Annotated in this window: 44 protein-coding genes (1 of these 44 running past the window's edge); 21 read left to right on the forward strand and 23 right to left on the reverse strand. The window is 72.7% G+C overall.

Going from position 1 to position 57,671, the window contains the following annotated elements; genetic code table 11:
- The first annotated feature begins 461 nt into the window (after positions 1-461).
- Positions 462-911, forward strand: a complete 450-nt coding sequence (locus ACFRIC_RS36655; protein WP_382795445.1) for a PTS glucose transporter subunit IIA — start codon at positions 462-464, stop codon at positions 909-911.
- 77 nt (positions 912-988) lie between these two features.
- Positions 989-2,659, forward strand: coding sequence for a phosphoenolpyruvate--protein phosphotransferase (gene ptsP, locus ACFRIC_RS36660; RefSeq protein ID WP_382795447.1), 1,671 nt, complete (start codon positions 989-991; stop codon positions 2,657-2,659).
- A 78-nt stretch (positions 2,660-2,737) separates the two neighbouring features.
- Here the strand turns inward: ptsP and ACFRIC_RS36665 are convergent, their stop codons facing one another.
- The gene (locus ACFRIC_RS36665) at positions 2,738-3,631 is read right to left on the reverse strand and encodes a hypothetical protein (protein WP_382795450.1); all 894 of its coding nucleotides are present in this window, start codon (positions 3,629-3,631) and stop codon (positions 2,738-2,740) included.
- A 22-nt stretch (positions 3,632-3,653) separates the two neighbouring features.
- Positions 3,654-4,868: an MFS transporter gene (locus tag ACFRIC_RS36670; protein WP_382795453.1), complete on the reverse strand. Its 1,215-nt coding sequence runs from the start codon at positions 4,866-4,868 to the stop codon at positions 3,654-3,656.
- A 111-nt stretch (positions 4,869-4,979) separates the two neighbouring features.
- On the opposite strand from ACFRIC_RS36670, the gene ACFRIC_RS36675 reads away from it, so the two are divergent.
- The gene (locus ACFRIC_RS36675; RefSeq protein WP_382795456.1) at positions 4,980-6,299 is read left to right on the forward strand and encodes an aminotransferase class I/II-fold pyridoxal phosphate-dependent enzyme; all 1,320 of its coding nucleotides are present in this window, start codon (positions 4,980-4,982) and stop codon (positions 6,297-6,299) included.
- 16 nt (positions 6,300-6,315) lie between these two features.
- Here the strand turns inward: ACFRIC_RS36675 and ACFRIC_RS36680 are convergent, their stop codons facing one another.
- Positions 6,316-8,283 carry an acetoacetate--CoA ligase gene (locus tag ACFRIC_RS36680; RefSeq protein ID WP_382795459.1) on the reverse strand — a complete coding sequence of 656 codons (1,968 nt, stop codon included), beginning with the start codon at positions 8,281-8,283 and terminating at the stop codon, positions 6,316-6,318.
- A 213-nt stretch (positions 8,284-8,496) separates the two neighbouring features.
- Between ACFRIC_RS36680 and ACFRIC_RS36685 the strand changes: the two genes are divergently transcribed.
- Complete coding sequence (locus ACFRIC_RS36685; protein ID WP_382795462.1) at positions 8,497-10,872, forward strand: TIM-barrel domain-containing protein; 2,376 nt, start codon at positions 8,497-8,499, stop codon at positions 10,870-10,872.
- 3 nt (positions 10,873-10,875) lie between these two features.
- Here ACFRIC_RS36685 and ACFRIC_RS36690 read toward each other — a convergent pair whose 3' ends face one another.
- Positions 10,876-11,412, reverse strand: a complete 537-nt coding sequence (locus ACFRIC_RS36690) for an NUDIX domain-containing protein (RefSeq protein WP_382795465.1) — start codon at positions 11,410-11,412, stop codon at positions 10,876-10,878.
- 240 nt (positions 11,413-11,652) lie between these two features.
- On the opposite strand from ACFRIC_RS36690, the gene ACFRIC_RS36695 reads away from it, so the two are divergent.
- The 5 genes from ACFRIC_RS36695 (at position 11,653) to glpK (ending at position 17,748) form a co-directional block, all read left to right on the forward strand.
- Positions 11,653-12,099 (forward strand): Zn-ribbon domain-containing OB-fold protein, encoded by a 447-nt coding sequence (locus tag ACFRIC_RS36695; RefSeq protein WP_382795469.1) that lies wholly within the window; start codon positions 11,653-11,655, stop codon positions 12,097-12,099.
- A gap of 28 nt (positions 12,100-12,127) precedes the next feature.
- Entirely contained in the window at positions 12,128-13,318 is a 1,191-nt protein-coding gene (locus ACFRIC_RS36700) for a lipid-transfer protein (RefSeq protein WP_382795472.1), read from the forward strand.
- Positions 13,319-13,435: 117 nt separating this feature from the next.
- On the forward strand, positions 13,436-15,079 hold the full coding sequence (locus ACFRIC_RS36705) for an EAL domain-containing protein (RefSeq protein ID WP_382795474.1): 1,644 nt from the start codon (positions 13,436-13,438) through the stop codon (positions 15,077-15,079).
- A 331-nt stretch (positions 15,080-15,410) separates the two neighbouring features.
- Entirely contained in the window at positions 15,411-16,151 is a 741-nt protein-coding gene (locus ACFRIC_RS36710; RefSeq protein ID WP_382795477.1) for an MIP/aquaporin family protein, read from the forward strand.
- A 76-nt stretch (positions 16,152-16,227) separates the two neighbouring features.
- Entirely contained in the window at positions 16,228-17,748 is a 1,521-nt protein-coding gene (gene glpK, locus ACFRIC_RS36715; protein WP_382795480.1) for a glycerol kinase GlpK, read from the forward strand.
- Positions 17,749-17,864: 116 nt separating this feature from the next.
- On the opposite strand, the gene ACFRIC_RS36720 is transcribed toward glpK, so the two are convergent.
- From ACFRIC_RS36720 to ACFRIC_RS36740, 5 genes are read right to left on the reverse strand one after another with little or no spacing between them, the layout of a single operon-like run.
- The gene (locus tag ACFRIC_RS36720; protein ID WP_382795482.1) at positions 17,865-18,470 is read right to left on the reverse strand and encodes an ATP/GTP-binding protein; all 606 of its coding nucleotides are present in this window, start codon (positions 18,468-18,470) and stop codon (positions 17,865-17,867) included.
- The gene (locus tag ACFRIC_RS36725; RefSeq protein WP_382795485.1) at positions 18,451-22,086 is read right to left on the reverse strand and encodes a hydantoinase B/oxoprolinase family protein; all 3,636 of its coding nucleotides are present in this window, start codon (positions 22,084-22,086) and stop codon (positions 18,451-18,453) included. The genes ACFRIC_RS36720 and ACFRIC_RS36725 overlap by 20 nt, the downstream gene beginning before the upstream one ends.
- A gap of 24 nt (positions 22,087-22,110) precedes the next feature.
- Positions 22,111-22,506 carry a DUF742 domain-containing protein gene (locus tag ACFRIC_RS36730; RefSeq protein ID WP_382795487.1) on the reverse strand — a complete coding sequence of 132 codons (396 nt, stop codon included), beginning with the start codon at positions 22,504-22,506 and terminating at the stop codon, positions 22,111-22,113.
- Between the two features lie 9 nt (positions 22,507-22,515).
- Positions 22,516-22,953 (reverse strand): roadblock/LC7 domain-containing protein, encoded by a 438-nt coding sequence (locus ACFRIC_RS36735; RefSeq protein ID WP_382795489.1) that lies wholly within the window; start codon positions 22,951-22,953, stop codon positions 22,516-22,518.
- Complete coding sequence (locus ACFRIC_RS36740; protein ID WP_382795492.1) at positions 22,950-25,925, reverse strand: nitrate- and nitrite sensing domain-containing protein; 2,976 nt, start codon at positions 25,923-25,925, stop codon at positions 22,950-22,952. The genes ACFRIC_RS36735 and ACFRIC_RS36740 overlap by 4 nt, the downstream gene beginning before the upstream one ends.
- Before the next feature lie 423 nt (positions 25,926-26,348).
- On the opposite strand from ACFRIC_RS36740, the gene ACFRIC_RS36745 reads away from it, so the two are divergent.
- Positions 26,349-26,984 (forward strand): hypothetical protein, encoded by a 636-nt coding sequence (locus ACFRIC_RS36745; protein ID WP_382795495.1) that lies wholly within the window; start codon positions 26,349-26,351, stop codon positions 26,982-26,984.
- A 203-nt stretch (positions 26,985-27,187) separates the two neighbouring features.
- On the opposite strand, the gene ACFRIC_RS36750 is transcribed toward ACFRIC_RS36745, so the two are convergent.
- From ACFRIC_RS36750 to ACFRIC_RS36765, 4 genes are all read right to left on the reverse strand, one after another.
- Positions 27,188-31,822 carry a hypothetical protein gene (locus ACFRIC_RS36750; protein ID WP_382795498.1) on the reverse strand — a complete coding sequence of 1,545 codons (4,635 nt, stop codon included), beginning with the start codon at positions 31,820-31,822 and terminating at the stop codon, positions 27,188-27,190.
- Between the two features lie 67 nt (positions 31,823-31,889).
- Positions 31,890-32,768: a hypothetical protein gene (locus tag ACFRIC_RS36755; RefSeq protein ID WP_382795501.1), complete on the reverse strand. Its 879-nt coding sequence runs from the start codon at positions 32,766-32,768 to the stop codon at positions 31,890-31,892.
- A gap of 88 nt (positions 32,769-32,856) precedes the next feature.
- Positions 32,857-34,374: a hypothetical protein gene (locus ACFRIC_RS36760; RefSeq protein ID WP_382795503.1), complete on the reverse strand. Its 1,518-nt coding sequence runs from the start codon at positions 34,372-34,374 to the stop codon at positions 32,857-32,859.
- Between the two features lie 343 nt (positions 34,375-34,717).
- Positions 34,718-35,422 (reverse strand): GntR family transcriptional regulator, encoded by a 705-nt coding sequence (locus ACFRIC_RS36765; protein ID WP_382795506.1) that lies wholly within the window; start codon positions 35,420-35,422, stop codon positions 34,718-34,720.
- A 181-nt stretch (positions 35,423-35,603) separates the two neighbouring features.
- Here ACFRIC_RS36765 and ACFRIC_RS36770 point away from each other — a divergent pair, with 181 nt between their 5' ends.
- From ACFRIC_RS36770 to ACFRIC_RS36790, 5 genes are all read left to right on the forward strand, one after another.
- The gene (locus ACFRIC_RS36770; protein WP_382795508.1) at positions 35,604-36,923 is read left to right on the forward strand and encodes an MFS transporter; all 1,320 of its coding nucleotides are present in this window, start codon (positions 35,604-35,606) and stop codon (positions 36,921-36,923) included.
- Between the two features lie 17 nt (positions 36,924-36,940).
- On the forward strand, positions 36,941-37,774 hold the full coding sequence (locus ACFRIC_RS36775; RefSeq protein ID WP_382795703.1) for a putative hydro-lyase: 834 nt from the start codon (positions 36,941-36,943) through the stop codon (positions 37,772-37,774).
- A gap of 29 nt (positions 37,775-37,803) precedes the next feature.
- A complete protein-coding gene (locus ACFRIC_RS36780; protein ID WP_382795510.1) occupies positions 37,804-38,562 on the forward strand; it encodes a LamB/YcsF family protein in 759 nt (252 codons plus the stop codon).
- 65 nt (positions 38,563-38,627) lie between these two features.
- On the forward strand, positions 38,628-39,245 hold the full coding sequence (locus ACFRIC_RS36785; RefSeq protein WP_382795706.1) for an allophanate hydrolase subunit 1: 618 nt from the start codon (positions 38,628-38,630) through the stop codon (positions 39,243-39,245).
- Entirely contained in the window at positions 39,242-40,111 is an 870-nt protein-coding gene (locus tag ACFRIC_RS36790) for a biotin-dependent carboxyltransferase family protein (RefSeq protein ID WP_382795513.1), read from the forward strand. Before ACFRIC_RS36785 ends, ACFRIC_RS36790 begins: the two co-directional genes overlap by 4 nt.
- Before the next feature lie 48 nt (positions 40,112-40,159).
- Here ACFRIC_RS36790 and ACFRIC_RS36795 read toward each other — a convergent pair whose 3' ends face one another.
- The 5 genes from ACFRIC_RS36795 to ACFRIC_RS36815 all read right to left on the reverse strand — a co-directional run bounded on the left by ACFRIC_RS36795 (position 40,160) and on the right by ACFRIC_RS36815 (position 45,576).
- Positions 40,160-41,014: an SGNH/GDSL hydrolase family protein gene (locus tag ACFRIC_RS36795; RefSeq protein ID WP_382795516.1), complete on the reverse strand. Its 855-nt coding sequence runs from the start codon at positions 41,012-41,014 to the stop codon at positions 40,160-40,162.
- On the reverse strand, positions 41,011-42,165 hold the full coding sequence (locus tag ACFRIC_RS36800; RefSeq protein WP_382795519.1) for a glycosyltransferase: 1,155 nt from the start codon (positions 42,163-42,165) through the stop codon (positions 41,011-41,013). The genes ACFRIC_RS36795 and ACFRIC_RS36800 overlap by 4 nt, the downstream gene beginning before the upstream one ends.
- Entirely contained in the window at positions 42,162-43,325 is a 1,164-nt protein-coding gene (locus ACFRIC_RS36805; protein WP_382795521.1) for a glycosyltransferase family 4 protein, read from the reverse strand. Before ACFRIC_RS36805 ends, ACFRIC_RS36800 begins: the two co-directional genes overlap by 4 nt.
- A 139-nt stretch (positions 43,326-43,464) precedes the next feature.
- The gene (locus ACFRIC_RS36810) at positions 43,465-44,883 is read right to left on the reverse strand and encodes a HEAT repeat domain-containing protein (protein WP_382795524.1); all 1,419 of its coding nucleotides are present in this window, start codon (positions 44,881-44,883) and stop codon (positions 43,465-43,467) included.
- A gap of 300 nt (positions 44,884-45,183) precedes the next feature.
- Complete coding sequence (locus tag ACFRIC_RS36815) at positions 45,184-45,576, reverse strand: ankyrin repeat domain-containing protein (protein WP_382795527.1); 393 nt, start codon at positions 45,574-45,576, stop codon at positions 45,184-45,186.
- A 260-nt stretch (positions 45,577-45,836) separates the two neighbouring features.
- Between ACFRIC_RS36815 and ACFRIC_RS36820 the strand changes: the two genes are divergently transcribed.
- Positions 45,837-46,031, forward strand: a complete 195-nt coding sequence (locus tag ACFRIC_RS36820) for a hypothetical protein (RefSeq protein WP_037621052.1) — start codon at positions 45,837-45,839, stop codon at positions 46,029-46,031.
- A 40-nt stretch (positions 46,032-46,071) separates the two neighbouring features.
- Positions 46,072-47,643: a hypothetical protein gene (locus ACFRIC_RS36825; RefSeq protein ID WP_382795530.1), complete on the forward strand. Its 1,572-nt coding sequence runs from the start codon at positions 46,072-46,074 to the stop codon at positions 47,641-47,643.
- 351 nt (positions 47,644-47,994) lie between these two features.
- Here the strand turns inward: ACFRIC_RS36825 and ACFRIC_RS36830 are convergent, their stop codons facing one another.
- On the reverse strand, positions 47,995-49,494 hold the full coding sequence (locus ACFRIC_RS36830) for a PLP-dependent aminotransferase family protein (protein ID WP_382795533.1): 1,500 nt from the start codon (positions 49,492-49,494) through the stop codon (positions 47,995-47,997).
- Between the two features lie 63 nt (positions 49,495-49,557).
- On the opposite strand from ACFRIC_RS36830, the gene ACFRIC_RS36835 reads away from it, so the two are divergent.
- The 4 genes from ACFRIC_RS36835 to ACFRIC_RS36850 all read left to right on the forward strand — a co-directional run bounded on the left by ACFRIC_RS36835 (position 49,558) and on the right by ACFRIC_RS36850 (position 53,064).
- Positions 49,558-50,280 (forward strand): YitT family protein, encoded by a 723-nt coding sequence (locus ACFRIC_RS36835; protein WP_382795536.1) that lies wholly within the window; start codon positions 49,558-49,560, stop codon positions 50,278-50,280.
- The gene (locus ACFRIC_RS36840; protein WP_382795538.1) at positions 50,277-51,044 is read left to right on the forward strand and encodes a glycerophosphodiester phosphodiesterase; all 768 of its coding nucleotides are present in this window, start codon (positions 50,277-50,279) and stop codon (positions 51,042-51,044) included. Before ACFRIC_RS36835 ends, ACFRIC_RS36840 begins: the two co-directional genes overlap by 4 nt.
- Before the next feature lie 40 nt (positions 51,045-51,084).
- Positions 51,085-52,434 carry an MFS transporter gene (locus tag ACFRIC_RS36845; RefSeq protein WP_382795541.1) on the forward strand — a complete coding sequence of 450 codons (1,350 nt, stop codon included), beginning with the start codon at positions 51,085-51,087 and terminating at the stop codon, positions 52,432-52,434.
- A gap of 255 nt (positions 52,435-52,689) precedes the next feature.
- A complete protein-coding gene (locus ACFRIC_RS36850) occupies positions 52,690-53,064 on the forward strand; it encodes an RNA polymerase-binding protein RbpA (protein ID WP_003977404.1) in 375 nt (124 codons plus the stop codon).
- 412 nt (positions 53,065-53,476) lie between these two features.
- Here the strand turns inward: ACFRIC_RS36850 and fxsA are convergent, their stop codons facing one another.
- From fxsA to ACFRIC_RS36870, 4 genes are all read right to left on the reverse strand, one after another.
- A complete protein-coding gene (fxsA, locus tag ACFRIC_RS36855) occupies positions 53,477-54,043 on the reverse strand; it encodes an FxsA family membrane protein (protein WP_382795543.1) in 567 nt (188 codons plus the stop codon).
- A 354-nt stretch (positions 54,044-54,397) separates the two neighbouring features.
- Positions 54,398-55,189, reverse strand: a complete 792-nt coding sequence (locus tag ACFRIC_RS36860) for a polyprenol monophosphomannose synthase (protein WP_382795545.1) — start codon at positions 55,187-55,189, stop codon at positions 54,398-54,400.
- Between the two features lie 537 nt (positions 55,190-55,726).
- Positions 55,727-57,343, reverse strand: a complete 1,617-nt coding sequence (locus ACFRIC_RS36865; protein ID WP_382795548.1) for an amidohydrolase — start codon at positions 57,341-57,343, stop codon at positions 55,727-55,729.
- 124 nt (positions 57,344-57,467) lie between these two features.
- A protein-coding gene (locus tag ACFRIC_RS36870; RefSeq protein WP_037621061.1) for an Lrp/AsnC family transcriptional regulator crosses the window boundary here: on the reverse strand, positions 57,468-57,671 show its 3' end. 237 nt of this gene lie beyond the right edge of the window; 204 of the gene's 441 nt are visible here — the last part of the coding sequence; its start codon lies beyond the right edge, outside the window; it ends in the stop codon at positions 57,468-57,470.

Consider the following 57,671-nt stretch of genomic DNA (forward strand, 5'->3'; position numbering starts at 1 on the left):
CGCTTCCTTTGTACTCACCCTCTCGGGCTTTCCTCCGGGCGCTTCCCTTCGGTCTTGCGTTTCCGACTCTATCAGACCGTTTCCGTATCCGATTTTCTCGGTGCTTTCCAGGTTCTCGCTTTCGCGTTTCCCTTTCCGGCGAGTCCGAACTCTATCAGTCCTTTTCCGTCTCACTGACCACCATCCCGCAGACATGCGGAACAGGACCCCGAGATAGGATCTGACAAGTTGGGTGCTGCCGGGCAACGACGCCTTGGTCACGCCGCTCAGCCTCAGGCAGGAGTACGACTCTACATGGGGTGCGGGAGCGGGCGCAAATCGTTTGCCCTGTCCTCTACGGCGCCAACCGGGATCTCTCGCGCGGAACCGGCACTTCATATGACATACCCTGCTCAACAGTGCGCTGTCCGGGACAGGCAGTGACGGCCCGTATAGATCTCCACCCCCCTCGGAGGCTTTCCATGACCACCGTGACGTCCCCTCTTGCAGGACGCGCCATCGGACTCGCCGCGGTACCGGACCCCGTCTTCTCCGGAGCGATGGTCGGCCCCGGTACGGCGATCGACCCCGTGCGCGAACCCTCGGAGGCTGTCTCTCCCGTGGATGGCGTGATCGTCTCCCTTCACCCGCACGCGTTCGTCGTCGTCGACGGTGAGGGCCACGGCGTGCTGACGCACCTGGGCATCGACACCGTGCAGCTCAACGGCGAAGGCTTCGAGCTGCTCGTCAACAAGGGGGACACCGTGACGCGCGGCCAGAGTGTCGTGCGCTGGAACCCCGCGGCCGTCGAGGAGGCCGGAAAGTCCCCGGTGTGCCCGGTCGTGGCCCTCGAAGCCACCGCGGACTCCCTCTCGGACGTCCGTGAGGACGGCGACGTGAAGGCCGGCGACGCGCTGTTCGGCTGGCAGTGACTTCGACGCTGTCCTGGACGGCGCGTTCGACAAACATCACGGCGGCGGTGACGCCGCACTATGCGGAGACGGGTGAGATGGAGACAACGCTGCGAGGCGTCGGCGTGAGCCACGGTGTGGCCATCGGCGAGGTTCGGCACATGGGAACGGCGGTCCTCGAACCGCCTGCCAAGCAGATTCCCCCGGAGGACGCGGCACGCGAGCAGGCACGCGCGCGCAAGGCCGTGGAGGACGTGGCGGCCGACCTCATCGCGCGCGGCAATCTGGCGGGCGGCGAGGCCCAGGCGGTGCTCGAGGCCCAGGCCATGATGGCCCAGGACCCCGAGCTCACGGCTGACGTGAACCGGCGGATCGCCGTGGGCAGCACGGCCGAGCGTGCGGTCTACGACGCGCTCGCCGCCTACCGGGCGCTGCTCGCCGGCGCCGGTGAGTACCTCGCCGGACGCGTGGCCGACCTGGACGACGTGCGGAACCGTATCGTCGCCCGGCTGCTCGGTGTGCCCATGCCGGGTGTCCCGGACAGCGACGAGCCGTACGTCCTCATCGCGCGTGACCTCGCGCCCGCCGACACGGCGCTGCTGGACCCGACCCTGGTCCTCGGTTTCGTGACGGAGGAGGGCGGGCCGACGAGCCACAGCGCGATCCTGGCCCGTGCGCTGGGCGTACCGGCCGTCGTGGCGCTCCCCGGCGCCGGTGAGCTTGCCGAGGGCACCGTGATCGCCGTCGACGGCAGCACGGGCGAGATCTTCGTGGAGCCGAGCGCGGAGAAGAAGGCGCAGCTCGAGGCGGCGGCTGCCGCGCGCAGGGCGGCGCTCTCCGCCTCGACGGGTCCGGGTGCCACCTCCGACGGGCACAAGGTGCCGCTGCTGGCCAACGTCGGCGGTCCGGCGGACGTGCCGGCGGCCGTGGAGGCCGGTGCCGAGGGTGTCGGTCTGTTCCGTACCGAGTTCCTGTTCCTCGACGACAGCAAGCAGGCGCCGTCCGAGGAGAAGCAGGTCGAGGCCTACCGTCAGGTGCTCGAGGCCTTCCCCGAGGGCCGTGTCGTGGTGCGGGTGCTGGACGCGGGCGCGGACAAGCCCCTGGACTTCCTGACGCCGGCCGACGAGCCCAACCCGGCGCTCGGTGTCCGGGGTCTGCGTTCGCTGCTCGACCACCCCGATGTCCTGCGGACGCAGCTCACCGCGCTCGCGAAGGCCGCCGAGGGGCTGCCGGTCTACCTCGAGGTGATGGCTCCGATGGTCGCGGACCGTACGGACGCCAAGGCGTTCGCGGACGCGTGCCGTGAGGCCGGGCTGCGGGCGAAGTTCGGCGCGATGGTGGAGATCCCGTCGGCCGCGCTGCGGGCGCGGTCGATTCTGCAGGAGGTCGAGTTCCTCTCCCTGGGGACCAACGACCTCGCGCAGTACACGTTCGCCGCGGACCGGCAGGTGGGCGCGGTGTCCCGGCTGCAGGACCCGTGGCAGCCGGCGCTGCTCGACCTGGTCGCGCTGTCCGCCGAGGCGGCCAAGGCCGAGGGCAAGAGCTGCGGTGTCTGCGGCGAGGCGGCGTCGGACCCGCTGCTGGCCTGTGTGCTGACCGGTCTGGGTGTCACCTCCCTGTCGATGGGTGCCGCGTCGATTCCCTACGTCCGGGCGACGCTGGCGAAGTACACGCTGGCCCAGTGCGAGCGGGCGGCCTCGGCCGCGCGTGCCGCGGACACGGCGGAAGAGGCGCGCACCGCGGCGCAGGCGGTGCTGTCGGGCGAGTAACCGGACGGCGCCGTCATCGGGCGGCGGTTCTCGGTACGGAGGGGCGCTCCATCTTCGGATGGGGCGCCCCTTTCGCGTTCAGTGCGTGTGGCTCGTCCCCGTTCCCTCGTCTCCGAGGTCGGGCGGTACGCAATAGTCGACGCCGGATTCCGGGGAGACCAGATCGCCGGAATCGAGGTCGGTGCAGTAGGCGTCGAACACCTCGCCCGCGGTGAGGGGTTCCAGGTGTTCGCCGCGCAGGCGCCATCCGTAGACACGGTCGGTGGAGTCGGGTGCGGTGGTGCGCATGACGAGTCCGCAGGCGCTCCTGGTGGCGATGCCGAGGGCCAGGACGGTGGTGAATTCGAGGGCTTCGGACTCGTCGAGGCCTGCGGTGTCCTCGCAGCGTCCCTCTGTCCGGAGTACGGCGACGAGTGTGTCGGGAGCCGAGGAGACGCTGCACACGAGGTGGAGGTCTCCGGGGCTCGCGGTGTCGACGATGCGGGCGAGGAGGTGGGCGGCGCGGATGAAGGCGGCGCGGCCGATGTCCTCGCCGCAGGTCGCGCAGGTGCCGGTGCGGGCCAGGAGCGTGGTGGCGTACTCCCAGGTGGCGCGGCGGACGGCTTCGTCGACGAGGTCCGGGACCAGTTCGTCCAGGGGTTGTCCGTCGTAGGGGATGGTGGGGCCGGTCGCCGCCAGTTGGGCGGTGAAGCGGGTACGGCTGACCGGGGTGTCGGGTTCCAGGCCGCTTTCGGCGCAGAACTCGGCGTATTCCTCGGGGTCGAAGAGTGCCACTGTCGTGTGGCTGCCCTGGGCGGCGAGGGTCTTGAGCAGGCCCTCGACCTGCTGGAGATAGGTCGTATGGTCGTCGAAGGCGAAGGTGCGGTAGCGCAGCATCGCCCGGAAGTCCTGTTCGTCGGTCAGCAGGCCGATGGTGCCGGCGATTTCGCGGCGCAGGACGCGTCGCGTGGTGTGGTGCTGGGTGTGCGCCATGTTTCCCCCTGTGCGCAGTCGATCAATGCTCACTCACAGTAACCGGCGGCACTGACAACGCGTGGTGGGTGAGCCGTTCGCGCACGAGGCAGTGCTGAAACATGCAAGTCGTGGCCATGGTCGCGCCGAAGAGAGTCCACCCGAGGGGGCCGGCCGCGATGGCGGCTGTGACAGCGAGTGGTCCGACGCTGCGCTGTACCGCCTGAGCAAGGCCGTGGACGCCGAGGTAGCCGCCCTGGGCGGTGTCCGGGGCGAGGGCCACGGAGAGTTCCCACGAGACGGTGGCGTGGAGCATCTCCGTCACCGTGAAGGCGACGGCCGCGGCGGTCAGGAACAGGGTCACGGCCGTGGCTCCGCCTGTCGCCGAGAGCGCCAGGAGGACTCCTCCGAGCGCGGAGAACACGGAGAGCGGGACGAGGAGGGCGCGGGCCGCGGCGGTCGTGGCGCCGAGGCGGGCCAGGGGGACTTGGAGGGTCACGACCATCACGTTGTTCAGGACCATCAGCAGGGGCGCGAGGCCGTGGGGAGCCTGCTCGGAGTGCACGACGCACAGGGGCAGTCCGACCTTGAACACCGCGTCGTCGAGGAAGAGGACGGTCTCGGTGGCGACGTAGGCGAGGTAGGTGCGGTCGCGCCAGGGGCCGGCGGGGCGTGTCGCGGGGGCCGGGGCCGGGTCCTTCGACGTGGCGATCGTGCGGGCGGCCGAGGGCGGTTCGCCGCAGCGGGCGGTCGCGAGGGCGACGGCCACGAAGGAGAGGGCGTCGCCCGTGAGCAGCCACTGGTAGGCGGCGGTGGTGCCGATGGTCAGGGCGCCCGCCGCGGCGAGACCTCCGAGAGCCCAACCGGCGTTGGCGACGGTGCGGTTGAGGGCTTGGTAGCGGACGCGGTCGGGTCCCGATACACGGGTGGCGTACAGCTTGGTGAGGACGTTCGCGGCCCGGTCGCCGAAGCTGCCGACCGCGGAGAAGGCCACCAGGAGGGCGTAGTCGTCCGTGGTCAGCAGGGCGAAGGCGGCGAGGGTGCGCAGGAGTTGGAGCCCGATCAGTACGCGGGTCAGGGGCAGTCGGTCGGCCATGCGTCCGCCCAGGGGCGCGCCGGCGATGCCGACCGCTCCGGCCACGGCGACGAGGGTGCCGATCTGCGCGACCGAGAGGCCGGCGACGTAGGTGAAGTACAGGACGGAGACGGCTGCCCACAGGCCGCTGCCGGTGCGGTCGACCAGGGCGATCCAGAGCATTCTTCGGCCGTCGGGCCCTCCCGGAATGCGTGGCGGCCATGCGGCTGCGCGGCGCGTCGGGCTCACGGTTCCCCCTTGCCTCACATTATGTATTGATACATACTCAGCAACGTGGCAACACAATATTCGATCAGTGGTACGACAGCCAAGGGAATTGCCGCGTCCGTGGAACGGGGCGTGGCCGAGGGCGCCTTGGAGCCGGGCACGGCGCTGCCTCCCGTGCGCGCTCTGGCCGAGCGGCTCGGCGTCAGTCCGGGGACGGTCGCGACGGCGTACAAGGAACTGCGGCGACGCGCGATCGTGGTGACCCGCGGACGCGGCGGGACCGTCGTCGCCGCCGCGCCCTCGGTGGCGTCACGGCGCCCGCCCCGCGTGCCCGAGGGACTGCGCGACCTGGCGGGCGGGCATCCCGACCCCGCGCTGCTGCCCCTGCTGGTGCCGCCCTCGCAGCTCTCCATCGGCGCGCGCTCCCATCGCGGTTCACCGCGTCTGGCACGACTGGAGGAGGCCGTACGCGACTGGCTGGATCCCGACGGAGTGCCGGCGGAGCATGTGACGTTCGCCCACGGCGCGCTCGACCTGATCGGGCGGCTGCTCTCCGTGGAACTCCGTCCGGGGGACGCGGTCGCGATGGAGGACCCCGGCTACCACCATCTGCTGGACCTGGTCACGGCGCTGGGACTGCGCACGGTTCCGGTCGCGGTGGACGACCAGGGCATCCGCCCTGACGCCCTGCGGACGGCTCTGCGAGCGGGGGTGCGCGCGGTCGTGTTCAGTCCGCGGGCGCAGAATCCCTGGGGTGGCAGCCTCTCCGCGGAACGGCGGGACGCTCTCGTCGCGGTGCTCCAGGAGGCGCCCGACGTGCTGGTCGTGGAGAACGACCACGCGTCGTCCGTCGCCGGCGCTCCGCTGCGCACTGTGACGGCGGGCGGCCTGAACCGCTGGGTCCATGTGCGCACGGTCAGCAAGTTCCTGGGGACCGACCTGAGGTGGGCGGCCGCCGCTTGCGATCCGACGACACTGGCCCGGCACGACGGACGCCTGCTGCTGACCTCAGGCTGGGTCAGTCATCTGCTCCAGGAGACGGTGCTCCGGCTGATGACGGACGACGCCACGCGCGCGTTGACGGCACGTGCCCAGGAGACGTACACGCTGCGCCGGAACGCGCTGCTGCGTGAACTGGCGGACCGGGGCGTCCGAGCTCACGGCGTGAGCGGGCTGAACGTCTGGGTGCCCGTTCGGGACGAGTCGGCCGTGGTGAACGGTCTTCGTTCGTACGGATGGTGGGTCGCGGCGGGCGCGCGTTTCCGGACCTCGGCCGCACCCGGTGTGCGCATCTCGGTCGCGGAGCTCGTGCCCGCCGACGCCGTGCGCCTGGCCTCCGACTTCACCGCGGTGCTCGGCGAGTCGGAGGCCACCTACGGGGGCTGACGCCCGGGGAGGCCCGTCAGCCTCGCTCGCGGGCCAGCTTCTCGTAGAAGCGCAGGAGCTCGACGTCGTCCACGGATCCGACGTTGACCGCCTTCTCCATCGACGCACCCTGGAGCAGGCGCTTCACGGGTACCTCGATGCGCTTGCCGGTCAGGGTGTGGGGCACTCCGGGTACTTCGATGACCTCGTCGGGAACGTGGCGCGGGGAGAGCTGTTCGCGGATGGTCCCCTTGATGCGGTTCAGGAGGTCCTCGTCCAGGACGGCTCCGGGCGCGAGGTGGACGAACAGCGGCATCCAGTAGCCGCCATCGGGCTGTTCGACGCCGATGACGAGCGATTCCCTGATCTCGGGAAGGCGCTCGACGGCCTCGTAGATGTCGGCCGAGCCCATGCGCACGCCCTGCCGGTTGAGCGTGGAGTCGGAGCGGCCGTGGATGACGACCGAGCCCCTGGAGGTGACGGTGATCCAGTCGCCGTGCCGCCACACTCCGGGATAGGTGTCGAAGTAGCTGTCGTGGTAGCGGCTGCCGTCGGGGTCGTTCCAGAAGCGGATGGGCATCGACGGCATCGGGTTGGTGACGACCAGTTCGCCGACCTCGTCGGCGAGGGGCTTGCCGCCGGCGTCCCAGGACTGGAGGTCGGTGCCGAGACCGGCCGCCTGGAGCTCGCCGATGTACACGGGGAGCGTCGGTACCGCTCCGGCGAAGCAGGAGCACACGTCGGTGCCGCCGCTGACGGAGGCGATCCACAGGTCCTCGCGGACCTCGTCGTGCAGCCAGCGGAATCCGTCGGGGGGCAGCGGCGAGCCGGTCGTCGCGACACACCGCACCCGGCTGAGGTCGAAGTCGCGCGAGGGGTGGACCCCCGCCTTGCGGCAGGCCATGACGTAGGCGGCGGACGTACCGAAGAGGGTGGCTCCCGTGCGCTCCGCGACACCCCACTGGGCGCCCGTGTCCGGATACCCGGGGCTGCCGTCGTACAGCACGATCGTGGTGCCCGTGAGCAGGCCGGAGACGAGGAAGTTCCACATCATCCAGCCGGTGGAGGTGTACCAGAAGAAGCGGTCCTCGGGGCCCAGGTCGCAGTGCAGACCGAGCTGCTTGAGGTGCTCGACGAGGATGCCGCCCTGGGACTGGACGATGGCCTTGGGAAGGCCGGTCGTACCTGAGGAGTAGAGCACCCACAGGGGATGGCCGAAGGGAACCTGCTCGAAGACGGGCTCCACGTCGGCGGAGGTCAGCGCCGACCACTCCAGCGCGCCCTCGGGTGCCTCGGTCCCCAGCAGCGGGATGTGCACGACGGCGCGCAGGGTGGGCAGCTCGCGGCGCAGTTCCGCGACCGTGTCGCGGCGGTCGTGCTCCTTGCCGCCGTAGCGGTAGCCGTCGACGGCGAACAGGACCACGGGTTCGACCTGCTGGAAGCGGTCGAGGACGCTGCGCGCGCCGAAATCGGGGGCGCAAGAAGTCCAGACCCCGCCCACGGCGGCCGTGGCGAGCAGGGCGACCACGGCCTGGGGGATGTTCGGGAGATAGCCGCTGACCCGGTCTCCGGGCCGTACACCGAGGGCCCGCAGCTCCGCGGCGAGGGAGCCGACCTGACGGCGCAGCTCGGACCACGTCACGGGGACGGACTCGTGGCTCTCGTCGACATACAGGAGGGCCGGTTCGTCCGCGCGGGTCTCCGCGGCGCGCAGGGCGTGCTCCGCGTAGTTGAGGGTCCCTCCGGGGAACCAGTCGGCTCCGGGCATGGCACGGTCGCCGAGCACGCGCGCGTAAGGGGCGGAAAACCGTACGTCGAAGAACTCGGTGACGGCCTTCCAGAACGTCTCCAGCTCGTCGACCGACCACCGGTGCAGGGCCGCGTAGCCTCCCTCGGCCGGCGCTCCGTGCCGTTCGGCCGCCCAGGCCTGGAACTTCGTGACCCGCGCCTGGGCGATGCCCTCGGCGGTGGGCTGCCAGAGCGGTGAGGGGTTCGTGGTGGACATGGGGCGGCTCCCGGGCTGTGCGCGTCGTGGGCGTCGGTCGCGCACGAGCGGGGGTGTGCGCGTCACGCGGCTGACACGGACGATGCCATGTGATCGACTTCTTTACCAGGGCACGCCCCACATAGTCGGCTACATGAAGATGTGGCCGCGCACCAGGTGAACGGCAGTTGAACGGCTCACTCAACGGGCGCCGGTAGTGGCAGGGTGAGCAGCATGGACGGTCGTGACCTGGTGCGTTCGGTGAAAGCGGTCGGCTCGGGGGGTACCACTCAGGGGTTGCTCACCGTACGAGCCGCGTGGCGCAGGAGGCGTGCCGACGCCTCCGGGCTGCCCCGGCGGGGCGCCGAGCGGGCGCGGGTACCGGGGCCGGTGCTCGGTGTGGAGCCGGGCCCCGGCGGCGGAGTCGTCCGCTTCACCCGCTCGGAGCTGCGGATCACGGTCACGGTGGGCGGGGCGGTCTTCTGGGGCTGGGACGCGGTCGCGCCGGAGCCGTCGTACGCCTTGGCCGGCCGGTCCCCCGAACCCGATCCGCGGGCCGTCCTGGAGCCGGACAAGGACGGCGGCTGGCGGGTCGTGGCCGAGCGGGTCACGGTCACGGTGTCACGGCACGGCGCGGTCAAGGTCCTGACGCCCGGCGGGGTGGTCCTGCGCCGGGATCTGCCGCCCCGGTGGTGGGAACCCGTCGACGGCGGCACCGCCCGCTGGATGCAGCGTTCCGAAGTGGCGGCCGACGCCCGGTTCTTCGGTCTGGGCGGCCGGGCGGCCGGGCTGCGGCTCCGCGAGGGGACGTACCGGCTGTGGAACACGGACCCCGGACAGGCCTTCGGGCCGGGCGACGATCCGCTGTACCTCACGATGCCGGTGCAGATGGTCGTCGCCGACGCGGGTACGCATCTCGTGTTCCACGACACGACGTGGGACGGCACCGTGGTCCTGCGGGAGGGCGAGGAGGGCGCCGGCTCCGGGCACGACCGGGCCGGGTCGAGCGAACTGCGCATGGACGGCGGGCCGCTGCGCTGCTGGGTGATGGTGGGCACCCCCGCGCGCGTGCTGCACTCCTGGGCGTCCCTGACCGGTGCCGCGGCGCTACCGCCCGCATGGGCGCTGGGGCACCAGCACGCGCGGTGGGGCTTCGGCAGCGAGCAGGAGGTGCGCAGGATCGTCGCGGGCTACCAGGAGCGTGGCCTGCCGCTGGACGCCGTCCATCTGGACATCGACCACTACGACGCCCACCAGGTGTTCACCGTCGATCGCGACAGGTTCCCGAAGCTCCCTCAGCTCGCCGAGGAGCTGCGGCGCGACGGGATCCGGCTGGTGTCGATCGTCGACCCGGCGGTCAAGGCGGAGCCGGGCAACGAGGTGTACGACAGCGGTCTGGCCGAGGATGCCTTCGTGCGGGACGCCTCGGGACGGCTCGTACGAGGTGTCGTGTGGCCCGGGGAGGCCGTGTTCCCGGACTTCACGGACGCGCGGGCGCGCGCGTGGTGGGGCGGGCTGTACGAGGAGCGGCTCGCGCAGGGGTTCGCCGGGTTCTGGCACGACATGAACGAGCCGACGTCGTTCACGGCCTTCGGGGAGCCGACGCTGCCGCGTTCGGCCCGGCACTCCCTGGAGGGCCGCGGCGGTGACCACCGCGAGGCGCACAACGTGTACGCGCTGGGCATGGCCCGGGCCGCCTACGAGGGGCTGCGTGAACTGGCGCCGCGGGAGCGCCCGTTCCTGTTCTCGCGTTCCGGGTGGGCGGGTCTGCAGCGCTACGCGGGGACGTGGTCCGGGGACGTGGCCACGGGCTGGCCGGGGCTGCGGGCGTCGTTGTCCCTGGTGCTGGGGCTCGGGCTGTGCGGGGTGCCCTACTCGGGACCCGATGTGGGCGGCTTCGACGGCAGCCCGTCGCCCGAGCTGTATCTGCGGTGGTTCCAGCTCGGCGCGTACCTCCCGCTGTTCCGCACGCACGCCAGTCTGCGGGCCGGGCGCAGGGAGCCCTGGGAGTTCGGTGACGAGGTCCTGGAGCACGCGCGCGTGGCTCTCCTCGAACGGCGGCGGCTGCTTCCGTACTTCATGACGCTGGCGCATCTGGCGCGCCGCACGGGCGCTCCCTACGTCCGGCCCGTGTGGTGGGGCAGTCCCGAGGACCGGGCGCTGCGCGACTGCGAGGACGCGTTCCTGCTCGGCGACAGCCTCCTGGTGGCTCCCGTGCTCGACCCTGGTGCGGTCCGGCGGACGGTGCACCTGCCGCGGGGGCGTTGGTACGACACGGTCACCGAGGAGGCGTACGAGGGGCCGGCGCAGGTGGTGGTCGACGCGCCCTTGTCGCGGATTCCGGTGCTCGCGCGGGCCGGTGCCGTCGTGCCCGTGCGCGGTGCCGACGGCGGGTTGGAGCTGGAGGCGTGGGCGCCCGCGCGGGGAAGCGGCGGTGTCGGGCTCGTCGTGGCGGACACGGGCGACGGTTGGGAGGAACCGGAGGCCGAGCGCCATGTGTCCCGCTGGGAGGAGGACGAGGTGGTGGTGCGAAGGGCGAGCGGCACGGGGGGCCTGAGCGAGCCGTCGTATCCCGTACGGGTGCGGGGACTGGGCAGACCCCGTCGCTGACCCTCAGATGTACCGCCCCTCGAACCATGCGCGCGCGGCCAGGGTGTGCAGTGGGAAGGCGAGTTCGGCCGGCCGGCGCAGCAGGTGCCAGCCTTCGGTCTCGTCGGTGGCGGCGGACTTCGGCAGTTCGGCGGCCGGGCGTTCCGGGAGGAGCCCGAAGAGCAGGAGATGGCCCGCCGGGGAGCTCATCGCGTCGGCGAGCCGCACTTCCCTGCTCGCGGCGTCGATGCCCGTCTCCTCCTTGAGCTCGCGCACGACGGCCTGCCGCCAGTCCTCCCGGTGGTCGATGAATCCCCCGGGCAGGGCGACTCCCCCGCGCGCGGGAGCGATGGTCCGGGTGATGACCACGAGGGCAGCGCCCCGGTCGTCGTAGACGGGCTGCAGGGCCACCGCGACCGGAAGCGGATTGCGGTAGGCGACCGTGCCGCAGGCGGCGCAGGTGCGGGGCCAGCCGGAGATGCCCTCTCCGTAGGGGGCGCCGCAGCTCGAACAGTGCGAGTCGGGTGCGAAGTCGGCGGGCGGGTGCGGGTTTTCGGGCACGCCGCGGACTGTAGTCCATCACCGAACGGGCGTCTTCGGGTTGGACGGGATGACACGGCCGGGGCGGAAGTTCCCGGTCGGGACGGATGGGGCGGTCGGGGCGCTCCCTGCATACCCTCACCGGCGGCCGGGGCTCCGGCCGCAGGTGGCGCCCGTCGGTCCGCGCGGACGCCCTGCCCAATTTTCCCCGCGCGTGGCACACTTCTGACGTTCCGTCAGATCGAGCGCCGTGGAGGGACCGTGTCGCGTACACGCACACCTGTCGTCGCCGGGTGGTTCACAGGGGAAGGGGAGGACTTCCGTCTGCTCGGCACGCGCTGCTCGGCGTGCGCCTCGGTGTTCTTCCCCCGGGAGGACGCCTTCTGCCGCAATCCGGGATGCGCGGGCGGCGAACTGACGGAGGCGCCGCTGTCTCCCCGGGGCCGCGTGTGGTCGTACACGGACAGCCGCTACCGGCCACCGTCACCCTATGTGACCGATCCGCAACTCTCCTGGGAGCCCTACGCGTTGATCGCTGTGGAACTGGAATCCGAATGCCTCGTGGTGCTCGGCCAGGCGGTTCCCGGAATCACCGTCTCCGACCTGGCGGTGGGCATGGAGGTGGAGGTCGTCCCCGGTGTGCTGCACGAGGACGAGGAGACCACCTGGACGACATGGCACTGGCGGCCGACAGGGGTGATGGCATGAGGGGCGCGGGGCTGACGGGGGTGAGGGCGTGACCGGTGACGTGGCGGTGCTGGGCGTGGGGATGCACCCGTGGGGCAAGTGGGGACACCGCTTCGTCGAGTACGGGGTCGCCGCGGCGCGTGCCGCGCTGGCCGACGCGGGGATCGGCTGGGGGGACGTCGACTCGGTCGTGGGCGCGTCCACCGTCCGCGGCGGCTACCCGGGACATGTGGCGGGGGCGACGTTCGCGAAGGCGCTGGGGTGGCAGGGAGCACGCGTGACGAGTGTGTACGCGGCCTGCGCCTCCGGGGCACAGGCGCTCGGCACAGCACGGGCTCAGATCCTCTCCGGCCTCGCCGAGGTGGTCCTCGTGGTGGGCGCGGACGCGGCACCCAAGGGGTTCTTCCGCCCTGCCGGCGGGGACCGGCCGGACGATCCGGACTGGCTGCGCTTCCGCGTCCTCGGGGCGACGAACCCGACGTACTTCGGGCTGTACGCGCGCCGCCGGGTGGCCCTGTACGGCGACACTCCGGAGGACTTCGCCCAGGTGAAGGTGAAGAACGCGGCCCTGGGGGCGCTCAATCCCAACGCCCGCTACCGCAAGCGGGTCACGGCCGAGGAGGTCGCCGCGTCGGCCGTGGTCGCCGACCCCCTGCGGCTGCTCGACATCTGCGCGACCTCGGACGGCGGCGCGGCCGTGGTGCTGACGGGCGTGGACTTCGCGCGCCGGCACGGCATCGCGGAGCCGGTGCGGATCCGCGCGGTGTCGACGGTGTCGCCGCGCTATCCGAACACCGTGCTGGATCTGCCGGACATCGCCACCGACTCGGCGGCCGCCGTGGAACCCGCGTCCGAGACCTTCCGGGCGTCCATCGCCCGAGCGGCCTACGAGGAGGCGGGTGTCGGCCCGGAGGATCTCTCGTTCGCGGAGGTCTACGACCTGTCGACCGCGCTGGAACTGCAGTGGTATGAGGATCTCGGGCTCTGCGGCGAGGGCGAGGGCGCCAAGCTCCTGCGGGAAGGCGCCACCGCGCTCGGCGGACGCATACCGGTGAACGTCAGCGGCGGGCTCGCCTCCTTCGGAGAGGCCGTTCCGGCGCAGGCCATCGCCCAGGTGTGCGAACTGACCTGGCAGTTGCGCGAGGACGCCGGTGACCGGCAGGTCACCGGGGCACGGGTGGGGATCACCGCGAACCAGGGGCTGTTCGGGCACGGCTCCTCGGTCGTGGCGGTTCGCTAGGCGCGTGGTGGGCTGCGTCGGCCCCTCCTTCCGCACCGGCTGTGACGACCCCGGAATCCTGCGTGAACACCTCGTGAATCGCACACCGGCGTACGCCGACAGCGGGACCATGCTGTTGTGCCCTCCTGGACGGATATGGTCCGTTTCGCCTTCCAGCCGGTCGTCAACCTGACGACCGGAGGGGTCGCGGCGCTGGAGACGCTCGCCCGCCCGGAGTCCGGCGACATCCTGGCGCGAGCCCGCCGCGATCCCGAACTGGACGGCCGGCTCGCCGCGCTGGCCATCCGGGCCGCCGCACGCAGGGAGACGCTGCTCCCCCTGCACGTCAACGTGTTCGCCGGAACGCTGGCCGACCTCGGCCGGCTCTCCGCGCTGCGCAACGAGGTGCGGCAAGCCGGACGGCTTCCCTGGGAGGTCACCGTCGACGTCGTCCCGCCGTACACGCACGTGCCGCAGCACGCCCTGCTGGAGGCGGTGGCCACGGTGCGCGGCCAGGGCTTCCGGATCTGCGCGGACGGCATCGGCGACGGCGACGTACCGCTGCGTCTGCTCACGGACCTCGCCCCGGAGCTGATGAAGCTCGACGTGTCCCTGCTGTCGCGGCCCGCCGCGGTACGCGCGATGCGGACGCTGTGCGAACAGCTCGGCGCGCTGCTGTCCATCGAGGGCGTCGAGACGGAACTGCAGTGCGCCGCCGCGGTGTCGGCGGGTGCGCAGCTCGCGCAGGGCGATCTGTTCGCCCCGCCGGCCCGGCGGCCCTCGGCGGATGTATACGTTCCGGCGCTGTCACCGGGTGCCCGCAGCGCGCCCCGGTCCGGGCCGTCCGTGGGGCAGTTCGTCCGCCCGGCCGCGCTGCTGCCGGCTTCAGCGTCGGCCGGAGAGGTCAGGTCCCTGCTCACCGGGTCGCCCGAGGTGTCCGGCGTGCTCCTCGTGGACCCGTTCGGGATACCGGTCCGCTCGGTGCACCGGTCACGGTTCCTGCTGTCGATGTCCGGCCGCTACGGGCACGCCCTGTACGCCGACCGGCCGGCCGCCAAGCTGGGTGACGCGCCGCGTACGGTCGGCCTCGACGCGACCGCCTGGGAAGTGCTCGACGTGGTCGCGGACGGGGACCGGGACCGTACGTCCGACGATGTCGCGGTCGTCGACCGGTACGGACGGTGCGTGGGTGTCGTACGCCTCGCGGATCTCGTACGGGCGTTGTCGGAGAGCCGGGTCGAGGAGGCGGCGGGGCTCAACCCGCTGACCCGGCTGCCCGGTTCGGACACGATCACCGGCGAGGTGGACCGGCGGATCGCGGACGGCCGGATGTTCGCGCTGAGCTGGCTGGACATCGACCACTTCAAGCAGGTCAACGACGGAGCGGGCTTCGCGGCCGGCGACGAGCTGATCAAGGCGGTGGGGCGGATGCTGCAGCACGCGGCGTCCGAGGCCACGATGGTCGGGCACATCGGCGGCGACGACTTCCTGGTCCTCGCCGACCCCGACACGCTCGACCCGCTGGCCGCGTCGGTGCTGGACACGCCCTGGGCCGCGGGCGGGCGCGCCGTCACCCTGTCGCTGGCCACGGTGCTGTGCGCGCCCGGCAGCGTGCTCGACCACCGGCAGGCGGCCACCTCGCTGGCACCGCTCAAGCAGGCCGCCAAGGCCCTGGACGGGGCGAGTTGGGTGCTGGGGCGCGCGGGACTGCCCGGTCATGAGGTCCGGCGCGGTGTGGGGACCGGTCCGATGGAGCCGTACGGGCAGACGCTCACCGGTTGATCCGGTCGACCGCCCGCACCTCGATCGCACGCGCCCCCATCGCCTGCACCTCGATCGCCTTGACCCCGATCATCTGACCACCCGATCGCACGACCACTCGACCGACTGGCCGGTTCCGTCCGTACGGTGCCGGCGGACCTTCGTGACGCGTCCACGTGGCGCCCCGCAACCGGTGCGGTCCACGACCTTGACGCCCCCTGGGCACCGGTGAACACTTCCGGGACGCCGGGCGGGGTGCGGGACCTCCCCGCCTCCGGCGGAAACAGCCATGGGAACGCCCTCGCACGTCGGCCCGGAGCTGATCGTTCCGGGCGAGAGCCCAGGAGCCGCCATGAGCAACGGAGACATCTTCGTAGGCGAGTTGATCGGCACAGCGATTCTCATTCTCTTCGGCGCGGGTGTGTGCGCCGCTGTCACCCTGAACAGATCGAAGGCCCAGGGAGCGGGCTGGATCGTCATCACCTTCGGCTGGGGCTTCGGTGTCCTGGCCGGTGCCTACACCTCGGCGCCGCTGTCGGGAGGGCAGATCAACCCGGCGGTGACCATCGGGTTCGCGATCGAGGGTTCCACCAAGTGGTCGGACGTGCCCTTCTACCTCGCCGGCCAGTTCGCCGGCGCCGTCCTCGGCGCGGTCCTGTGCTGGCTGCTCTACCTCGGGCAGTTCAACCTCAACGCCGAGGAGGACAAGGCCATCGAGACCCTGGGGATCTTCTCCACGCGTCCCGAGATCGACAACCCGGTACAGAACCTGATCACAGAGACCATCGCCACCGCCGCTCTGATGCTTCCCATCCTCGCGATGGTCGGCGGCGACAAGCACGTCGCCGGCATCGGCGACGCGGGGCTGCCGGTCCTGCTCATCTCCTTCCTCGTCGTCGGCATCGGACTCTCCCTGGGCGGCCCCACGGGGTACGCCATCAACCCGGCCCGCGACCTGGGGCCGCGCCTAGCGCACGCGCTGCTGCCGATCCCGAACAAGGGCACGTCGGAGTGGAGATACTCCTGGATCCCGGTGGTCGGTCCCGTCGCCGGCGCCGCCATCGGCGCCGGGATCTACGACGTGGCCTTCTGACGCATCGCCGCCACCTCGAAGTGCGGATTCCTGACGAGACATCAGCCTCCTGACGAAGAACACGTAAGGGGACGACATGACGGACCACGCCGAGAAGTACGTCGCCGCAATCGACCAGGGCACCACCTCAAGCCGCTGCATCATCTTCGACCAGGGCGGCGCGATCGTCGCCGTCGACCAGCGCGAACACCGGCAGATCTTCCCCAAACCGGGCTGGGTGGAGCACGACGCCACCGAGATCTGGTCCAAGGTGCAGGCCGTGGTCGCGGGAGCGCTCGCCAAGGCCGGACTGCGCGCCGACCAGCTCAGCGCGCTCGGCATCACCAATCAGCGCGAGACGACCGTTCTGTGGGACCGCGCCACCGGCAAGCCCGTCCACAACGCGATCGTGTGGCAGGACACCCGCACGTCGGCGCTCTGCAACGAACTGGGCGGCCCGGACGGCCAGGACCGCTTCCGCGAGCAGACCGGACTGCCCCTGGCCAGCTACTTCTCCGGGCCGAAGGCCGCCTGGCTGCTCGACAACGTCCCGGGCCTGCGCGCTCGCGCCGAACGCGGTGAGATCGCCTTCGGCACCATCGACTCCTGGCTCATCTGGAACCTGACCGGCGGCACCGACGGCGGACGGCACGTCACCGACGTGACCAACGCCGGGCGCACCATGCTGATGAACCTGGACACCCTCCAGTGGGACCCTTCCATCCTCTCCGCGATGGACATCCCCGAGGCGGTGCTGCCCGAGATCAGGTCCTCCGCCGAGGTGTACGGCACCGCCGTGGGCCAACTCGCCGGTGTGCCGGTCGCGTCGGCGCTCGGCGACCAGCAGGCGGCGGTGTTCGGCCAGGCCTGCTACGACGTCGGCACGGCCAAGAACACCTACGGCACCGGCAGCTTCCTGCTGCTGAACACCGGCAACAGGCCCGTTCCGTCGAAGAACGGGCTGCTGACCACCATGGGATACAAGATCGGCGACGAGGCTCCGGTCTACTGCCTGGAAGGGTCCATCGCGATCACGGGCGCCCTGGTCCAGTGGTTCCGGGACCAACTGGGCATCATCCGTTCCGCCGACGAGATCGAGACGCTGGCGGCGAGCGTCGACGACAACGGCGGCGCGTACATCGTGCCCGCCTTCTCTGGCCTGTTCGCCCCCTACTGGCGCTCGGACGCGCGCGGTGTCATCACCGGTCTCACGCGGTACGTCACGAAGGCGCACCTCGCGCGCGCGGTCCTGGAGGCCACGAGCTGGCAGACCCGTGAGGTCGTGGACGCCATGTACCAGGACTCCGGGGTGCGGATCACCACCTTGAAGGTGGACGGCGGCATGACCAAGAACAACCTGCTGATGCAGCACCAGGCGGACGTCCTCGGCGTGCCGGTGATCCGTCCGAAGGTCTCCGAGACGACTTGCCTGGGCGCCGCGTACGCGGCGGGGCTGGCGACCGGGGTGTGGAACGGCCTCGACGAGCTGAAGGGGCACTGGCAGAAGGACGTCGAATGGACGCCGTCCATGGAGGCGTCGGTGCGCGACAGCGAGTACGACAACTGGCGCAGGGCGGTGGAGAAGAGCTTCGGCTGGCACGACGACACCGTCGAGTGACTCCCGCGCGCGTGGGAGGCGGGTGAACCACGCGCGCGTGGGCGTGACCGCGGCCCGTACCCCGGTCGGCGGGGGTACGGGCCGCACCCGCGCGTCGTGACGGCGCCGGGGCGGCGTCAGGTCGAGACGGCCTCACGAGCGGCCGCCGCTTGTGCCATCGCGTGCTGGACGACGCGGATGAGGACTTCCTTGACCGATTCGCGGTCGCGCGCGTCGCAGAGGACGACGGGCACGTCCGGGTCGAGGTCGAGGGCCTGGCGGACTGCCTCCGCGGGGTAACGGGCGGCCTCCTCGAAGCAGTTGACTCCCACCACGAAGGGTATGGAGCGCCGTTCGAAGTAGTCGACCGCGGCGAAGCAGTCCTCCAGACGGCGAGTGTCGGCCAGCACGACGGCACCCAGGGCACCTGTGGCGAGCTCGTCCCAGAGGAACCAGAAACGATCCTGCCCGGGGGTCCCGAACAGATAGAGCACCAGGTCCTCGCGCAGCGTGATCCTGCCGAAGTCCATGGCGACGGTCGTGGTGTGCTTGCCCTCCACACCACTGATGTCGTCGATGGGCCGGCCCGCCTCGGTGAGGACTTCCTCGGTGCGCAGCGGCCTGATCTCGCTGACCGCGCCGACGAGGGTCGTCTTGCCCACGCCGAAGCCGCCCGCTACCAGGATCTTGAGCGTGACGGGCTCGACCGGAGGCTTCCCGCGCTCAGAACGCCCGAAGATCATCGATCTCTTCTCCTGCTTGATGGGGGTCGTGCGGCGGTGGGCCGTAGCCTCCGCCGCCGGGGGTTTCGATGACGAGTACGTCGCCGGGTCCGACGTCCGCCGCGTCGCTTCCGCCGAGTTCCGTGACCGTGCCGTCGGCGCGCTCGACCCGGTTGACGCCGAGAGCACCGGGCTCGCCGCCCGCCATGCCGTACGGCGGCACCTTGCGGTGCTGCGACAGTGTCGAGACGGTCATCGTCTCCAGGAATCGGATGCGCCGTACGGCTCCGTCGCCGCCCGGCCAGTGTCCGGGGCCGCCGCTGCCGTGTCGAATCGCGAACTCCTCCAGCCTGACGGGCAGTCGCCACTCCAGGACCTCGGGGTCGGTGAGCCGCGAGTTGGTCATATGGGTCTGTACGACGGGGGCGCCGGGGAAGCCGTCGCCGGCGCCCGAACCGGAGCCCACGGTCTCGTAGTACTGGTGGCGCTCGTTGCCGAACGTCACGTTGTTCATGGTGCCGGAGCCTTCCGCCTGGACGCCCAGGGCCGCGTACAGGGCGCCGGTGATCGCCTGGGAGGTCTCCACGTTGCCCGCGACGACGGCGGCCGGGGGCTCCGGGGCGAGCATCGACCCCGGCGGCACCACGATGTTCAGAGGGCGCAGGCAGCCGTCGTTGAGTGGGATGTCGTCGTCCACCAGGGTGCGGAAGACGTACAGGACAGCGGCGTTGACGACGGCGAAGGGGGCGTTGAAGTTGGTGCCGAGCTGCGCTGACGTGCCGGTGAAGTCGACGGTGGCCGAGCGTGCTTCGCGGTCGACGGAGACGCGGACCCGGATGACCGCCCCCGAGTCCGTCTCGTAGGCGCACTCGCCGTCTTCGAGCGTGTCGATGACGCGGCGCACTGCCTCCTCCGCGTTGTCCTGGACGTGCCTCATGTACGCCTGGACGACGTCGAGCCCGAAGTCCTCGATCATCCGGCCCACTTCGTCGACGCCTTTGCGGTTGGCGGCGATCTGGGCGCGCAGGTCGGCGAGGTTCGTCCCCGGGTTGCGCGACGGGTACGGGGGCGCCGTGAGCAGGGCCTGTGTCTCCGCCTCCCTGAACCGTCCGTTCTCGGCGAGCAGCCAGTTGTCGAAGAGGACGCCCTCCTCGTCGATGGTGCGGCTGTTCGCGGGCATGGAGCCCGGGGCGATGCCGCCGATCTCGGCGTGGTGGCCGCGCGAGGCGACGTAGAACAGGATCCGCTCACCCTCCGTGTCGAAGACGGGGGTGATCACGGTGACGTCGGGGAGGTGGGTGCCGCCGTGGTACGGGTCGTTGACCGCGTAGGTGTCACCGGGCCGCATGCGGTCGCCGCGCCGCCGGACGACCTCCTGCACGCTCGTGCCCATCGAGCCCAGGTGGACCGGGATGTGAGGGGCGTTGGCCACCAGGTTCCCGTCGGGGTCGAACAGGGCGCAGGAGAAGTCGAGGCGCTCCTTGATGTTGACGGACTGGGCGGTCGATTCCAGTCGGGCGCCCATCTGTTCGGCGATGGACATGAAGAGGTTGTTGAAGACCTCGAGCAGAACGGGGTCCGCCTGAGTGCCGAGATCGGAACTCTCCGTGACGGCCGCGCGTTCCATGACCAGATGCCCGTCGTCCGTCGTCGCGGCCCGCCAGCCGTCGTCGACGACGGTTGTCGCGCCTGCCTCGGCGATGATCGCGGGTCCGTCGACGGTCCGGCCGGGCGGGAGTTGCCGGCGTTGGTGCAGGGGCACTTCGCGCCAGGCGCCGTCCGTGTGCAGTCGGACGGTCGTGGCGGTGGGGCGGGAGGCGGGTGCGGCCTCGTCGGGGGCGAGGGCGGAGAGATCGGGGGGTTCGGTGAGACCGGTGGCTTCCACGGAGAGGGCTTCGACGACGACCGGACGGTCGAGGGTGAAGGAGTAGGTGGCGCGATGACGTTCTTCGAAGGCGTGGGTCATGGTGTCGGGCTCGGTGAGCTCGACGGTCAGTGCCGTGTCCGTGCCGTCATAGCGGAGCTGGGCCCGGCGGGTGATCCGGATGCGGTGCTCGGGGACGTCCTCGGCGAGGAGTTCGGCGCGGGTGGCGCTTTCCAGGTCGTCGGCGGTCTTGAGGATGCCGGGCATGGAGGCCGGTTCGAGGCGTGTCTCGACGGACTGTTCGCGCATGGCCGTCGTGTCGGCGAGTCCGATGCCGAGGGCGGACAGGACGCCTGCCATGGGCGGGACCAGGACGGTGCGGATGCCGAGCGAGTCGGCGACCATGCACGCGTGCTGGCCTCCGGCGCCACCGAACGTGGTGAGCGCGTAGCGCGTGACGTCGTGGCCCTTCTGTACGGAGATCCGCTTGACGGCGTTGGCGATGTTGGCCACGGCGATCTGCAGGTAGCCCTCGGCCACCTGCTCGGGGGTGCGGGCGTCGCCGGTCCGCTCGTGGATCTCCTGCGCGAGGGCGGTGAAGCGGTCCCGGACGAGAGCGGCGTCGAGGGGCTGGTCGCCTCCGGGGCCGAACACCTTGGGGAAGTGCGCGGGCTGGACGCGCCCGAGCGCGACGTTGGCGTCGGTGACCGTCAGGGGACCGCCGTTGCGGTAGCAGGCGGGTCCGGGGGAGGCTCCGGCCGAGTCGGGGCCCACGCGGTAGCGGGAACCGTCGAAGTGGAGCACCGATCCACCGCCCGCGGCGACGGTGTGGATGTCCAGCATGGGGGCACGCAGGCGGACTCCGGCGATCTGTGTGGTGAAGGTCCGTTCGTATTCTCCGGCGAAGTGGGAGACGTCCGTGGACGTTCCGCCCATGTCGAATCCGATGACACGGTCGTAGCCGGCGAGTTGCGACATCCGGGCCATGCCGACGATGCCGCCGGCGGGGCCCGAGAGGATGGCGTCCTTGCCGCGGAACTGCCCGGCCTCGGCGAGGCCTCCGTTGGACTGCATGAACATCAGCCGCACGCCCTGGAGTTCGGCGGCGACCTGCTGGACGTAGTGGCGCAGCACGGGCGACAGGTAGGCGTCGACGACGGCCGTGTCCCCGCGTGGCACCAGCTTCATCAGCGGGCTGACCTCGCTGGACAGCGAGACCTGCGGGAAGCCGACACGTGTCGCCAGCGCGCCCACGGCTTGTTCGTGGGCGGGGTGGAGATGGCTGTGCATGCAGACGACGGCGACGGCACGGATCCCGTCGTCGTAGGCCTCCTGGAGGGACGCGGCGAGAGCGTCCAGGTCGGGGGCGCGCAGGACGGTGCCGTCCGCGGCGATCCGTTCGTCGACCTCGACCACGCGCTCGTAGAGGAGTTCGGGGAGCTCGATCGCGCGGGCGAAGATGGCCGGGCGGTTCTGGTAGGCGATGCGCAGGGCGTCACGGAAGCCCCGGGTGGTGACGAGGAGGGTGCGCTCGCCCTTGCGTTCCAGGAGGGCGTTGGTCGCGACGGTCGTGCCCATGCGCACGGCGTCGACCGGGGCGTCCGTGTCTCCTTCGTGGCCGAGGAGTTCACGGACGCCGGCGACGGCCGCGTCGGCGTAGCGGGCCGGATTGTCGGACAGCAGTTTGTGCGTGAGCAGCCCCCCGTCGGGGCGCCGCGCGACGATGTCCGTGAAGGTCCCGCCCCGGTCGACCCAGAACTGCCAGCCTGTCACGTCTGTTCCCCGTTTCCGCCCAGCTCAGAGCGCCCGGAGGCCGCTGATCACGTCGCGCAGAATACTCTCGTCCGGCAGTTCGGCAGGGGGAACGGGACGTGTCACATGGACCATTTCGTCATCCACCAGATCCCCGATCAGGACCCGCACCACTCCGATGGGCAGATCGAGCTCCGCCGCGAGTTCGGCGACGGACTGGGGGACGTCACGGCAGAGTTCGACGATGTCCACGTGTTCCGGGGACAGCGAATGGTCCGCCTCGGGGTCCTCGGCGTGCTGTTCCGTGACCACGAGCGCGATCAGATCGAGGCGGTGCTGGCCCGCGCTGGTGGTGCGTCCGCGGGTCATCGCGTACGGGCGGACCACCGGGCCCGCCTCGTCGTCGAACCAGTGGCGTCTTCCCTGACCGTCTCCGCTCATGTCATCCCACTACCCGCCCGCGGGCAGATCGGTGCGCGGGCTGGAGGCCAGATGCACACCGACCCGCTTGACGAGGAGCGTCATCTCGTAGGCGACCTGGCCGACGTCGGAGTCGGCGTCCGAGAGGACGGCGAGGCAGCTTCCGTCACCGGCGGCCGTGACGAACAGGAAGGCTTCGTCGAGTTCGACGACGGTCTGGCGGACGCTGCCCGCCTCGAAGTGCCGGCCGACGCCCTTGGCGAGGCTGTGGAAGCCGGAGGCGACGGCGGCCAGGTGTTCGCTGTCCTCCCGGGTGAGGTCCTTCGAGGCCCCGGTCGGAAGGCCGTCGCCGGAGAGCACGATCGCCTTGTTGATACTGGCGACGCGGTCCACCAGTTCGTCGAGAAGCCAGTTCAGTTCGCCGGACACACTCGTCGCGGCGGGCCCTGCGGCCTTCGGTGCGGTCATCGACCGTCCCCCTCTGTCGTTCCTCGTACTGAGCCGTTCTGGGCCTGGTCGCCCTCGGCGTTCTCTTCGCGGCCGCGCTGCCAGCCACGCTGGAGCGAGGCCATACGACTGCGTACTTCGTCGGCGTCCCGTTCGACCGGGTCCGGCCTCGTGCCGTCGCGGCCCTGGCCGCGCTCGGCGAGCCGCGCCGGTCCGTCCTTCAGCTGGGGGGCCAGATTCGCCTGCCGGACACGCCGCGGCAGCGGGGCCGTACCACCGGCTTCCGCCTGCCCGGTCGCGGTGTCGCGGCGCGGAGTCGTTTCGTCGCCGGGGCTCGCCGGGGACGCCGTGGTGCGGGTGCGCCGGGGCAGAGCGGGGGCGTCGTGGTGGCCCGACGCGTCCGGGCGGCCGCCGCCCTCACGGGGACCGGGTGCTCCGGAGGGTTCGGGTGCCCCGTGGAGGGCGGGTCTGCCCGGTGTGCCGAAGGCTCCCCTCGCACCGGGGACGCCGGAGCGATCACCGGCGCGCCGGGCCGGTACGGCGGGCCGCTCGCCGTGCCGCCTGGGCAGTGGCTTCGCGCCTTCGAGTTCGGGCACGCGGCGGTCCCGGCGGTCCTCGTTCTCCCCCGGCCCGGCATCTCGCACCGATTCGAGGTCCTGGGCCGTCGCCTCGTCCGTCCGGTCCCGCCACGACCTGGTCCCCGTGACGGGACGGCCGTGGGAGCTGACGAGCTTGGGTGTCCGGCGGCGTGGCAGCGAGCCCGGAGTCGCGTCCGGGCGGTCCTCGTCCTCGGGCCGGGCGGCCTCGTCGCCATCTCCAGCCTGCTCGTGGAGCCCTGCGGGCACCCCGGCGATGGAGCGCCGCGGACGGAACAGTCCCCCGCGTTCGCTGTCGTCGTCGCCGAGCGCGCCGGGGAATCCGGTGAGCGTGTCCAGGTCGACGGGCGCGTCCAGCTCGACGGGACCGTCGAGGACCGAGGCGGGCAGACCGGGCAGCCGCGCCGACGACTCGGTGAGGGTGGCTCCGGGGCGTTCCTCGGTCTTGCGCCCCTTGGCGGGCAGGGCGCGGTCGAGGCGGAACCCGATGCCGTTGGTGTCCGGGACGTCGTCGGTGAGCAGCGCGTCCGGCATGAAGACGACCGCGGTGGTGCCGCCGTACGGGGAGGGCTGGAGCGAGACGCGGACGTTCTGCCGCTGGGCGAGCCGGCTGACGACGAAGAGGCCGAGCCGGTCGGTGTCGGAGAGTTCGAACTCGGGAGTCTCGGCGAGCCGCAGGTTGGCGTCGAGCAGTGCCTCGGCGGTCATGCCGAGGCCGCGGTCGTGGATCTCCAGGGTGAAACCGTTGGCGACGCGTTCACCGACGACGTGGACGGCCGTGTGCGGCGGCGAGAACACCGTCGCGTTCTCCAGGAGCTCGGCCACGAGATGGGTGACGTCGGCAACGGCGGGGCCCGTGACGGCGACGCGCGGCAGCCGGCGCACCTCGACGCGTTCGTAGTCCTCGACCTCGGCGACGGCGGCGCGGACGATGTCCATGAGCTGGACCGGCTTGCGCCACTGCCGGGACGGCGCAGCGCCGGACAGGATGACGAGGCCCTCGGCGTGGCGGCGCATGCGGGTGGTCAGGTGGTCGAGGCGGAACAGGTCGGCCAGTTCGTCCGTGTCCTCGGTCCTGCGTTCCATGGTGTCGAGGAGGGTGAGCTGCTTGTGGAGCAGGACCTGGCTGCGGCGGGCGAGGTTGACGAAGACCTCGGAGACGCCCTCGCGCAGTTCGGACTGCTTGACGGCCGCCTCGACGGCGGCGCGCTGCAGGGTGTTGAGGGCCTGGCCGACCTCGCCTATCTCGTTCCTGTCGTATTCGAGGCGCGGGACCTCGGTCTCGACGTCGACCTGTTCACCCGCGGAGAGCCTCCGCATGACGCTGGGCAGCCGTACGCCGGACGCCACGTGGGCCTCCATGCGCAGGCGCCGCAGGTCGCGGATGAGGCTCCGGCCGATGCGTACGGACATGAAGAGCGAGGTCAGCAGGGCGATGAGGCCGACCACGCCCGCGGCGACCGCCTGGAGGATGACGCTCATGGCCACGGGCCTGACGCGGTCCCGGTAGTGGTCGCCCGCCAGGTCCTCGAGTTCGCCGAGTTCGGTGAGCACATGCCCGGCCGCGCCGTCCCAGCTCCTCGCGGTGACGCCGCTGGGCGAGCCGTCCGTAGAGGCGGCGACCGCCCGTTCGGCCGCGCGCAGCGGCCCGGTGCCGGCGTTGCCCCAGTAGCGCTCGAAACGGGCGCGGTCCGAGGAGGGAAGGAGCGGAAGACTGACGTCGTACAGCAGGGTGCGCTGGGCGACGAGGTCGGAGATCTGGCGGAGTTCGTCGCGGGTGAGGTGTCCGGCGACCAGCGCCGAGCCCAGAAGGGCGTCCTCACGGGAGAGCAGTTCGCGGGCGCGGGACACGTTGACCAGGGCGCGGCTCTCCTTGTCCAGTTCCACGTCGTCGACCACGTGCAGGTTGGCCAGCAGGACGTAGCAGGGGTCGACGAGCCGGTCGTAGAGGCCGAGGGCCTGGACGCGGTCGAAGGTGCCGTCCTCGACGCCGCTGCGCAGCGAGGAGATCCCGTCGACGGCGTCGAGGAGCGAGGTGAGGCGCTCCGCGGTGCCCGCGCCGAGTTCCTTGCGCACACCCTTGTCGGCGGCGTTCCTGCGGACCTTGGCCAGGACGCGGTCCGTGGCGGCGCGGCTGCGCCTGAGCGCGGCAAGTCCGTCGGAGGCGCGAGGATCGGCCAGGTAGACGAGTGTCTGCCGGCGTTCCCTTTGGAGAACCCTGACGGTGTCCTCGGTCGGGTAGCCGATCTTCTGCACGACCTCGGAGACGCTGAAGAGCCGGCTCGCCTCACGCCCCGTCAGCACGGTGGCGAAAGCCCAGATGGCGGTCAGCGACACCAGGGGCACGAGGAGCAGCGCCACAATCTTCCGGCGGATGGACTTCCCGCGAAAGCGCATGGCCTCCCCCAGCTCGACCCCCTCGGTCCGGGGGCACACATGTGCGTCAACAAACGGCGTGAGCCTACTACTGACACAGAGACAACTCGAAGACCGTCCGGAGGGTGGATCCGGCCCGACAGGGAACGAGACATGGGGAGTTGTCCGTTCATTGGGGGAGATTGCGCCCCCTGATCCGGCAGTTGGGGCCTGATCTCGTCGAAGCGGGGAACTTCGTCACTTGGCCGAAATTCTTCGCTCGGCGGGAATCTTCGGGGCAGGTCGTTCGTCTGTCAGTACGGGAATTGAGGGCGGAATCGGCCACAGGTGCCGCATGCCGCGTTCAGTCGGCGTAAAAGAACGCAAGCCGGGCAGCCACTGGGGGGCGGGGGTCGCGAGACACCCGTGCGAGAGGACTGCTGGGCGGTGGGGAGTGACAAGTTGATGGGCACGGCGGAACGGAGCGGGGCACCCGCTGCTGAGGTTGCGACAGGAAAGGCGGCACAACTGGCCACCCGGGTAACGGACGACGGGGTTCCGGCAACGGGACACGGCCGTCCCGACACCCGACCGGCGAAGGACCCGGCCGGTGCGGCGGACCTCCGGGAGACCGGCCCTCGCGGGGGCGGCCGAGCCGAGGAGAAGCGCGCCGGCACGTACGGATACGAGGAGCCCGAAGAGCGGGCATACTACCGGCCCCTGTGGATCGAGGAACCCGCGCGCAGGCGCCGGCTGCCCGATCCGGTGCGCACGTCCGCGGTGCGCGCGGTGCTCGTCATCTCGGTCACGCTGATCCAGGCCGTGGTGGCGTTCCTGTGCACGGTGACGGCGTCCTGGCTGGCCTTCCCGATGGTCATCAGCAGTGTGGCCAGTACGGTCCTCGCCACGTGGGCCGCCCTGGACGTGTGGGTGACACGGCAGGTGTGGAACCAGCGGAACGGCGTGGTGTCGGTGCCGAGCAGCACGGCGCGGGCGCTCCGGCGCGAGCGCCGCAAGGCCCGGCGCCAGGCACGGATCGCGGCGCGGGCCCAGGAGCGGATACGCAGGCGGGGCGGGGCCGGGCAGTTGTCGCACTCGTAGGGAAGCGGCAGCCGCTCCGGGCCTCGGTCCGACCGCGGAGCGGCTGCCCCTCCGGCCTCGGCCGGCGGACGAGCCGACAGCCTGCTCACCCCGGCCGGTCGGCCGACGGACCGGGGTGAGCTGCCGGGCCGGGGTGGGCTGCCGGCCTTCGGCTCTGGCACTACGAGGTCGGGACCGGACTGCGGGCCTTCGCGGCCCTGTCGCTACGGGGTCGCCGGCGCCGGGCGCTTGAACATCCGTGTCGCCGTGATCTCGGTGTGCACGGCCTCCCCTGCGGCGGCCTCGCGCGGCAGACCCGGCCGCAGGTGCTCCTCGACGCTGATGTACTTCAGCCCGGCGCGAAGGTCGGCGTCATTGCGCAGACGGATGACGAGCGGGAACTCGGCGAGCGCGGTCGTGTCGAACAGGCCGGTGGTGTAGAGGAGTTGGACGCCGAGCGCGTCCGAGACGGCCCGCTGGAGCTCCAGCAGATACGTCGCGTTGGCGCGCCCGATGGGGTTGTCGAGGAACAGGGTGCCGGCGTGACGGTGCTTGTCACGGCCGCGGTCGTTGCTGCGCAGCGCGGCCATCGTGCAGTACAGGGCGATGGCGGCCGTGAGGAGCTGACCGCCGGAGAACACGTCGCCCATCTGTCCGACGGGCACGCGTTCGGCACGCAGGACGGCGTCCGGCTTGAGGATCTCGACGGCGACGCCCTTGGGCTGGAGCGCGGCGCTGACGCCGCGCAAGAGCAGCGACATGCCGTCGCGCCGCATGTCGGAGTTCTTCTTGACCGCCGCGCGGGTGGCCTCGTCCACCACCTCGCCGAGCCGCTCGGTGAGGGTGGCCTGGTCGGGTTCCTCGAAGCGGATGCGGAGGAATTCCTGTCCGGACCACTCCCCCAGTCCCTCCGGCAGCCTGGACAGCCGCTGGGCGGAACGCAGCGTGGCGAGGGAGGACTCGACGAGTCCGCGCAGCCGGTCCACGATCGAGTCCCGGTTGCGCTCCAACTGCGCCAGTTCGTCGGTCAGCACACGCAGCCGGGGCGCGAACGCGTCCGCCCACTTCTGCGCGTGCTCGGGCAGGGAGGAGGCCGGCAGCTCGCGGATCTGCTGCCGGGCGGGGGTGCGCACCTGCTCGTAGCGCGTGGAGTTCGCGTGGCGCACGAGGATGTCGCTCGCCTCGCGGACGGTGGCCTCGGCCGTGGTCAGGTCGGCGGCGCAGCCGCGCAGTGAACGGCGGCTCTCGGTGGCGGAGTTCCGCGCCTCTTCGAGGGTGCCCGGGTAGGGCTCGGGCTCGTCCTGCTCCTCGTCGACGTGCTCGCGCAGGAGGTCGCGGAGGAGCGCGGCGGTCTCGTCGAAGCCGCCTGCCGCGTCCTCGGCGGACCGGTGGGCGTCGAGGAACTCCGCGTGTGCCTCGCGGGCGCGGTTCAACGCCTCGGTGCGGGAGGCGAGTTCGGTCGTGGCGGTGCGGAGCAGGGTCTGGGCCTGTTCGGCGTCGACCGGAACCAGCTCCTCCGCCAGTTCGGTGTGCGTCTCGCCCTCCTCGGGCGCGTGCCGCTCCGCCTCGCCGCGCAGCCGCCCGAGCTGTTCGCTCGCGGTCGACATCCGGGTCTCCAGGAGCTGCACCAGTTCCTCGGCCCGTGCCGCGGCGGCCTGCCGGGAGGGGCCGTCCGAGCCGTCCGGCGACTCCAGGAGCTGGGCGGCGCGCGTGCGGACCTTGTTGCTGAGCCGGTCCAGCTCGGCGAGGGCCGCGCTCTCGTCGCTCTCGGCCCGTGCCTGCTCGGCGCGCAGGTCGGCGCCGACGCCGACCTTTTCGTAGAGCTGCGACGCGGCACGGTAGGCCTCGCGCAGCGCGGGCAGCGAGTCCTTGGCGGCCGCCGACCCGTCATGGGTCACGTCGTCGGGGGCGCCGGCGATCTCCGCGCGTTCGGCGCGCAGCGCGCGGGCCGTGCGGCGGGCGTCGTCGGCGGCACGCTGGGCGGCGCGGCGGTCCTCGTCGGCGGCGCGGGCGCGCTCCAGGCACACCTGGGCGCGGGCTTCCGACTCGGCCGCCTCGTCGGCGAGTTCGCGGAGGTTGACCTGCCATCCGGCGCGTTCGCGGAGCCGGAAGGCGAGTCCGGCGAGCGCGTCGGCGGCACGCCGGGCCTTCTGGGCGGCCTCCTGCCGCTCGTCGCGGACGTGGGCCGCCTCGGCCGCCGTCTCGTCGGCCTCCGCGCGGACGGCGCGGGCCTCGGCGAGCTCGGCCTCTGCCTCCTCGGCGAACGCGCGCGCCTCGTGGGCGGCCGTGGCCAGCTCGGTGAGCCGTCCGGCCGGGCAGCCGGTGCGCCAGGAGGCGAGGCGCGCGGCCAGCTCCCGGTCCTTGCCGAGACGGGCGGCGAGGGCGCGGATCTCCTCGTCCCGCTGACCGGTCCGGGCGCGCAGTGCCTGGCGCTCCTCGTCGGCGGCGTGCTCGTCGTGCATGGCCGGGTTCGGGGGGACGAGGAAGACCCCGCCGTCGTCCGTGCCGGCGGCCGGGGTGGGGGCGAGCAGGGCGGCGGCGGTGCCGACGGCCACCGTCGAGCGGGGCAGCAGAGCCGCCTCGCCGAGGACCTCGCGGGCCCGCGCGTGGGTGTCGGGGTCGGTGATGATCACACCGTCGACGAGTTCGGGCCGGGCGGCCAGGACGCGGGCGTGGTCGACGGGGTCGACGGCCTGGGCGAGGTAGCGCCACCCGGGGAGCGCGGGGATGCCGTGCTCGCCGAGGTATTCGACGGCGGCCAGCACGTCCGGTCCGGGCGGCAGGAGGCCGCCGTCGCCGAGCGCCCCGAGGATGCGGGCGTCGTCGGCGGCCGCGGTGCGCAGGTCGAAGAGCTGCCGCTCGGCGGAGGCGACGGTGTCGTCGAGAAGTCCGCGGAGGTCGTCCGCGTACCGGTCGAGCTCTTCCGGGGCGAGCGGTGCGCCGGACGGCGCGTCGGCCGGAACGTCGGCGTCCTCGTCGCGGCGCGGCTGGGGAACGCCTCGGCGGGTGTCGGAGCCCGGCAGGCTGAGCAGCTCCGCGAGCCGTTCCTCCCGTGCGAGGGCATCGGCCGTGCGCCGCTCGCCTTCGTACGACCGCTCGGCGGCCGTGGCCGCGTCCGCCGCGCGGGCGGCCGTCAGCTCGGCCCTGGACTCGGCGGAAGCGGCTTCCCGCGCCTGGTCGGCGGCGCGCCGTGAGGCCTCGCGCGCGGTGTCCCAGGCGGCGACGGCCGTCTTCTCCGCGTCGCTGGCGGCGAGGGCGGCGCGGGCCGGGTCGGCGTCGGGGGCGCTGTCGTCGAGCCAGCCGGCCCGGACCGCCTCGGCGGTCTCCTGTTCGACCTCGGCCAGCCGCTGACGCAGATGTCCGATCTCGCTGCGGGCGCGCTGCGCGGCGGTGGCGGCGGCCGTCGAGTCGGCGTGCGCGGTCTCCCCGGCCTCCTGGAGACCCGCGGACCGCTCCTCCTCCTCGTTGGCCAGCGACTCGGCGCGCTCGGCGGCCCGGTGCAGCGCGCGGACGAGGTCGACGGCGGCGGTGGCGCGGGCCGCGAGCGCGGGCGCGGCGTCCCGTTCGGCCTCGCGGATGGCGTCGGCGACGCGGGTGGAGCGGTCGGCCGCGGCGCGGTGGCGCAGTACGGCCTCGGCGGCCTGCCATGCGGCGTGCAGGGTGCGGGCCTCGGCGAGCTCGCGCTTCTGCGCGGCGGCCGACTTCTCGGCCCCGGCGAGGGCCAGTGAGGCGTGGCGGTAGGCGAGTTCGGCGGCGATCAGGGCGCTGCGCTCGCGGGCGCCCTCGGCGTGCGTGACGGCGTAGGCGGCGGCGGTCACGCGCTGGGCGAGCTCACCGGCCCGCACCCGTTCCCGTACGGCCCGGGCGGACAGCCGGCGGGCCAGGGTCCGCGTCCGCCGCTCGGCGCCCGTGTGGATGTCGCGCGCGCGGGCCCGTGCCCCGGCGGCCTCGACGATCCGGCCGAGCAGATCCACCGAGCCGGCGGTGAAGTCGCGCTCGGCGATGAGTTCGGCGCGTCGTCCCAGCTTGTTGCCGAAGCCCCCGACGAGGTCGGCGAGCCCGTCGGTGTCGCGGGTGTCGGTGACCGCGCGCAGCAGCAGATCGGTGAAGTCGGAGTCCTTCTTGACCGCGAAGAGGCCGGCGGCCTCGCCCTCGTCGGCGTTCATCTCCCGCTGGTAGCGGAAGAGTTCGGGGTCGAGGCCCAGGTCGCCGAGGTGTTCGTTCCAGCGGTCGTGGATCTCCTCCCAGTGCACCTCCAGGTGCGGGTAGGCCTTGCCGGCCTCGGTGATCGCGTCGCGGAAGCCCTTCATGGTGCGCCGCCGCCCCTGCGCCCCGGAGACGCCCTCGACGGGCGGCCGTACCGAAGTGGCCTCGGCGACGGGCAGGTTGTCCAGGCTGAGCCCGGGTCCCGGCCGGAACGAGTACCAGGCCTCGGCGAACTTGCGGGGGTCGTTGGAGACCTGCCGCCCGCGCCACTCGCTCGCCTTGCCGACCACCACGCACTCGCCGGTCAGCGTGTGCTGCCACTCCAGCGCGACGTGTCCGCAGTCGTCGGCGAGCAGGAACTTGCGCAGCACGCCGGAGCTGGCGCCGCCCAGGGTGTTGCGGTGTCCGGGCAGCATGACCGAGAAGATCAGCTTGAGCAGTACCGACTTGCCGCCGCCGTTCTCCAGGAAGAGCACTCCGGCGGGCGCGGGCCGGCGCGGCGGGCCGACCGGCTCCTCCTCGAAGAACTCCGCCTGGGTGGGCGCCGGGTCGGGCACGGGCTCGCCGACCCCGCGCAGGTCCAGCACGGTGTCGGCGTAACGCGCACCGGCGGGCCCGATGGAGTAGAGGCGGACCCGGGACAGCTCGTACATGGCGGCGGACTCTCGTAGTCGAAAGGGGGTGAGGTCGTGAGGGGGAGCCGGGGAGGGCGGGCGGACGTCAGGAGTGGAACGGAAGTCCGGCTCCGGCCACGAGCTCCAGGTCGTCGGTGTCCTCGGCGGGCAGCAGGCTCGCGGTGCCGTCCGTCACCGGGACGATGCCCAGCTCCAGCAGTTCGGCCATGGCGGCGCTGCCCGCCATGTCGCGGACCTGGAGCTGATAGCGGGCCGTCGTCCGGTACGTCCCGCCGGCGTCGTCCCCCGTGCGCTGGAGGAACCCGGAGTCGGTGAGGAAGGCGACGGCCTTGGCGATGATGCCCGTCGTGGAGCCGGCCAGTCTTCGCGCGTCCTTGGTGGCCCCGGTGGAGCTGCGCCGTGCCCAGATCCGCCAGGCGGCCTCGAGTCCGGGGGCGTCGGTCGCCGGGTCGGTGTTCTCGCCGGTCTCCTCGGCCCGCTCGTCCAGGCGGCGGCAGGCCTGTCGTACGAACGCGTCGACGCCGTTGACGGAGACCCGCCCGATGTAGCCGTCGTCGGCGAGGTCCTCGGGGCGCGGGAAGGCCAGCGCGGCCACGGCGAGGTGGGCGAGTCCGTGCAGGAACCGGTCGCCGGAGTCGGTCGAGGCGCGGCGGGCGTAGTCGCCCATGCGGACGGCGAAGACCGAGTCCTCGGCGGCGGTCACCGCCATCCCCGCGCGTGGGGACACCTCGAGGACGATCAGGCCGAGGCCGGCGGCCACCGCGTCGGCGAGCCGCGCGAAGGGCGGGTCCTCGCGGTAGCGGCGCAGCAGCTCGGTGTACTCCTGGTCGCGCGCGGGCTGCAGTTTGGGCTGCAGCCCAAAGGCGACGAGCCGCGCCGCGTCGGCGGCGTCGGCAGGGGTGACGGGGGCGTTCGCCGGTGCGGCGGTGGCCTCCGGTTCACTCCACTCGACGTGCTCGGTCACGGCTGGGACTCCTTGTTCGAAAAGACGAGGGTACGTGCGGGGAGACGGACGGGCGTCCCGCGGTGCGGGCGCTCTCGCGGCGGACGGTTCATGCCCGGTCCGCCTTCATCCCGGCCGCGTCGAGCAGGGCCATGCCGACGATCAGATCGGCACCGCCGAATTCCGGGTCGTCCAGCTCGGTCCCGTCGTCCACGGCGAACAGGAGGCGCTCCTCGCCCTGGCGGTAGGCGGTGCCGACCGGCGGACTCGCGGCATGCACGGCCAGGAGGGCCACCAGGTAGGGCAGCTCGGGGTCGCTGCTGCGGGCCTCCGCGAGCAGCCCGGACAGTCTGCGCGGCGCGTCCGGCGGCAGGTTCAGCAGTTCCTTGGCGGAGGCGAGCTGCTCCTCGCTGAAGCGGCTGTCGTCCGGTGTGGCGATCAGGTCCGGCTCGGGCATCTCCGCGCCGAGGTGCTCGCGCTCCAGCGGCGGCGTCAGCAGGATGTCGACGAGGTCCGCGACCCGGACGGCGACGGGGGTCCGCAGGCCCGTCCCGCGCTTGAAGAAGGCGTCGGTGACGCGCAGCGCCCGCTCCACGGGCAGGGGCAGCACCGGCGCGACGAGGTGGCCGTACAGGTCGATCCCCGAGGTCGTCATGGGGGTACCGAAGGCCTGCCGGTCCTGCTCGGCGCGGAACAGCGGGCCGGCTTCGAGGAGGCGGGACTGGAGCTGGGTGTGCCGGCGGATGCAGTCCTTGACTATGTCGACGAGTTCGGCCGCGCGCCGCTTCTGCTCGGGGTCCTCGGACTCGTCGCGGGCCTTGCGGATGTTGGTGAGGATCGCGTTCTCGTGGCGGTACCGGTCGGCCACGTGGTCCAGGGCCTCGGCGATCATGTCGGGCACGGCCTGGAGCCAGTCGACGGCCCGGACGTTGCGCCGGGTGGCGTCGAGCGCCTTGCGCAGCGTTTCCGCGTACTGCACGGTGCGGTAGCGGGCCTGCTCGGCGGCGAGCTGCGCGTCGGCCAGCCGGCCGCGGCTGATCAGCACCTCCAGCTTGACCTCGGCGGCGATCTGCGCGCTGGTGACATCCGTGTCGAGGGCGCCGACGAGGACGTTGACCGCTTCGTCGGTCGTACGGAGGTAGACGCCTCCCCCGTAGCCCGGCACTTCCTCGATCAGCTTGAAGTCGTAGTCGCGGCGGACATAGCTGCCGTCGGGTGCGAAGGTGCCGTACACGGCCCGGAAGCCCCGGTCGACGCTGCCGACGTTGATCAGGTTCTCCAGGACCCAGCGGGCCACGCGCTCGTGCTCGGCGACCGGCCGGCCGGGGGCCTGGGCGGCGATGCGCGGGATGAGCCGGGCCACTATCTGGTCGTGGTCGGCTCCCGTGTCGAAGTCCATGTTCAGTGTGACGAGATCGATGGCCGCGAGGGCGACCTCGGCCATGCCGTACACCGTGTACTCACCCGCGAGGTTCGCCTTGCGCACGTCCAGGTCGTGCAGCGGTGCCGTGCACGCGAGCGCGCGCAGCCGCCGCGCCAGGCCCTCGTCGGCGGCCGGGCCCGGCGCCGGGCGCGGCCCCGCGCTGAACTGGGGCGGAACGCTGTCCGTCGATGCAGGCGAAGTCACGGTGCACAGACTAGGTCCTCGGTCCGACAACGGTCGAAACGGCGCAGAAGCGACCGCGACCCCCACCGGACCACGAACGGCCGCCCCGGTCGCGGTGGGCACGGCCGGACACGCGGACAGTCACGACGCGCTCACCTCGCACCCGCCAGGGGCACGACCGGAGGCTCATCCCGCCGGCCCGCCGGCCCGCCGGCCCGCCGGCCCGCCGGCCCGCCGACGCCACGACCGGACACAGCCCCGCGCGGGGACGCCGCCGTCCATGTCCGAGCCCCTGGCACCGGCCCGGCCCCACGTGGCCGACGCCACACGCCGGCCCGCCCGGCACACGCGCCGCGCGAGGGCGTCAGCCCGTGCCCTCTCCCCCGTCGGCCACCCGGCGCGCGTACACCTCGACGAGGCCGCTGAGCGAGTCGTCGAGGTAGACCGCGAGGAGCCGCTCCGCGGCGTCCCGGTCGCCCGCCCGCAGGGTGCGCAGGATCTCGTGGTTGCGCGCGAGGTAGGGCTCGTGGAGCCGCTGGGGGTCGTCCACGACGTGGAACGCCAGACGCAGCTCCGCGAAGACGCTGCGCATCACCTCGTCCGTACGGGCGCTGCCGGCGAGCGCGACCAGTTCGCGGTGGAAGTGGATGTTGGCGGTCGACACTCCTTTCCAGTCACCTTCGCGCGCCGCCCGCTGCCCGTCGGAGACGGCCCTGGCGATCCCCTCCACGGCGTAGGGCGGACTGCCGAGCCCGCGGACCACGGCGCACTCGACGAGGGACCGGGTGCGGTAGATGTCCTCGACGTCGTCGACGGTGAGCACCCGGACGAAGACCCCCCGGTTGAGTTCGTGCACCAGCAGCCGCTCGTGCGTGAGCAGCCGGAACGCCTCGCGCAGCGTGTTGCGGGAGACCCCGAGGGCGCCGCCGATGCTGTCCTCCGACAGTCGCGTCCCGGGCGGGAAGAAGCCCTCGGCGATCCGGCTCCTGAGGATGTCCGAGACCCGCTCGGCGGTGCTGGTGCGGCCCAACAGGGCGCGATCGTCGGCCAGTTCCGTCAGCTCTGCCATGCCCGGAATTCAACCGCAGACCGAAGAACGAGACAACACGGGTATTGAGGGATCGTTCAACGATCCTCTACCTTGTCGGGCAGGCGCTCTCCGCGTCACCGCGAACTGCCCAGCGCCCGAAGGCTTCCGCACGGCCCGGCTCAGTCCTCATGCACTCTCCGTCCCTCATTGCGAGGTGCCCATGAGCACGACCCCTCCACCCCAGGCCCTGAACCCCGAAGCGTCATCCGTCACGGGTGAACCCGGCTCCGAGGAAGGCGCGTTCGGCTGGCTGCGCGCCCTCGGCCCGCGGGGCCGGCGCGCGTTCGGCGGCGCGTTCGGCGGCTACGGCCTCGACTCGTACGACTACTTCACCCTGCCGCTGAGCATGGTCGCGCTGGCGGCCTACTTCGGTCTCGACAGCGGCCAGACCGGGCTGTTCACCACGGTCACGCTGGTCGTGTCCGCGGTCGGCGGCGCGGTCGCGGGCGTCGTCGCCGACCGGATCGGACGCGTCAAGGCGCTGATGATCACGGTGATCACCTACGCGGTGTTCACCGTGGCCTGCGGTTTCGCGCCCAACTACGAGACGCTGCTGGTGTTCCGCGCCCTCCAGGGCCTCGGTTTCGGCGGCGAGTGGGCGGTCGGCGCCGTCCTGGTCGCCGAGTACGCGAGCCCCCGGCACCGGGGGCGCACGCTCGGCGCGGTCCAGAGCGCCTGGGCCGTCGGCTGGGGCCTGGCGGTGCTCGTCTACACGCTGGTCTTCCAGTACCTCGACGACGACCTCGCCTGGCGCGTGATGTTCTGGACCGGCGCGCTGCCCGCGCTGCTCGTGGTCTGGGTCAGGCGCCAGGTACGGGACGCCCCCGAGGCCGCCGCGGCCCGCGAGAAGAGCACGGACAGGGGATCGTTCACGGCGATCTTCCGGCCGGGCACGGCCGAGACCCCGGGGCTGCTGCGCACCACCTTCTTCGCGGTCCTGCTCTCCACCGGCGTCCAGGGCGGCTACTACACGCTGGCCACCTGGGTGCCCACCTATCTCAAGACGGAGCGCGGGCTGTCCGTCGTCGGCACCGGCGGGTATCTGACGCTCCTGATCACCGGGGCCTTCCTCGGCTATCTCACCGGCGGTCTCCTCACCGACAGACTGGGCCGCAAGCGCAACATCCTGCTCTTCGCGGTCCTCTCCGCGGCCTGCATCCTCGCCTACGCGAACATCCCGAGCGGCGCCAACACCCTTCTCCTGGTGCTCGGTTTCCCTCTCGGCTTCTGCATGTCGGCGATCTTCAGCGGCTTCGGCTCGTTCCTCAGCGAGCTGTACCCGGTGGCGGTGCGCGGCACGGGTCAGGGCTTCGCGTACAACACCGGGCGTGCCGTCGGGGCGGCCTTCCCCACCACGGTCGGTTTCCTGGCCGACAGTTGGGGCGTGGGCGGAGCGCTGGTCTTCGGCGCGATCGGTTACGCCCTCGCCGCCCTCGCCCTGACCGGACTCCCCGAGACGCGCGGCAAGGAGCTCCTGTGAACGACACCGTCGAGGTCCTGCCGGCCGCCCGTCCGGGCGACGGCTCACCGAGCCCGCTGAAGACCTCGGGCCACGCGCGCGCGTGGACCCCCGAAAGGGCCCGTCGGCGGTTCCGTTCGGGACTGTCGGTCCCCACGGCCGGGATCGCCGCGGGCCACGCCCAGGCCAACCTCGTGTCGGTGCCCGCCGACTGGGCGTACGAGATGCTGCTGTTCTGCCAGCGCAACCCGAAGCCGTGCCCGGTCCTCGACGTCACCGACGCCGGTTCCTGGACCACGGTGCTGGCCGCGGGCGCGGACCTGCGTACCGATCTGCCCGGCTACCGGGTGTGGGAACACGGCGAGTTGGTGGCCGAACCCACCGACGTCGTGGACCACTGGCGGCCCGACCTGGTGTCGTTCCTGATCGGTTGCAGCTTCACCTTCGAGTGGGCGCTGAGCTCCGCGGGCGTCCCGCTGCGCCACATCGAGCAGGGCCGCAACGTCTCCATGTACGTGACGGCGCGTCAGTGCCGTCCGGCGGGCCGGCTGCACGGACCCATGGTCGTGTCGATGCGTCCCGTGCCTCCCGAGCACCTGAGCACGGCGATCCGGGAGAGCAGTCTGCTGCCGGCCGTGCACGGCAGTCCGGTGCACTGCGGCGATCCGTCGGGGCTCGGCATCGAGGACCTCTCGCGTCCGGACTTCGGCGATCCGGTGATCGCGGCCCCGGACGACATCCCGGTGTTCTGGGCCTGCGGAGTGACGCCCCAGGCGGCCGTGATGGCGTCCCGTCCGCCGTTCGCGATCACCCACGCGCCCGGCCGGATGTTCATCACCGACACGCGTGACGAGCAGTACCGAGTGGCCTGAACGGGCCGGAGGAGGAGGAACGGCAGCCCATGAACCCCATCGATCTCAACGCCGATCTCGGCGAGGGCTTCGGCCGCTGGCGGCTGACCGACGACGAACGGCTGCTGTCCGTCGTGACCAGCGCCAACGTGGCCTGCGGCTTCCACGCCGGGGACCCGGTCACCATGCGGCGGGTGTGCGAGCTGGCGGCCGAGCGGGGCGTACGGATCGGTGCCCAGGTCTCCTACCGCGACCTGGCGGGGTTCGGGCGGCGGTCGATGGACGTGCCGCCCGACGAGCTGGCGGCCGAAGTGGCCTATCAGATCGGCGCCCTGGAGGTCTTCGCGCGCGCGGCGGGCTCACGGGTGGCGTACGTGAAGCCGCACGGCGCGCTTTACAACCGGGTCGTGCACGACGAGGAGCAGGCGGCGGCGGTCGTCGACGGTGTCCTGCTCGCGGGCGCGGGTCTGCCGGTACTGGGCCTGCCGTCCTCGCGCTTCCTGAAGATCGCCGAGGGGGCCGGACTGCCCGTCGTCCCCGAGGCGTTCGCGGACCGCGCGTACACCGAGGAGGGCACCCTGGTGCCGCGTACCGAGGAGGGCGCGGTGATCACGGAGGCCGAGGCCGTGGTCGAACGCTCCCTCGGCCTGGCGCTCTCCGCGACGGTCGCCACCCGGTCCGGGGAGCGCGTTCCGGTCCGGGCGCGCTCCCTGTGCCTGCACGGGGACACGCCGGGGGCGGTCGACCTGGCCCGCCGGGTACGGGCGCGGCTGGAGTCCTCCGGCGTGCGCGTGGAGGCGTTCGCGTGAGCGGCCCGGCCGCGGACGGCGGCACGGCCCCGGTGCCGGCCGGCGACCACGGGGAAGGGAGCGGTGTGAAGGTCCTGTCCGTCGGCGAGCGGGCGCTGCTGGTGGAGGTCTCCTCGGGGGAGGCCGCCCAGGCGCTGCACGCCGAGCTGGTGCGGCGCCGGGCCGAGGGCTCGCTGTCCGCGCGGGAGATCGTCCCGGCGGCCCGCACGGTGCTCCTGGACGGCCTGGACGACCCCGGCCGGCTCGCGGACCTGCTGCCCGGCTGGGAGATCCCCCCGCTGACCACGCGCGCGGACGACGCCGTCGAGATCCCCGTACGGTACGACGGTCCCGACCTGGCGGACGTGGCGGCCCACTGGGGGGTGGGGGTCCGCGAGGTGCCGCAGATCCACGCCGCGGCCGAGTTCCGGGTCGCCTTCTGCGGGTTCGCGCCCGGCTTCGGCTACCTCACGGGACTGCCGGGGCGGTACGACGTGCCGCGCCGGGCGACCCCGCGCACGGCGGTGCCCGCGGGCTCGGTGGCGCTGGCGGGCCCGTACACCGGCGTGTACCCGCGCAGTTCGCCGGGCGGCTGGCAGTTGATCGGCACGACGGACGCGACGCTGTGGGACCACGCGCGCGTGCCGGCCGCGCTGCTGGCACCCGGCGCGCGGGTGCGCTTCGTACCGGAGAGGTGTTCATGAGCGACCGGGCCCTCGCGGTGGTGCGGGCAGGTGCCCTGACCACCGTCCAGGACCAGGGGCGGCCCGGGCACGCCCATCTCGGCGTACCGCGCTCGGGAGCGCTCGACGCGCCCGCGGCGGCGCTGGCCAACCGGCTCGTCGCCAACCCCGCCGGGGCGGCCGTGCTGGAGACGACGGTCGACGGCTGTGCCCTGCGCCCCCGTTCGACGGTCACGGTGGCCGTGACGGGAGCGCCCTGCGCGGTGCGCGTGGACGGCCGTCCGGCCGCCTGGGGGGCTCCGGTCCGGGTGCCCGCGGGGGCTCTCCTGGACATCGGTTCCGCGCGCGCGGGGCTACGGAGCTATGTGGCCGTGTCCGGCGGAGTGGCGGTCGATCCGGTGCTCGGCAGCCGCTCGACCGACCTCCTCTCGGGGCTCGGCCCGCCACGGCTGACGGACGGCACGGTGCTTCCCCTGGGGAGTCCGGGCCCTCTCCACGCGCGGGTGGACGTCGTCCCGCACCGCGCCCCGCCCGCCGAGCTGGTGCTGAGCGTGACCCTCGGCCCACGCGACGACTGGTTCACCGCGGCGGCCCTGCGGACGCTCACGACGCGCCTCTACCGGGTCTCCTCGGCGAGCAACCGCATCGGTCTGCGCACGGAAGGGCCCTCACTGGAGCGGGCCGTCCCCGGCGAACTCCCCAGTGAGGGCATGGTGCTGGGTGCCGTGCAGGTGCCGCCCGACGGCCGTCCGGTCGTCTTCCTCGCCGACCATCCGACCACCGGGGGGTACCCGGTGATCGCGGTCGTCCGTCCCGCCGACCTTCCGGCGGCGGCCCAGGCGGTACCGGGAACCCCGGTGCGTTTCCTGGCCGTACGCCGCAGATGAGGGCCGCGGACGAGGGATCGACGCCGAGGGCGACGCGGGACCCGCTCGTCAGGCCACGTCCGGCTGTTCCGCGACCGACAGGGCCGCCAGGGCCGAGGCGACGGCGTGCGCGGCGCTCAGGTCGAGCCGCGCGCTGGTGCCCCGGGCCCGGTGGCGCACCTCGGACGCGGCGAGGGTGAGCAACTGGGGCAGCAGGTCCGTGCAGCGCCTGGCCACCCAGCCCGTGCCGGCCGTGGCCAGCCACAGAAGGCTCGCGGTGCGGGTCGGCGCGGGGAACTCGGCCTCGGCCGACGGGGTGGTCCCGTCGGCGACGCCTTGCTCGGCGAGCAGCGCGTGGAAGCGCAGGGCCAGTTGACGGTGTCCCAGCTCCCCCGGGTGCAGCCGGTCGGCGCTCCACACGGCACGGTCCTCGAGCCAGTCCTCCTCGGCCGCGTGCAGATGCGTCGCCCCGTGCCGCTCGGAGAGCGCGTGCACCACGGCGTTGACCGCGCGCTGACGCCGGGCCAGCGGGCGGGCCAGCGCTCCCGGCAGCCCCAGCATCGAGCCGGGGTCCGGGAGGCAGGCCGTCAGCACGACGGCGTCCCGCGCGCGGAACGCGGCGTACACGGTGTCGAGCCGTTCGGCCACCGAGCGGATGTCGAACGTGTACCGCAGGGTGTCGTTGACGCCGATCACGACGGAGACGATGTCGGGCTCCAGGGCGAGCGCCGCCGGGGTCTGCCGTTCGAGGACGTCGCGTGTCTGCGCGCCGCTGACCGCGAGGTTGGTGAACCGCACGGGCGCGTCCGCGGGCGCGAGCCCCGGAGCGAGCAGTTCGGCCCATCCGCGCCAGCGGTCCCCGACGGGGTCGCCCACCCCTTCCGTGAGGGAGTCCCCGAGGGCGACGAACCGCACCGGTCTCATGCCACGCCCTCCTGGAGACGCGGCCGGTTCACGGCCACGGTGTCGTGCGCGGCGAGGAATCCCGTCACGGCGGCGTCCCAGCCGAAGCACTCGGCACGCGCGCGTGCCGCCTGCCTGCGCTCGTCCTCGGCGCGGCCGAGCAGCAGCCCGACGGCGTCCGCGAAGGAGTCCCCGCTGTCGGCGGCGGTGGCCCCGGCGGAGCCGACGATCTCCGGCAGCGCGGAGAGCGCGCTGGCGACGACGGGGGTGCCGCAGGCCATGGCCTCCAGGGCGGCGAGCCCGAAGGTCTCCGCCGGCCCCGGCGCCAGGCACACGTCGGCCGAGGCCTGGAGCGAACCGAGGAGGGCGCGGTCGGCGACGTGCCCGAGGAAGGTGACCGGCAGCCTCCGCTCCCGGGCGCGCTGCTCGAGCCGGGCCCTGAGCGGGCCGTCCCCGGCGACGACGAGGACGGCCCGCTCGCCGCGCCGCAGCAGTGCCTCCAGCGCGTCGAGCGCCGTGCCGGGGCGCTTCTCGACGGACAGGCGGGAGCACATGACGAGCAGCACCTGGTCGGTGCGCGCGTGACGGGCGCGCAGGGCCGGGTCGCGCAGGGCGGGATGCCGGTCCACCAGGTCGACGCCCAGGGGGGCTCGTACGACGTTGCGGGCGCCGATCCGCACGAACTCGCGCTCGGCGAACTCGGTGGTGCACACCACGCGCGCGTAGGAGTGCGCCGTACGGACGTTGAGGGCGTCGGCGGTGCGCCGGGCCATCGCCTCGGACAGTCCCCAGGTGCGCAGGACGCCGTCGGCGGTCTCGTGGGAGACCATCACGGCGGGCACCCGGGCCCGTCGTGCCCAGACCCCGGTCCAGCGCAGGGTGGTGCGGTCCGAGACCTCCAGGCGGTCCGGGGCGAGCGTCTCCAGGAGCCGGGCGAGGCGCCGCTTGTCGGTGAGGACGCGGTAGCCGCCGGTGCCGGGCAGCAGCGGGCCGGGCAGGGTGATCACCCGTCCCTGCTCGGTGTCGCGGTCGCTCGCGCGTTCACCGGGTATGACGAGGACCGGTTCGTGGCCGGCCGCCCGGTAGCCGGCGCCCAGCTCCCGCAGGGCGGTGCGCAGCCCGCCGGAGGAGGGGGCGACGAAGTTCGCGAGCCGTACGATGCGCAGACTCATGCCGCCACCAGCTTCCGCGCGGAGAGCACGTCCTCGTAGTGGCCGATGAGCTGGTCGCCGACCGCGGCCCAGGTGCGGCCCTCGACCATGGCGTGGCCGGCGGCTCCGTAGGCCGCCCGCAGCGCGGGGTCGGCGGCCAGGGTGCGCACCGCGTCCCGTACGGCGTCGGCGTCGCGGGGCGGCACCAGCAGTCCGGTGCGTCCGTGGTCGACCAGGTCGAGCGGTCCGCCCGCGGCGGGCGCCACGACGGGCACGCCGCTGGCCATGGCCTCCTGCACGGTCTGGCAGAAGGTCTCGAAGGGGCCGGTGTGGGCGAAGACGTCCAGCGAGGCGAAGATCCGGGCGAGTTCGTCGCCGGTGCGCCGGCCGAGGAAGACGGCGCCGGGGAGCGCGCCGCGCAGCGTGGTCTCGCTGGGTCCGTCGCCCACCACGACGACGCGGACGCCGTCGAGGCCGCAGACGCCGGAGAGCAGTTCGATCTGCTTCTCGGGGGCGAGGCGGCCGACGTAGCCGACGATCACCTCGCCGTTCGGCGCGAGTTCGCGGCGGAGCGCCTCGTCCCGGTGACCGGGGCGGAAGCGGACCGTGTCGACGCCGCGCGCCCACAGCCGCACCCGGGGCACACCGTGCGCCTCCAGGTCGTGCAGGGCCGCGCTGGAGGGAGCGAGGGTGCGGTCGGCCGCGGCGTGCACGGAGCGGATGCGCCGCCACGCGGTGGCCTCACCCGCGCTGATGTACGTGCGGGCGTATCCGGCGAGGTCGGTCTGGTAGACGGCCACGGCGGGGATGCCGAGCCGGGAGGCGGCCGCCATGCCGCGGACGCCGAGGATGAAGGGGCTGGCCAGGTGGACGATGTCGGCGCGGTGCTCGGTGATGGCCGCGGCGACGCGTCGGCTGGGGAGGGCGACGCGGACCTGGGGATAGCCCGGGAGCGGGATGGAGGGGACGCGGACGACCGGGCACGGCGCGAGGGCGTCGGGCCCGTTCCCTGTGGGGGCGCCTCCCTGGTCGGGGGAGGCCGAGAACTTGGGGGAGGTGGCGGGAGCGACGACGAGGGGAGCGTGACCGCGATCGACGAGGTGCCGGGCGGTCTGGAGCGCGCAGTGGGCCACGCCGTTCACATCGGGGGGAAAGGATTCGGTCACGATGACGACACGCATACGGGTGTTCTCGCCCCGCTGGACGTGGCCGCGTCAACGTGGATCTATGCGAACGATGAACGTCCCGTGAGCGTTGCGCTCCGCACCCGGGCAGGTCAGCCCCCGTCCACGCGCTCCTGACTCCCGGGTCACCGAACGTTCATACGGCCGGCATGTCGGGCCCGATCCTGCTCCGTACGGCTGTCTGGACTTCGGCCTCCTCGGCCGGATCCGCCGCCAGTCGGCGGAGCTGGTCGACCACGCGCGCGTCGCCGGTCTCGGCGTGCCGTGCGGCGGTCTCCCGGGTGGTCTCCTCGCAGTCCCAGAGGCACTCGACGGCGAAGCCGGCGGGGAAGGAGGGATCGGTGACGGCCAGGGCGCGGGCGGCGCGCTGGCGCAGATGCGACGACGTGGTCTCCCGGTAGATGTGCCGCAGGACGGGGGCGGCGCAGGCGATGCCGAGCCGTCCGGTGCCGTCGACGAGGGTCCACAGGGTCGGCGCGTCGGGGCCCTCGCCCCGTACCGCCTCGCGCAGGGCGGCCAGGACGAGATCGCGGTCCTGCGCTCCGCCCCGGCAGGCGAGCACGCGGCCGGCGGCGGCGCCGAGGGCGTCGGGCCGGTGCGCCCAGCCGCGGGCCCGGTCGACGGCGGCGACGCTCTGCATGCGTTCGAAGGCGTCCACGGCGGCCTCGGCGACGGCCGTGGAACCGTCCGACGCGGCCGCCTCGATCAGGTCGAGGGCGTCCGGATCATTGCCGTCGGCGAGATAGCGCAGGGCTGTGCAGCGCGCTCCCTCGACCCCGTGGCGAGCGGCCGCGACGATCTCGGGGCGGTCCTCGGGTCCGGCGACGGCGGTCAGGCAGCGGGCGGCGGGGACGTGCAGCGCGGCTCCGCGTTCGACGCCCTGCTGGGCCCATTCGAAGACGGCGCCGACACTCCAGCCGGGGCGGGGTCCGGTCGGCCGCATCTGGCGCTGCCAGCGGTCGAAGGACCCGGCCTCCTGGGCGGCGCGCACCCGGGTGGCGATGGACGTACGGGAGTCCTCGGCCCACAGCCGCCAGGGGCGTGGCTCGAAGGAGTCGCGGACGACGGCGGCGAGGGCGGCCTCGCCCTCCGGATCGGCCGGGAACCGGGCGAGCACGGGGGCGGCGAGGGCGCGCAGGCCCGCGTCGTCGTCGCGCAGGGCCAGTTCGTCCAGGGCCCAGTTCCAGTTGGAGCCGACCGCGGCGTACCTGCGCAGCAGGGCGAGCGCGTCGCGCCTGCCGTAGGAGGCGAGGTGGCCGAGGACCGCGAGGGCGAGCCCCGTGCGTGACTCGCAGTCGTCCAGGACGTCCTCGGCGTCGAACAGGTGCCGCTCGATCTCGTCGAGCTCACCGTTCAGGTCGAGGTAGAGACGGGCGTAGTACAGGGAGCGGTTCTCCACCTGCCAGTCGTGGCGGGGGTCCCGGAGAACGCAATGGTTCAGTGCCGCGAGCGCCTCGGCGCGCGGTGCGGTGAGCGCGTGCAGCGTGCCGTCGCCGCGGCCCCTCTGAAGCAGGCCGAGCAGGGTTCCGCTGGGCGCTATGACCGGATCGAACATGGGAAACAGCCTCACATCAAGCGTCGACGCAACCGGGATCCTGCATTACCTGGCCGCGTGACAACACGTCGGGGCGCCCGCCGTCTCTTGCTTGCTGTAGACCATCTTCCTCTGCCTCTCGTCGGTGGCCCATGCGGGCCGAGTCACGGCCCGCGCGGTGCGGCAACTCCTGCCCAGCCATCGCGTCCGTGAATCACGTCGCCATGATGACCCGGCCGTTCTTCCTGCCGCGACCGTATTTCCGGCGGCCCCGTTCCGCCTCCCTTTTTTCCTGCGTTTCGCCTGGTCAGAGCGTTCGATTCATGGCGTGCCGAACAATTCGAGCAGGTCCGTCTTGGCGAACATGCGCGCCGTGTCGACGGCCGACGGGGTACCCGCGGCCGGATCGGCGCCGGCGGCCAGGAGGACCCTGATGACGGCCTCCTCGCCCTTGAAGACGGCGCCGGCGAGAGGGGTCTGGCCCCGGTCGTTCACCCGGTCGGCCTCGGCGCCCCGCTCCAGGAGGGCGCGGACCGCGTCGGCGTGACCGTGGTAGGCGGCGAGCATCACGAGCGAGTCGCCGCGGTCGTTGGTGAGGTCGGCCGGGACGCCCGCGTCGACATACGCCACGAGCGTCTCCGTCTCGCCGCGTCGCGCAAGATCGAAGATCTTGGTCGCGAGCTCCACGACCTCGGGGTCGGGGGCTTCGCTCATCGGCCGGACCGCCTCTCCATGCAACCGTTCGGGTGAATCGACAGGGTACTGGCTCCGAGGGCACATGAGAGGCATCCTCCGCGGCAAAGATCACAAAGTACGCATCGGGCGCAACAGGGCAGCTCAGGCGGCGCAAGTCGGCTCCGTCACGTGGGTGAAATCAGCCAGTTTTCACCCTGTTGCACCTTTTATCGTATGGATACATGCTGTGATCCTGGGACAACTCATGGTGACCGTCCCCACGATCCAGGAGAGCTCAAATGATTCTGTCCATGTCAGGCGTCGTCCTTCTCGGCATCATCGTCTTCCTCTTCTTCAAGAAGGACGGGCTGAAGGCGTCGCACGCCCTGGTGGCCGCACTCTTCGGCTTCTACCTCGCCAGCACGGCCATCGCGCCGAGCATCAAGGCCGGCGGGGAGAGCCTGGCCGGCCTCCTCGGCGGGATCAAGTTCTGACGACGTCCCCCCACCTCGTACGCACCTCCAGGAGACAGCAGTGGCTCGGCGCCCTCTCCCCCGCATCCTCAGCAACGGCACCGCACAGATCGCCAAGAGCCGGGAGCTGGCCCGGACGGCAGCCGACAGCGCCACCGATGTCCTCCATCCACTGATCACGGTCACCCGTGGACTGCGCCGGCTGGCAGCCGCCGGACGGCGCAAGTGGGCCGCCACCCCCAAGGACCGGCGCGGACCGCTGCTGTTCCTGGTGGCCTCGGTGGTCCTGATCGTGGCCCTGGTGCCGTACGGACCGCTGCTCGCCGTCATCACCCTGATGGCGGCGGCAGCCTGGACCGGTCGCGAGCGCACCCCACCGCCCGCGACCGGCCCGGACGAGGCACAGCTCGGACGTCTCCAGTCCCTCTACGAGGCGCTCGTCCCGTACTTCTCCGCCGCAGACGACCCCGCTCCCCTGTACGCCCACGGAGGCGACTGGGAGAAGGCCTTCACCTCGTACGACTTCGACGACGACGGACGGATCTCCCGTCTGCTCGTCCACTACCCCGCGTACTTCACGGACGGCGAGGCCGACTCCCGCGCCCGCATCGAGCAGCTCCTGCACGCCAAGTCGGGCCGCGGCCGCGAGTACCACTTCGACTGGGACGAGGAGGGCAACGAACTCACCGTCACGGTCCTCGCGCCCCTGCCCACCGACATCGCCGCCCAGCGCTTCGTCACCGCGCCCGGCGAGACCGTCCTCGGCTTCACCGATCCGGCCGACGTCCAGCGCACGCTCCCCCTCACCCACGGCGAGGAGCGGCGCGACGTCCCGCCGGTCGTCTGGCGTACGGGGGCCCGCTCCACCGAGCCGCACCTGCTGATCACGGGCGAACCGGGTGCCGGCACGACCACCCTCCTGCGCTCCATCGCGCTGCAGGCCCTCCAGCACGGCGATGTCGTCGTCGTCGACGGTGGCGGCACCGGCGAGTACGCGTGCCTGACCGGGCGCGAGGGCGTCCTGGCCGTCGAGTGCTCGACGGGCGGGGCGCTCGCCAGCCTCGAATGGGCGGCGCACGAGACCGAGCGGCGGCTCATCGCCGCGAACCGCGCCCGCCAGGCGGGTCATCCCGCCCCCGACGACATCAGGAACCCGCTGTGGATCCTGCTGGACCGGCCCAGCGCGCTCGGCCATCTGGCCGCGGCCGACGGGCGCGAGGATCCCCAGTCGCTGCTCCAGACGCCGCTGCGGCACGGCCGCGCCGCGGGCGTCACGGTCGTGATCGCCGAGCACTTCGAGAACCTCGACTTCATCGGTGACGCGGTACGGCAGCACACCCGCGCGCGCGTGGTGCTCGGCAGCGCCTCGGCGGCCGAGCTGGAAGCGGTCCTGGGGGCGCCCCCGCACACCACCCCGACCCGGGACGTCCCGCCCGGCCGCGGCTACGCGCGCCTGGGCACCGGCCCCGTCCTGCGTCTCCAGGTCCCGGCCACTCCGGACCCCTACGACGACGCCACGAGCGAGGCGCAGCGGCAGGCGGTGCTCGACCTGCTGCCGGAGCGGACGACACCCGCGGACGCCGCGGAACAACTGCCCTCCGGAGTCGCGGGAGTCGCGGTGGCGGAGGGCTGAACGCACCGCCACGAGGCCCGAGCAGTCACCTGACGGGCCGGAGACCCAGGCTGGGTCTCCGGCCCGTCAGGCGTTGAACGACCGTCGCCCGGGACCGTCCGCCGCACACGCCCGGACCTCCAGGCCCGTGCGGCATGCTGCCGCGAACCCTGGGAGGCCGTCCGGGCAGCGGGCAGCAGGCAGCAGGCAGCAGGCAGCAGGCAGCAGGCAGCAGGCAGCAGGCAGCAGGCAGCAGGCAGAACGCGCTGGGCCGGCGCGCGTCACGCGTGCGGGGCCGACCCGCGCGTCCCGGCCCGGGGCCCGGACCTGTCCGGCGTACGACCGAAGAGCCGGGACCTGACCGGGCCGGTGTCACGCGACGAACGTGCGGGGCCCGTCCTCTCCCCCGGTCGCGCCGGTCTCCACCAGGCGGGCGGCCGCGGCCAGTCGCGCCGCCGCCTCGTCGGCGACCGCGCCGCCCACGGTGAACGGGAGCCGTACGTATCCCTCGAAGGCGCCGTCGACACCGAACCGGGGCCCCGAGGGCACCCGCACGCCCACGCGCTCGCCGACCTCGGCGAGCCGCGAGCCCGACAGCCCGCCCGTACGCACCCAGAGCGTGAGGCCCCCGCGCGGCACGGAGAACTCCCAGCCGGGCAGTTCCCTGCGGACGGCCGCCACGAGGGCGTCGCGGTTGTCGCGGCCCTGCGCGCGCCGGATGCCGACGGCCTCCTCCCAGCCCCCCGTGCTCAGCAGCCAGTTGACGGCGAGCTGTTCCAGCACGGGCGTGCCGAGGTCGGCGTAGGCGCGCGCGGCGACCAGGCTGCGGATGACGTCGGGCGCGGCCCGCACCCAGCCGATCCGCATGCCCGCCCAGAAGGCCTTGCTCGCCGAACCGACGGTGATCACGGTCGAGCCGGCCGGGTCGAAGCCGCACACGGGGCGCGGCATCTCCAGCCCCTCGTCCAGATGCAGCTCGCTCATCGTCTCGTCGACGACGAGGACGGTGCCGGCCGAGCGCGCCGCGTCCACGAGCCCACGCCGCTGGGCCTCGTCGGCGAGCGCGCCGGTGGGGTTGTGGAAGTCGGCGACGACGTAGGCGAGCCGGGGCGCCGCGTCCCGCAGGACCTGGCGCCAGCGGTCCATGTCCCAGCCGGCCAGCCCCTCGGCCATCGCGACGGGCACCAGCCGGGCGCCGGCCTCCCGCATCAACTGGAGGATGTTGGCGTAGGAGGGGGACTCGACGGCGATCCGTTCACCGCGCCCCGCGAAGAGATGGCAGATCGCGTCGATCGCGCCCATCGCCCCGGTGGTCACCATGATCTGCTCGGGCATGGTCGGGATGCCGCGCGCCGTGTAGCGCTCGGCGAGCATGGCGCGCAGCGCGGGGAGGCCCGCGGGATAGTCGCCGTGCGTGTGCGCGTACGGGGGCAGCTCCTCCAGGGCACCCTGGACGGCGCGGGTCAGCCACGGCTCCGGGGCGGGCAGGGCCGCGCAGCCGAGGTCGATCATCGAGCCGAGTGCCTCGGGAGGCAGCGGTTCCAGCCCCCGCGCGGGCAGCGGGTTCCCGGCGGGCACCGCGGTCCAGCTCCCGGCTCCGCGGCGCGACTCCAGGAAGCCCTCGGCGCGCAGCGCCTCGTAGGCCGCGGCGACGGTCGTACGGCTGACGGACAGGGCGAGCGCCAGTTCGCGTTCGGCGGGCAGCCGCGCGGCGACCGGCACCCGCCCTTCGAGCACGAGCAGCCGTACACCGTCGGCGAGGGCGCGATACGCGGGCGGACGCCGGGTCCCGGGGCCGGCGGGCCGCTCCTGCTGGGAGTTGAGGAGCCGGGCGAGCTGCGCGGCCCCCACCGCCGAAGTCCACTGCGCCATGATTCCAGTCCACCTTCCCCGAATTGGCCATGGTTGAAGCCACTTCTCAAGCCACAGAGTGTCATGCGCCAGGCCACTACCACCACCGGGGGGCATCCCTTGTCCACACGCACCGAGTCCGCACCCGCCGAGGCTCCCGGGTCCGGGCGGCTCCCCCGCCGTCTCGTCCAGCTCTACGCCGGGCTCGCCCTGTACGGCGCGAGCTCGGCGCTCCTCGTGGAAGCGGGACTCGGCCTGGAGCCGTGGGGCGTGCTGCACCAGGGCTTCGCCGAGCTGACCGGTCTGACGATCGGTGTCGTGTCGATCATCGTGGGAGCCGCGGTGCTGCTCCTGTGGATCCCGCTGCGCCAGCGGCCCGGCCTCGGCACCGTCTCCAACGTCTTCGTGGTCGGCCTGGCCATGGACGGCACCCTGGCGCTGATCCCGGACGCCCACTCCCTGGCCCTGCGGATTCCGCTGCTGGTGGCGGGCGTCGCGCTGAACGGCGTGGCCACGGGCCTGTACATCTCGGCCAGCTTCGGCCCGGGCCCCCGCGACGGCCTGATGACGGGACTGCACCGGCGTACGGGCCGCTCGGTCCGGCTGGTGCGCACGGTTCTGGAAGTGGCCGTCGTCGCGACCGGCTTCGCGCTGGGCGGCACGGTCGGGGCCGGCACGGTGCTGTACGCCGTCGCCATCGGACCCCTGGCCCAGCTCTTCCTGAGGGTGTTCGCCGCCCGGCCGGCACCACTCGGCAGTGCCGTTGTCGCCCCAGGTCAACCAGAGCGCGCCATACTGCCCGGGTGAGCACGCGCACTCTTCATCCCTACCTCGACCACCCCGGCCCGATCCCCTTCGCCCACCGCGGCGGATCCGCGGACGGCCTGGAGAACACGCTGACGCAGTTCCGGCGGGCGGTGAGCGCCGGATACCGCTACATCGAGACCGATGTGCACGCCACGGCGGACGGCAGGCTGGTCGCCTTCCACGACACGACCCTCGACCGGGTGACGGACGGCGCGGGCCGGATCGCCGACCTGCCCTGGGCGGACGTGAGCCAGGCACGCGTGGCGGGCAAGGAGCCGGTCCCCCTCTTCGAGGAGCTGCTCGAGGAGTTCCCCGAGACCCGCTGGAACGTCGACGTCAAGGCCGAACCGGCGCTCGCCCCGCTGCTCGACCTGATCGGCCGTACCGACGCCTGGGACCGCGTCTGCGTCGGTTCGTTCTCCGAGGCCCGGGTGACCCGTGCCCAGCATCTCGCCGGGCCGCGCCTGGCCACCTCGTTCGGCACCCGGGGGGTGCTCAACCTGCGGCTGCGCTCCTGGGGCGTGCCCGCGGCGGTGCGGCGCTCCGCGGTCGCGGCCCAGGTCCCCGAGACACAGTCGGGTGTGCCGGTGGTCGACCGCCGCTTCGTCCGGGCCGCCCACGCGCGCGGGCTCCAGGTGCACGTGTGGACCGTAAACGAATCGGAACGCATGCACCGGCTCCTGGACCTGGGAGTCGATGGCATCATGACCGATCACATCGACACGCTGCGCAAGGTCCTGGAAGACCGGGGCACCTGGTTCTGAGCCTCCTCGCGCGGTCCGTTCACGGGGAAGCGAGGCACGGGTGAGCACGGACACCGTGCGGGCGGGGGCGGCCGACGAGGCCGCGGAGCGCCGGCGAGAACAGCGCGGCTGGTACTTCTACGACTGGGCCTGCTCCGTCTATTCGACGAGCGTGCTCACCGTGTTCCTCGGCCCCTATCTGACGGCGGTGGCCAAGCACGCGGCGGACGCGGACGGATTCGTCCACCCGCTCGGGGTACCGGTCCGCGCCGGTTCCTTCTTCGCGTACGCGGTCTCCGCCTCGGTCATCCTGTCGATCGTCGTGATGCCGATGGCGGGAGCCGCCGCCGACCGGACGGGCCGCAAGAAGCCGCTGCTCGCGGCGGCGGCCTATCTGGGCGCCGCGGCCACCACGGGCATGTTCTTCCTGGACGGCGACCGCTATCTGCTGGGCGGGCTGCTGCTGATCGTCGCGAACGCCTCGCTGGCCGTGTCGATGGTCCTCTACAACTCCTACCTCCCGCAGATCGCCCCGCCCGAGGAGCGCGACGCCGTCTCCTCCCGCGGCTGGGCCTTCGGGTACGCGGCGGGCTCCGTCGTGCTGGTGGCGAACCTGGTCCTCTTCACGGCCCACGACAGTTTCGGCGTCTCCGAGTCGACGGCCGTACGCATCTGCCTGGCCTCGGCCGGCGTCTGGTGGGGCGCCTTCACCCTGATCCCGCTGAAGCGACTGCGCGACCGCCACGCCCCCTCGGCCGGCCGGGCGTCGGCGCACGGATGGCGGCAGCTCGCCGCCACGGTGCGCGACATGCGCCGCCAGCCCCTGACGCTCTCCTTCCTTCTCGCCTACCTCATCTACAACGACGGCATCCAGACCGTCATCTCGCAGGCCTCCGTCTACGGCTCCGAGGAACTGGGCCTCAGCCAGTCGACCCTGATCACGGCCGTACTCCTGGTCCAGGTGCTCGCGGTCGGGGGCGCACTGGGCATGGGCCGGCTGGCCCGTACGTACGGAGCCAAACGCACCATCCTCGGCTCACTCGTCGCCTGGACGCTCACCCTCGCCGCCGGATACTTCCTGCCCGCGGGGGCACCCGTGTGGTTCTTCGTCCTCGCGTCCGGCATCGGACTGGTCCTGGGCGGCAGCCAGGCGCTGTCGCGCTCCCTGTTCTCGCACCTCGTGCCGAGCGGGAAGGAGGCCGAGTACTTCTCGGCGTACGAGATGAGCGACCGCGGGATGAGCTGGCTCGGCCCGCTGCTCTTCGGGCTGACCTACCAGCTCACGGGAAGTTACCGGGACGCGATCATCTCGCTCGTGGCCTTCTTCGCCCTCGGGTTCGTCCTGCTGGCGCGGGTCCCGGTGCGTCAGGCGATCCGGGACGCGGGCAATCCCGTACCCGAGATGATTTAGCGTCCGGGGCCAAAGAGCGGTAGTGTACGCGTTTGGCCTGCCTGGCGTACCGTTACTGCGCGTCAATGATACTGAAGCGTTGGGTGACATCTGATGCCAGATGTGACAAACCGGGCGACGGTGGGTACAACAAGGGGCGGCTACGACGGCGACGCATGACCCACAACGGGAATCTTTACCGCCGACCGGACGTTGACCGGATGACGACGACAGCGACACCTGTCCTGTGGGCGACAAGCCCGGGAGGCACGATTCATGAGTGAGCGAGCTCTTCGCGGCACACGCCTCGTAGTGACCAGCTATGAGACGGACCGCGGCATCGACCTGGCCCCGCGCCAGGCCGTGGAGTACGCATGCGAGAAGGGGCACCGGTTTGAGATGCCCTTCTCGGTGGAGGCCGAAATTCCGCCGGAGTGGGAGTGCAAGGTCTGCGGGGCCCAGGCACTTCTCGTCGACGGCGACGGCCCTGAGGAAAAGAAGGCGAAGCCCGCGCGCACGCACTGGGACATGCTGATGGAGCGGCGCACTCGCGAGGAGCTCGAAGAGGTCCTCGAGGAGCGTCTGGCCGTTCTTCGCTCCGGCGCGATGAACATCGCGGTGCATCCGCGGGACAGCCGAAAGTCCGCCTGACCCCTCCGAGGGTCGAGCGGCATACACCGCACGCCGAGACCGCGGGCACCGTACGTCAGGTACGGGGCCCGCGGTCTCGTGCGTTTCGGTGACCGCCGGGGCAGCCCGATCAACACCCCGGCGAATGCCGATCAGCTCCGGTGACGCCTTCCGCCGAGCCCCGTGCTGTCGGGCGATCCCTCGGACCCGGTAGCGGCGATCCCTCGGATCGGTTCGCAGCCGCCTGGGCCCGGATCGCGGTGAACGCGAAACCGCCGGGTCCCGGACCGTGTCACGGTCCGGGACCCGGCGGAATGGTGGGCCTCGGAGAGGCCCGGCGGTTCAGGGGTGGCGGCTTCGGAGCGGCCCAGCGATTCAAGGGGGACCGGCGTGTCCGCCCTGACTCAGGGCGGACCTGCGTGCCCGCCCTGGCTCAGCGGTTCAGGGGCGGGTAGGTGCCGCCGGGCTCGCGCGGCGGGGCGTCGTCCCTGATGACCTCGCCCTGGACGACCTTGCCGTCCGGGCGGTGGATACGGGCCTGCTGGAAGGCGTCGCCGACCGACCCGGGGGTGGCCAGCCGCACCTTGCGCTCGAAGGCACCCTGTGCCGAGCGGCTGACGAGCTTCTGGACCGGCGGAATCAGCAGGAGCAGGCCGATCGCGTCGGAGATCAGGCCCGGGATCATCAGGAGCAGGCCGCCGAGCATCGTCAGGCCGTTCCCCCGGCTGCTGTCGCCACCCGTGGGCATCACGCCGCCCTGTGCCTGCTGCAGTGTCTGGGAGAGATTCCGGAAGGCGCGGCGGCCGGCCCGCTTGATGACCACGGAGCCGAGGACGAACCCGGCGACCAGCAGCAGGAACACCACGAAACCGCTCGTGGCGCGGGCGACGAGCGTCAGCAGCCAGATCTCCAGCACCAGCCACACCGCGACGCCGAGCGGCAGGAAGGTGCGCAGCCGCGAGCGCTGCGGGCGGGTGGGGTTCGAAACGCCTGTCGTCATGTTCCCAGTGTGCCTGGGCGCGCCTCAAATCGGGATAAGCGGACGCTCAACCCGGCCCTCCCGGCCTGAAGGCGACTCCCGGTCCTGTCCCAGGCCCACGTCCCGCCTCCGGCGTCCCCGGAGCCTCGCCCCCGGTACCACGCCTCAACCCGGCGTTCCCGGGCCTCGCCCGGCCCTCCGGACCCGAATCCGCGACCCGGCGTCTCAGGCCGACACCACGGTCCGCCCCAGCCCCCGAGCCTCGCCCCGGCACCGCGTCCCGACCCGGTACGACGGGGCCCCGGCATGGATCACCGGCCCGCCGTCGTTCCGGGGCGGGCCGGTGACCGTGTCTCGTGTGGTGTCAGGGTGGGGTCAGGGCTTCTTGCGGCCGGTGATCCGGCCGACCCGCTCGCCCACACCCCAGGTGGTGACGCGCCAGAGCGCCTCCACGAGGATGTCGCGGCTCATCTTGGAGTCGCCCAGCTCGCGCTCGACGAAGGTGATCGGGACCTCGACGACGTGGTAGCCGGCCTTCACCGCGCGGCGGGCCAGGTCGACCTGGAAGCAGTAGCCCTGCGAGGCGACCTCGCCGAGGCCGAGACCTTCGAGGGTCTCCCGGCGGAAGGCGCGGTAGCCGCCCGTCACGTCCCGGATCGGCACGTCGAGCAGGACGCGGGAGTACAGGCTGCCGCCGCGCGAGATGAACTCGCGGGACTTGGGCCAGTTCACCACGCGGCCGCCCGGCACCCAGCGCGAGCCGAGGACGAGGTCGGCGCCCTTGAGCGCGGTCAGCAGGCGGGGAAGCTCCTCCGGCTGGTGCGAGCCGTCGGCGTCCATCTCGATGAGTACGCCGTAGCCGTGCTCCAGACCCCAGCGGAAGCCCGCGAGGTAGGCGGCACCGAGCCCCTCCTTGCCCTTGCGGTGGAGGACCTGGACGTTCTCGTCGTCGGCCGCCAGCTCGTCGGCCAGCTTGCCCGTGCCGTCGGGGCTGTTGTCGTCCGCCACCAGGACGTGCGCCTCGGGCACGGCGGATCGCACCCGGCCGACGATCTTCTTGATGTTCTCCGCCTCGTTATAGGTCGGAATGATCACCAAGGCCGTGCCGAGCGGGCCGAACCGCCTCCCCTGGGCTTCCGCCGCGAGGGTCCCGTCGCCGTCGTTCACTGCTGCCCCTTCGTATCCGTACGCAGGGCTCCACCATAGTGCGCCCAGCCTGCGCCGCTGCGTCGCGGCGGCCCTACGGGGGTGTCGATTCGCCAAGAGGCGGGTAAGAGCGGACGCGCCGAAGCGGCATCGCGTCCTTCGGATCGGGGCCCGGCGCCCTTCGGGCCGACCTGGGACCCGCTGGCTGCGGGTCGACCGAAAGCCGTTGTCTACTGAACTCCGGGCCCCACCCGGGTCACACCTGCCGACTTGTCGGAACGTTCCCTCGCCTCGTGGCGCCGGTGCTGGGCCTGGCTCCCAGTGGCGGTACGCCGGTGCGGCGCACCACCCCTGACCCAGCGGCGCTGCGAGGCCGTGCGGAGTTCCCCCGTCGGTCGTCCGGTGGTGGACCCGGCAGAACCTACCCGCCCCCTGCGGCAGGCTGTCAACACTGGCTTGATCTGCGCCTTTTCCGACAAAGCCCTGGTCAGCGCCGAGGAAGCGCAGGTCGAACCTCGGGGTGCCGGGCGCTGGAGGAGCACCCGGCCCCACGGGACATCACTCGTTAGGCCGTACGAATACCGTCCGTCCGCCGACCACGGTGCGCAGGCAGACGGGCAGCTCGCCGCCGGGGGTCAGATCAGGGAGCCCCGGAGTGCCGGAGCGGGGGTCGGTGGACCAGCGCGCGACCCGGTCGTCGGGTGCCTGGACCACGAGGTGGCCCGTGCGCCACACGGCGTAGTCCGCGGGCGCGCCCGGCACCAGGACGCCCGCGTCGTCCCGTCCCACGGCCCGCCAGCCGCCCCGCGTGTGGGCCGTGAAGGCGGCCCGCACCGACACCCGGTGCTCGGGCGTGCGGTGGAAGGCCGCCGCGCGCACGGTGCCCCAGGGGTCGAGCGGGGTGACGGGGCTGTCGGATCCGAGGGCCAGCGGCACACCGGCGCGCAGCAGGGCCGCGAAGGGGTTGAGGGACCTGGCCCGGTCGGCGCCGAGCCGCTGGGCGTACATGCCGTCCTCGCCGCCCCACAGCGCGTCGAAGGCGGGCTGCACGGAGGCGGTGAGGCCGAGTTCGGCGAAGCCCGCGACGGTGTCCGGGGTGAGCATCTCGGCGTGCTCGACGCGGTGCCGGGCGGCGCGCACACGGGCCAGGCCGACCTTCTCCGCGGCGGCGCGGACGCCGTCGACCACGGAGGCGACCGCGGCGTCCCCGATGGCGTGGAAGCCCGCCTGGAGGCCCGCCTCGGTGCAGGCGACCACGTGCGCCGCGACGGCGTCGGCGTCGAGGTGGACGAGGCCCGTGTGGTCCGCGTCGGCGTAGGGCTCGTGCAGGCAGGCGGTGTGCGAGCCGAGGGAGCCGTCGACGAACAGGTCGCCGGCGGCGCCGACGGCGCCGAGGGCGCGCGCCTTCTCGACGTCACGGTCGGCCCAGTAGCCGACGACCCGCGGTCCGGGCTCCTCGGCGGCGAGCCGCAGCAGTCCGGCGAAGTCGTCCTCGGAGGAGATCTCGGGGCCGCCGCACTCGTGCACGGAGCCGATGCCGAGCGAGGCGGCGTGGGCGAGCGCGGCCCGCTGGGCCCCGGTGCGCTGCGTGTCGCCGATCGCGCCGAGCGCGGCGGCCCGCACGGCGTGGTGGGCGTCGCGGGTCAGGGGGCCGTCGGGCGCGTACCCGGCGAGCGCGGTGACGCCCGGGACCAGGTCCAGGAGCGCGGTGGTGGCCACCGCGGAGTGCACGTCGATCCGGGAGAGGTAGAGCGGGCGGCCGCCGGTCGCGGCGTCGAGTTCGGTGCGGGCCGGCGGGCGGCCGCCGGGCCAGCGGGCCGCGTCCCAGCCGTGGCCGAGCAGCACCCGGTCGCCCGGACGGGCGGCGGCGAAGTCGCGGACGAGGGCGAGCGCCGCGTCCAGGGACGGCGCGTCGGACAGGTCGAGGCCGGTGAGGGCGAGTCCGGTGGCGGTGGTGTGCACGTGTGCGTCGGTGAACGCCGGGGTGACCAGGGCGCCTTCGAGGTCGACGACCTCGTCGACCCCCTCGGCGAAGGCGTCGGCGGCTCCTTCCGAGCCGACCCAGGCGACATGGCCCCGTTCCACGACCATGGCGGTCGCGAAGGGGTCGGCAGGGCTGTGGACTTCTCCACCGCGCAGCAGCACGGTGTCCGACGGGGCGGTGCTCTCACTCATGGGAACAGTCTCGCGCCTGTGGGCGGCCGGCCGTCGCCCGGGTGGGGGCGACACGGCGGGCCGGCCGGGTCGGCCGGTGGTCCGGGCGGGTCCGCGGGGTCCCGCGACCGTGCCCCCGGGGCCCTCAGATGCGGGGCGGGCGGGATTCGTACGGTGTCGACAGGACGACCGTGGTGCGCGTCGACACGCCCGCCAGCGCCCTCAGCCGCCCGAGGAGTTCCTCGAGTTCGTGCGGGGTCGAGACGCGCACCTTGAGGATGTAGTTCTCGTCGCCCGCGACGCTGTGGCAGGCCTCGATCTCCGGGACGCCCGCGAGGCGTTCGGCGAT

The organism is Streptomyces sp. NPDC056738 (assembly GCF_042790435.1).
Taxonomy (GTDB): Bacteria; Actinomycetota; Actinomycetes; order Streptomycetales; family Streptomycetaceae; genus Streptomyces.

Bases quoted from the DNA above. Each gene is read 5' to 3' on its own strand.
- ACFRIC_RS36655 (WP_382795445.1), top strand. From the start codon at position 462: ATGACCACCGTGACGTCCCCTCTTGCAGGACGCGCCATCGGACTCGCC.
- ptsP (WP_382795447.1), top strand. From the start codon at position 989: ATGGAGACAACGCTGCGAGGCGTCGGCGTGAGCCACGGTGTGGCCATC.
- ACFRIC_RS36665 (WP_382795450.1), bottom strand. From the start codon at position 3,631: ATGGCGCACACCCAGCACCACACCACGCGACGCGTCCTGCGCCGCGAA.
- ACFRIC_RS36670 (WP_382795453.1), bottom strand. From the start codon at position 4,868: ATGCTCTGGATCGCCCTGGTCGACCGCACCGGCAGCGGCCTGTGGGCA.
- ACFRIC_RS36680 (WP_382795459.1), bottom strand. From the start codon at position 8,283: ATGTCCACCACGAACCCCTCACCGCTCTGGCAGCCCACCGCCGAGGGC.
- ACFRIC_RS36685 (WP_382795462.1), top strand. From the start codon at position 8,497: ATGGACGGTCGTGACCTGGTGCGTTCGGTGAAAGCGGTCGGCTCGGGG.
- ACFRIC_RS36710 (WP_382795477.1), top strand. From the start codon at position 15,411: ATGAGCAACGGAGACATCTTCGTAGGCGAGTTGATCGGCACAGCGATT.
- glpK (WP_382795480.1), top strand. From the start codon at position 16,228: ATGACGGACCACGCCGAGAAGTACGTCGCCGCAATCGACCAGGGCACC.
- ACFRIC_RS36720 (WP_382795482.1), bottom strand. From the start codon at position 18,470: ATGATCTTCGGGCGTTCTGAGCGCGGGAAGCCTCCGGTCGAGCCCGTC.
- ACFRIC_RS36730 (WP_382795487.1), bottom strand. From the start codon at position 22,506: ATGAGCGGAGACGGTCAGGGAAGACGCCACTGGTTCGACGACGAGGCG.
- ACFRIC_RS36735 (WP_382795489.1), bottom strand. From the start codon at position 22,953: ATGACCGCACCGAAGGCCGCAGGGCCCGCCGCGACGAGTGTGTCCGGC.
- ACFRIC_RS36740 (WP_382795492.1), bottom strand. From the start codon at position 25,925: ATGCGCTTTCGCGGGAAGTCCATCCGCCGGAAGATTGTGGCGCTGCTC.
- ACFRIC_RS36745 (WP_382795495.1), top strand. From the start codon at position 26,349: ATGGGCACGGCGGAACGGAGCGGGGCACCCGCTGCTGAGGTTGCGACA.
- ACFRIC_RS36750 (WP_382795498.1), bottom strand. From the start codon at position 31,822: ATGTACGAGCTGTCCCGGGTCCGCCTCTACTCCATCGGGCCCGCCGGT.
- ACFRIC_RS36765 (WP_382795506.1), bottom strand. From the start codon at position 35,422: ATGGCAGAGCTGACGGAACTGGCCGACGATCGCGCCCTGTTGGGCCGC.
- ACFRIC_RS36770 (WP_382795508.1), top strand. From the start codon at position 35,604: ATGAGCACGACCCCTCCACCCCAGGCCCTGAACCCCGAAGCGTCATCC.
- ACFRIC_RS36780 (WP_382795510.1), top strand. From the start codon at position 37,804: ATGAACCCCATCGATCTCAACGCCGATCTCGGCGAGGGCTTCGGCCGC.
- ACFRIC_RS36790 (WP_382795513.1), top strand. From the start codon at position 39,242: ATGAGCGACCGGGCCCTCGCGGTGGTGCGGGCAGGTGCCCTGACCACC.
- ACFRIC_RS36795 (WP_382795516.1), bottom strand. From the start codon at position 41,014: ATGAGACCGGTGCGGTTCGTCGCCCTCGGGGACTCCCTCACGGAAGGG.
- ACFRIC_RS36800 (WP_382795519.1), bottom strand. From the start codon at position 42,165: ATGAGTCTGCGCATCGTACGGCTCGCGAACTTCGTCGCCCCCTCCTCC.
- ACFRIC_RS36805 (WP_382795521.1), bottom strand. From the start codon at position 43,325: ATGCGTGTCGTCATCGTGACCGAATCCTTTCCCCCCGATGTGAACGGC.
- ACFRIC_RS36810 (WP_382795524.1), bottom strand. From the start codon at position 44,883: ATGTTCGATCCGGTCATAGCGCCCAGCGGAACCCTGCTCGGCCTGCTT.
- ACFRIC_RS36815 (WP_382795527.1), bottom strand. From the start codon at position 45,576: ATGAGCGAAGCCCCCGACCCCGAGGTCGTGGAGCTCGCGACCAAGATC.
- ACFRIC_RS36820 (WP_037621052.1), top strand. From the start codon at position 45,837: ATGATTCTGTCCATGTCAGGCGTCGTCCTTCTCGGCATCATCGTCTTC.
- ACFRIC_RS36830 (WP_382795533.1), bottom strand. From the start codon at position 49,494: ATGGCGCAGTGGACTTCGGCGGTGGGGGCCGCGCAGCTCGCCCGGCTC.
- ACFRIC_RS36835 (WP_382795536.1), top strand. From the start codon at position 49,558: ATGCGCCAGGCCACTACCACCACCGGGGGGCATCCCTTGTCCACACGC.
- ACFRIC_RS36850 (WP_003977404.1), top strand. From the start codon at position 52,690: ATGAGTGAGCGAGCTCTTCGCGGCACACGCCTCGTAGTGACCAGCTAT.
- fxsA (WP_382795543.1), bottom strand. From the start codon at position 54,043: ATGACGACAGGCGTTTCGAACCCCACCCGCCCGCAGCGCTCGCGGCTG.
- ACFRIC_RS36865 (WP_382795548.1), bottom strand. From the start codon at position 57,343: ATGAGTGAGAGCACCGCCCCGTCGGACACCGTGCTGCTGCGCGGTGGA.